We start from the raw sequence: 57367 nt of genomic DNA, 5'->3' as shown, positions 1-57367 counted from the left end.
CCGCCTCGGCGAATGCTCTATCTCTCAGGCCAACTGACGCAACGTGGCTTCCACCGCCGCATCATCCTGCTCAAAGACCGTGCGCAGGTCGAGCAGCACGCGGTCATCCTCCACGCGCGTGACCACCGGCAGCGCCTGCGAGCGCAGACTGTGCGCCAGCGCGGAGGCACTCACGCCCTTCACCCGCACGGAGAGCGCGAAGCTGGGCAAGGTCTTGCCCGGAGCCGCGCCGCCGCCAATCACCGAGCGCGCCTTCACCACTTCCAGCTTGAGCCGCGGCACGTCCGCCAGCTTCTTCGTCATTTGCTCGCAGCGCGCCTGCACCGCTTCGGGCTTCAGGCCGAGCATGTGCAGCAGAGGCAGCGCATCGTGGTCCTCGCGCAGGTAGGCCTCCAGCGTGGCCTCCAGCGCGGCATAGCTCATCTTGTCCACCCGCAAAGCGCGGAACAGCGGATGCGAGCGCAGCTTTGTCACCAGCTTTGCATCGCCCGTGGCCAGACCAGCCTGCGGCCCGCCCAGCAGCTTGTCTCCGCTGTAGGTGACCAGCGCAACACCGGCGCGCAGCGAGTCATACACATTCGGCTCATCGGCAATGCCATAGGCGCCCAGCTCCACCAGCGCGCCCGAGCCGAGGTCCTCCATCACCGGAATGCCCTTCTTCTTTCCCAGTGCGACCAGCGCCGCCAGGTCCGGCTGCTCGGTAAAGCCGACAATCTCGAAGTTCGAGCGGTGCACGCGCAGTAATAGCCGCGTGCGTTCGTTGATCGCCTTCTCGTAGTCCGCCACGCGCGTGCGGTTGGTGGTGCCCACCTCGCGCAGCACGGCGCCCGAGCGCGACATAATGTCCGGAATGCGGAACGAGCCGCCGATCTCCACCAGCTCGCCGCGCGAGACAATGACCTCGCCGCCCTCGGCCAGCGCGCTCAGCGCCAGCAGCACGGCCGCGGCGTTGTTGTTCACCACCACGGTCGAGCTTTCCGCCGAACCGTGGCGCGCAAACAACTGCGCAAACAACCGCTGCGCGTGCACGTCGCGGCGTCCGCGCTCGCCTTTCTCCAGATCGAACTCAAGGTTGCAGTATCCGGTGGCCACTTCCGCAATACGTTCGAGAGCCGCCGGCACCACGGGCGCGCGGCCCAGGTTGGTGTGTATTACGACGCCGGTGGCGTTGATCACCCGCCGCAGGGAATACGCCGTGGCCGTCTCCGCCGCCTGCTGCACATGCGCGGCAGAAGTCTTTAAGGCAGCCACCAGCGCCGCTTCGTCCAGCGCACCCGAGGCAATCTGCGCGCGCAACTGGTCGAGCACCGCGCGCACAGCTTCCACCAGCGTCGTGTGCCCGTAGCGCGCTTCAAGGGACGCCACGCGCTCATCGCGCAGCAGCTCGTCCACACTCGGCAGCAGTCGAAACATCTCTGATTTTTGACTTATTTTCACAACACACCATTCCGATTTAGGAACCCATGCCGCCAAGATATGACGGAATCTGACGGAGACGATCTAATTCTTCTCGATCACTGTCGTTGAGATGTCGAGCGACATATGGGAACATGACACATAGGAGTTCCTTTAGGTTCTCAAACGCTTCCGGCTCGTACCTATCACCTCTACGGAGGCCATTCAGAGTTGCCATTACTTTCTGGAGATAAACGGTAGGAATGCTCATATCAGGAAGGTCGTCCCACAAATCGAGGACAAACCCTAGGCTCTGGTATTGTTTACGCACTGCTGCAATCAAAATTCGGTCGCACTCTCCCTTGCATGAGAAATACAGGTCGAGAATCTTTCGCTTTGTGTCTTCCTCAGAACTTTCCTTCACTGTGCAGATTACCCAAATACCACTTAGTGGATTCAAAAGGTCTTTTCCACAGTACTCACATTTAAGAGTGGGAGGGGTATCAAATATCTCAGCAGGCGTGGCCTCCAACTGCTTAGATGAAATGGGGAACCACCGCGTAAGGAGTGATCGGCCACTTACGTGCGTCACGATGATCTTTTCGATCTCGGCGTGATCGTATATTTCCCACAATACATTCGACTGGCCTTGGAGTCGGCTCCGCAGACCTTCGGACGGCACAGTTGAGTAGAACCCCATGAATCCATCGCAGCCTGCGGAGCTAACTCGGTCCAGAATATCGGACTCGTCGCTCGGCTTCACCGACGAACCGGAAAACGCAAAATGTTTGCAACTTACGAGCCACTTGACGTGAGTGACTCCAGTAAGCCCTTCCCGTGTTTCCTCGACTATTAGGTCTTTTCCGCCGTCCGCGCCCCGTGCAGGGCCTTGAAGCACCTTGAAACCAACCAACTCGAGAACTTCACGTGCAAATAGCTCAAAACTATCCTGTAGTCCCGTCGCCTTCGACGGCTCTGGTATTTCCTTGAAGTTCAGAACCGGCATGAAATTCTCCTGTGGTTCCTTCAGAGATGAAATACAAGTTTGCTCGCGCGGCCGCGCCCTGCGCAAGCCGCATACGCCTCTGCTAGCCCACTTCCACCAGCCCGTAGCGCCGGTTCCAGTGCTCCTTCAGGTGCAGCAGCGTGCGCGTGCGCTCCTCCTCGCTGACGCCGCCTTCGGCCTTCAGCACCGTCTGCGCCTCGGTGCGCGCCGTCTCCAGCAGCTTGCGGTCGCGGATCAGGTTCGCCACCCGCAGGGTCGGCATGCCGGCCTGCTTGGTGCCAAAGAACTCGCCCGGCCCACGCAGTTCCAGGTCTTTCTCCGCGATCTCAAAGCCGTCGCTGGTGCGCACCATGGTGTCCAGCCGCTGCTGGCCCTCTTCGCTGATCTTCTTGCCGGTCATCAGAATGCAGTACGACTTGGCGGAGCCGCGCCCGATGCGTCCGCGAAGCTGGTGCAGTTGCGAGAGGCCGAAGCGCTCGGCGTGCTCGATCACCATCAAGCTCGCGTTGGGCACGTCCACGCCCACTTCAATCACCGTGGTGGAAACCAGCACGTCGATTTCGCGCGCCTGGAAGCGGCGCATCGTCGCGTCCTTCTCATCGGTGGACATGCGCCCGTGCAGCAGGCCGATGCGCAGCTCCGGCAACAGCTTCTTGCGGAGTTCGTCATACATGCGCGTGGCGGCCTTCAGCTCGCTGTCGGCCTCGCTGTCCTCAATCACCGGGTAGACAACGTAAGCCTGCTGCCCGCCGGAGACAACCTTGCGCACAAACTCCCACACCTCGTCGGAGCGTTCGTCGGGCACCGCGCGGGTCACAATCGGCGTGCGGCCCGGCGGAAGTTCGTCAATCACGCTCACGTCCAGATCGCCGTACAAGGTCAAGGCCAGCGTGCGCGGAATCGGCGTGGCGGTCATCACCAGCACGTCCGGCTTGATCTCCGCGTTCTTCTTCATCAGCTTCATGCGCTGCATCACGCCAAAACGGTGCTGCTCATCCACAATCACCAGCCCGAGCTTGTGGTAATCCACCTTCTCCTGCAGCAGCGCGTGTGTGCCAATCACCAGTTGCGCGTTGCCGTGGCGGATGTGGCGGTGCACGTCGCGCTTGCGGTCCTGCTCCAGCGAGCCTGTCAGCAGCACCACGCGGTAGCCATGCGGCTCCAGCAGGCGGCGCGCAGAAAGATAATGCTGCGTCGCAAGGATCTCCGTCGGCGCCATCAGCGCCACCTGGTAGCCGTTCTCGATGGCGATGATGGCGGCCTCAAAGGCCACAATCGTCTTGCCGGAGCCGACGTCGCCCTGCAGCAGACGCCGCATCGGCGCCGGAGTGGCCATGTCGTCGCCAATCTCTTTCAGCACGCGCTTTTGCGCTGCCGTGGGGTGAAAGGGCAATATGCGCTTGAGCGCCTCGCGCACGCGGTCATCAATCTGGAAGCCGATGCCGCTCTGCTGGCGGAACTTCCGCCGCTTCAGCTCCATGCCCAGTTCGAGGAAGAACAACTCCTCGAAGATGAGGCGCATGTGAGCCGGGGTGCGCGCCGTCTGCAGCTCGGCAAAGCTGGCGCCCGCCGGAGGCCAGTGCGCCTCGTGGAAGGCCCGCCCGCGCTCGATCAGCGCCATGCGCTCGCGCACCGCCTCGGGGATGAAGTCCTCAACCTTGCCACCCAGTTCGGCCAGCGCCCCGTGGATGGTGTGGCGGAACCACTTGGCCGTCAGCTTGCCAATAGCTTCGTAGATGGGCACGATGCAGCCGGTTTCGAGCGTGGAGACAGCCGTCGAGGGCGTTTTGCGCGCGCGGGCCGGCGCACCTTTTTCAAACAGATCCGGGCCAAGGTCCACGTCGGGGGCGGCAGCTTCGTCCAGAATTTCAAACTGCGGCTGAATCATCTGCAGCCCACCGCGTCCAAAGCTGGAGCGCTCCACCTTGCCGTAAAGCGCCACCACCTGCCCGGGCTTGAAGCGGTCCTGCAGGTAGCTGCCGTGGAACCAGAGGCATTTGAGCGTGGCGCGGCCCTGCCCGGCGGTCATCTCGAAGATGGGCATGCGCTTGGTTCGCATCAGCATGCTGGTGCGAACCTCGGCGATCACCGAGGCCATCTCACCGGGCTGCAACTCGGCCACGCTGCGCGGGTTCAGCCGGTCTTCATAGCGGAAGGGCAGGTAGTAGAGCAGGTCTTCGAGGGTGACAATGCCCTTGGCCGCCAGGGCTTCCGCCACCCGCGGGCCGATGCCCTTGACGTATTGCACGCTGGTGGAAAGCTCGAGCATCGACAGAATGGTACAGGATGCGCCGGTGGATTGTTCCGCGCCCGCACATTTTTCGCGAACCTGAGGCGCCGCTGCGGTGTCCAAACAAGTGTGCCGAAGAATTTTTTCAAATCGCTGGCTGCCGTGGTGCTGGGCAACATCGTCTACCTGATTCTGGAGCCGCACCTGCCCGCCGCCGCGCGCCATAACCCCACGCGATTTGACCTCGGCCTGCTGGTCGATTTCTGGATTTGCGTCGTCATGTATGGGGTCCTGGGGCTGTTCTGGAAGAAGAGGAGCGGCAATCAGGATTCTGATGTACACTGATGAATTCTTAACGGCCCTGTGGTAAAAGGGCCACGGTGCTTGCATGCAACGTGTCGCGATTCTTTACGACGCAAGTCAGGCCGTACTGTCGACTTTCGACCTCGACGAGATCCTTAACCAGATCCTCGAGATCGTTCGCGACTACTTCCACCTTCGTGTGGGAGCCATTCTGCTGCTCGACGATAAAAGCCAGGAACTCTACGTGCAGGCCAGCTTCGGCATGCCGGACGTGAACTGGCGCACCCCGATCGATTCCGGCATCACCGGCGCTGCCGTGCGTATGCGCCGCCCGGTCTACGTTCCGGACGTCACGAAAGACCCGCGCTACATCATGGACGTGCCCAACACCCGCTCGGAGCTGGCAATTCCGCTGGTGGTTCGTGACGAGGTGGTGGGCGTGCTCGACTGCCAGAGCAGCGAAGATCACCCGTTCGACAACGAGACCGTCGACCTGCTGACGCTGTTCGCCACGCAGGCCTCCATCGCGCTGCAGAACGCCAAGCTCTACAACCTGCTGCAACGGCGCGCGGCCCAGCTTGAGATGATCAACTCGCTGGCCAAGCAGACCACCGTGGAACTGGACCTGAAAGAGCTGCTCGACCGGCTATGCACGCAGTTGACCCTCAGCTTCGGCATCGACTACGTGGCGGTCTTCCTCCGCGACGAGGACCAGAACCTGGTGCTGCGCGCGCAGACCGGTGTACTGGCCGGCAAGCTGCGTCTTGGTGATCTATTCCATGGCATGCCGGACTGTCCCCTGCTCAGCCCCGGCACCGAGAGCCACTTCTGCAATCAGGATCAATGCCCTGACCGCTGTGTCGATGGCGGCAGTACCAAGCTTTGCCTGCCGCTGGCCTCCTTTGGAGACAACGTGGGCATGCTGCTGTGCGTCTCCCAGCAGCCCAACGCGATTCAGCCCAACGAGGTGCAGGCGCTGGAGTCCGTGGCCGACATTCTTGCGACCTCGGTGCAGAACGCGCATTACGTGGAGCGCGTGAAGCAACTGGCTTACCGCGACGGCCTGACCGGCGTCTTTAACCGGCGCTACTTTGAGCAGCGCCTGATTGAAGAAATGACGCGCGCCATGCGCTATGGCAAAAGCGTCTCGGTGCTCATGGTCGATCTCGACCTGTTCAAGAGCATCAACGACGAATTCGGCCACATCCTCGGCGACGAGGTGCTGCGCCAGGTTTCCGCCGTCTTCTGGAAGCACCTGCGCAAGGTCGATATCGTCTGCCGCTACGGCGGCGAGGAGTTTGCCATCATCCTGCCGGAAACTTCGGCGGCCTCCGCGCGCAACGTGGCCGACAAGCTGCGCCGTGCCGTCGCCCGCAATGAGGTTCCGGGCGTGCCGCGTCCGGTCACGGTCTCCATCGGCGTCAGCGAATATCCCTCGAACGGGCTGACGCGCGACGAGCTGGTGGCTGCCGCCGATGCCGCGCTCTATGTGGCCAAGCTCTCCGGACGCAACACCGTGCGCTCGGCCGCCGACGCCGCCAGCACCCAATAACGCGAACCGCAAAAAGCCTTCCGTACATAGCAAAAGGCGCGATCCCAAGATCGCGCCTTTCCTGTTTTCAGTTCCGATTGCGAGCTAGATATGGTTTTCACGCGGGCACGGCAGCTCAAAATCCGGAAGTTCCGGCATCGGCTGCTCGCGCAGAGTCTTCATGGCCTTCTCCAGCTCATCGCGATGCATGGCGAAGGCCTGTTCGGCCTCGCGCTGCGCTTCGCGCACCTGCGGGCCAATCTCCTCCATCAGGCGGCTGATTTCAGCCTTGTCCGGCAGCTCGGCCTCGCTGACCTTGGCCTTGTGTTCCGGCAGCTTCACGTTGAGCGTCATTTCCTTCTTGTCGCGCAGCACCGTGATGGCAACCTGCCCGGTGCGATGATGCATGGCCTTGCGCCAGTCGCCAATGTCGTTGATCGCATCCTTGTCGATGCGGAGCACCACGTCACCGGCATGGAATCCGCCAGCCTCGGCCGGGCTGCCCTTGTCCACCGAACGGACCAGCACACCCGCACCGTTCTTGGCGCCGAAGTACTCGGCCAGTTGCGGGGTCAGGCTCTCAATCACCATGCCCAGGCGCGCTGTCGCAGGAGTCATGAACATACCCGGCGCATCCATCGGCATTGCGGGCGCATGCGCCATGAAACCCTGCATCGGCGGCATGGAAGGCATCTTGGGAGCGTTGTTGTGGGCCTGCTGCGCGCGGCGCGCAAACTTCTGCGCCACTTCGCGGCGGTCGGCCAGCGTCACCTTCACGGTCAGCGGCTGTCCGAGACGAACCAGCCCGAGGGCGACCTCACGGCCGGAGGGAGTCTCGCGCACGAAGCGCCGGAGCGCCTCCTGGCTTTCCACCTTGCTGCCGTTGAAGCTGACGATCACGTCATGCTCCTGAATGCCGGCCGCGCCTGCCGGAGCGTCGCGGTCCACCATGGTGACTTCCACGCCGCTCTCTTCCCTCAGCTTCAGCTCGCTCATGCGTTCTTTATTGATGTCGCGGGTGTCAACGCCAAGGTAGGTGCCGTGCGGCATCATCATCCAGGCATCCGGGGCGTTCTGTGCGCTCGCCGGCAGCACCCAGGCTCCGACGGCCGTCAGGGCCACGATCAAGGCGAGGATCGTTGTCTTCTTCATACAGATATCTCCTATCTCGCTTTTCGAAAGTCGATCTGCCCGATGCTGGTGCGAACCTTCAAGAGTGGTCCGCCGCCGTTCACACTACCTTCCGCGTAGGTCATCTTCGGACCCACTCCGGAACCTTCACTAACCACGTTCAAGGGAAATTCCGAACGAATTCCTATCTGACGGTGCGCCATCTCGCTGGTCGCCTGCACGGTGGCCGGAGTGGTCTTGGTCAGGTAGACAACAATATCGCCGGCATTGGTGTGCAGATACGATTCGGAGAACGAGTCGCGCGAACCCACAAACTCGGCCGTGATGCTTCCCGCCACGCTCTGCGCCTGCGCTCCGCCGGCTACTTTCCACATTTCAATGTTGCCGTTGGCCGTGGAGGCGATCACCCTGCCGTGAACGCTGCCCAGCCGTATATTGCCGCCGCCGCTCTCGATGTGGGCCGAACCGCCCACTTCGCCCAGCGTGATGCCGCCGCCGCCCGTGTTCTCAATGAACACGTCGCCCAGCGACTGATGAATCTCGATATTGGCTCCGCCGGTGTGCAGCTTGGCCGCCCCCACCGTGTGCATCAGGATGTTGCCGCCCATGGAGACAACCTCCACGTGGCCGCGCGCCGAACCCAGGCGGATATCGCCGCCGCCGCTGCGGATAAACACGTCATTGCCCGCGTGGTTGATGCTGACGTTGCCGCCGAGCGTGCGGACCTTCACGAGGTTGAACGCCTCGTTCACCTCAATGTTGCCGCCGCGCGTACCCAGGTCCAGCTTGGCGGCCGAACTGGTGACGGTCACGTTGCCGCTCAGGGTATCCACCAGCACAAGGTCTAGTTCCTTGGGAACGTGGATGACAAAGTCGGCGCTGAAGCCAGCGGCAGCCGCAGCCACCCGAGGCCAGTCGCCCTGCAATACGCTGGTGGTGGCGCGGCGTGAGGCTGAAACCTTCAGCAGTGAAAACTGCTTGCGCGCATCCTGCTCACGCAACTGCTGCGAGCGCTTGCGGACTGTGTACGTGAACGGCGTGCCGTTGCTGTCAATGGTGACGTTGCCCACCCCGGTCAGCACGCGCACATTGCGGGCCACCGGCAGGCGTCCGTGCTCTTCCAGAACCCAGCCGCGGCCGTCGCGTTGCAGCTTTTCTTCCGCCGCGGCGGTCAGGCAGAGCGCCGTTGCCGCAACCGCAATCGCGGCCACGCGCACCAGGCGCCCTCCGGGTTGGAACAGGCTCAGCATTGTCTCAAGTCGTTAATCGATATGCGCGCAGGAGGCCAGCATGCGCTCTGACTGCGCACGGATGTATTCGTTCGGGTCTTCCTTCGCAAGTTCCTGCAATGCCTGACGCACGCTCGTGTCGGCCTTCACCGTCTCCAATGCCTTGATGGCTCCGGTGCGGACCCCGGCATTGTTGTCATTCAGCAGCGCTTCCAGCACGGCGTTGCGCACGCGAACATCCTGCTTGACGTAACCGCCAAGGGCCTCCAGGGCCTTCAGGCGGACGCCCGGGTTGCTGTCATAGCGCAGCGAGAAGATCAGGCTTTCGCGGATGCGGCCATCGTCGGGCTTCTGCTTCAGCAGGTCGACGGAATCCATGCGCACGCCGCTGTTGATGTTGCTGCGCGCGGCCAGCATCAGAAGGTTCTGAATGCTCGGGTCGTCAATGGAGCCTTCTACCTGGTCAGGCAGCGTCTCTTCCAACTCAATGTGAACCTGATTGCTGCCGGGCTTGGTCACGATGCTGCGCACGCCCGCAATGGAGGCATCGGCGTGGCGCTCGATCTGCGTGCCGTCCGGAATGCGGTTCATCATGGCGCGGTAGGTGGCGCCGATACCGCCGCCGAAGCCGGCCATGAAGACCAGCGCCGCCAACGCCGGAGAAAAACGCGCCTGCCGCAGAAACGCCATCGGATCAAACACGAAGCGCCGCCAGCCGCGCACCTGCTCGGCTGTTTCCAGCGCTTCCTGCAGGTCCATGCGAGCCTGTGCCAGCAGGTTCGGCGTCACTTCCAGCTCCGGACGCAGGTCCATTTCCTCGTGGAAGCGCCGCATCTCGGCCAGCTCAGCGGCGCATACGCCGCAACGTGCGGCATGCTGTTCCAGCTCGTGCCGCGCGTCGTCCGCCAGTTCGTTATAGAGATACAGCGCGATGTTCTCTCGTACCCAATCGCAGTTCATGTGAAGCCTTCTTTATCGACTACCAATCTTTTGCGCCCACAGGCGCCCGTTCCAGCCCGTTTACCGCATGTCCGCCAGCGCCGCACGCAGTTTCTGCGTGGCGCGGAACAACGTGTTCTTGGCCGTCTCTTCGGTCGTGCTCAGCGATTCGCCGATGGTGCGAAGCTTCAGGCCCTGGTAATGCTTCATCTCGAAAACCATGCGCTCGCGCGGCGTCAGCTTGGTAAGGGCCTTGGCGATGCGGGCACCCAGCTCGCGGCGCATCAGGTCCTTCTCCGGCGAAGCGCCCGAGCGTTTGTCAGCCACCTGATCAAGCAGGCTGTATTCCTCACCATGCTCGTCGTAAGCCACCGGCGCATCCTCCTTGCGGACGGTCCGGCGCCGCAGGTGATCCAGGCACAGATTGGTCACGATGCGGTAGATCCAGGTGTAAAAAGAGCACTCGAAACGGAAGCTGTTGAGGTTGCGGTAGGCCTTCAGGAATGCGTCCTGATAAATATCGCGTGCATCCTGCTCGTTGCCGGTCAGGTGCAGGGCCAGCCGCAGCACTGCCTGGTCGTATTGACGCACCAATTGCTCGAATGCCGCGCTGTCACCCTGCTGGGCGGCGCGGATCAATTCGGCGTCATTAATGCGACTGGGACTTTGCTGCCCTGCCATATCTCCCCTGCGGGAAGGATTTTCCCCGGCGGACATGGGTCCGGCCGCGGTCCTGCGTACCGGCGTCGTGGAAACTCCGGGAGCGCCAGGCATGGTCACTATCTGGGTCGACATGACGCACCCACCTTGGGCGCCATGGCCTCGGCTCTCTTCAAGAGTGTATCGCGTCCCCCCTCGTTGCAGCCTCTCGCCATCGCAAAGCCCTTCTCGCGGATTTGCCGCCTCCCGCACGGAATGACAGCAATATTTGGACGGGAAAGACTGGCCGAGGTTAGCGAAAAGCGCCACCGTTTGAAGCCTTTGCAGGTCTGGCGGCGGCGCTCCAGATACTGCTCCGCACATAACCAACAGGGCTGCCCGCCATGCGCGAGCAGCCCTGTTGCAAATAAAAGATTTAACAAAACTTACGGCTTCATCAGCACATCTTCAAACTGTTTCTGAATGCGGTGATACAGGTGCACCCGGGCGGCTTTGCCACTGATGCTGTGCGTCTTGCGCGGGTAGATTTGCAGGTCGAAGGGCTTGCCGGCCTCAACCAGCGCGTTGATGAACTGCACCGAGTTCTGCATGTGCACGTTATCGTCGCTGGTGCCGTGCACCAGCAGCAGGCGTCCGCTCAGGTTCTTGGCCGCCGCAACAATGCTGCTGCGGGCGTAGCCCTCCTTGTTTTCCGCGGGCAGGCCCATGTAGCGCTCGGTGTAGGCCGAGTCATACAGATGCCAGTCCGTGACCGGCGCCACCGAGACTCCGGCCTTGAAGCGCGTGGAGTGCGTCAGCGACCACAGGGTCATGGAGCCGCCGTAGCTCCAGCCCCACCAGCCGAGGCGGTTGCCGTCAAGCTGCGGAAAACGCTCCAGCGCTTGGTCGAGCGCCGCAAGCTGGTCTCGCAGCTCCACGTCATAGAGGTTGTGATAGGTGGCGGTGGCAAACGCGCGTCCGCGGCTGCCCATGCCGCGGTTATCCACCTTCAATACCGCAAAGCCCTTCTGTGCAAGGATTTCGTCGAAGGCGTTGATGGCGCCCCAGTGGTCGGCGGCGGTCATCGAGTGCGGACCGCCATAGGGATTCATGATGAGCGGCACCTTGCCGTTGACCTCGGCGGCCGCGCCCTTGGCGGGCAGCACCAGCAGGCCGTGCAGCACCGTGCCATCCTCGGCCTTGAAGTCCACAAACTGGGGCGCCAGCACGTTCTCGTACTGCTCCCAGCCCGGAGCCGAATAGACCGGCCAGCACGCGCCGCCGTTCTGGCAAAGCTCGGTGCGCGGAGGCTGGGTCAGGGAGCTGAAACTATCCATGTAGGCCGCCGCATCCGGAGACATTTCGACGCGATGCGAGCCAGCCTGCTTCGTCACGCGCGTCAGGCCCGTGCCATCCAGCTTGATGCGGTAAAGCTGACGCTGGCGATCATCGTCCTTGTTGGCCATAAAGTAGACCAGCCCCGCCTTTTCGTTGACCGCCGCCAGATCCGTCACCTCCCATGCCCCCTTGGTCACCTGCGACACCAGCTTGGCCGGGGCGGCCAGCGGCGAAGCAGCGTCATAGGAGTAGAGATAAAGGTGCGTGTACCCATCGCGCCAGCTCGGCCACAGGAAGCGTCCGCCGGAGGCAAAGAAGTGCAGGCCGTCGGTCAGCTCAATGAACTTTTCATCCTGCTCGCTGAGCACGAGCTTGGAGGCACCGGTGGCGGCGTCGATGAAGTAGAGGTCTTCCTTGTTCTGATGTCGATTGAGCACCAGTGCCCAGACCACGCCGGGCTTGAGCCAGCCAAAACGCGGAATATAAATGTCCTGCTCATCGGTCGGGGTCAGGAAGCGCGTGTGGCCCTCAAGGTCGGTGACCGCCAGCTTGACCGAGGGGTTCTTGTCGCCAGGCTTGGGATACTTCTCCGGGTCGGTGGTCGCGTCGTTCGGCACCCAGTCGACGATGGGATACGTAGGCACCAGCGACTCGTTCGATTGCAGGAAAACCAGTTGCTTCGAATCCGGCGACCAGAAGTAATTGCTCCGCACGTCGAGTTCCTCGGCGTAGAGCCAGTCGACTTCACCGTTGAACAGGTTCGAGGTGCCATCCTTGGTCAACGCAACCTCTTCGTCACCAGCCACGGGCTTGAGCAGCAGATTGTGCGCGCGTACGTAGCTGACCCAGCGGCCATCGGGCGAGAACTTGGGATCGGTGGAGGCTTCTTCGTTGTTGGTGACCTGCGTGCCCTTCTGCGCCGCCAGGTCGTAGTACCAGAGCTGCCCTACCTGATCGAAGAGGAGCGCGTTCGAGCCGGGAGCCCAGTGGTAGGCGGCCACGCCGTAGCGCGCACGATTGTCCTTCTGCCGGTCGTCCTTGCTGCCGGACTTGGGCGGCGTCAGGGCCGCGAGCTTCGCAGCCGGAACCAGCACCTCGCTCTTGCCCGTTGCCGGGTTGTAGACGTGAACCGAATCGCCTTCACCCTCGGCACCAGCCTGCAGATAGCTGACGTGCTTGCCGTCGGGGCTCCATTGCAGGAAGCGTGGCGCGCGCCGGGCTGCCGGGTCGGGCGTGTACATGCCTTCGATGGTGAACTGCTTCTTCTGCGTGGCGGGCGCGGACTGCGCCTGCGCCAACGGCGCACAGAGCGCGGCAATAAGGAATACGATTCCGGCAACGACGGCACGGCCTCTGGTCACGTAATTCTCCTTGGAACGGGAATGCGGGAGCGGCAAACGCTGGTGGGACATATATACAGCGCGCGGCCGACGATTGCCAAGCCGCAGAAGCCCGGGACGGCATGAAACAGACGGATTTGCGCGAGCGGCCGGCTGCGGGCGCTGGGGGGGGTAACGCAGCATAGCTGCTTCCGCTCTCGGGCGCCCGGCGGGTAACGCGCTGGCGCGCTGCCGGCTCGGGTCGGCGGAGCGTGCTAGAATCGCGGACAATATAAACTGCCATGATTCGTGATCTGGAATGCCTGTTGGAACTGCAGAAAGTGGATGCGGAAGTCGCGCGTCTGAGTGCCGAGATTGCCGCGCTGCCCAAGCATGTGGCAGCCATTGAGTCGCAGCTCGCCGAAGCCACCAACGCCGTTGACCGCGCCAAGACCGCCATCAAGGCCGATGAAACCGCCAAGCGCAAGTACGAGCAGAACATACAGGACCACCAGCAGAAGATCGTGAAGCAGCGCGAGACCTCCGCCTCGGTCAAGACCAACGAGCAATACAAGGCGCTGATGGCCGAGATCGCCTTCACCGAGAAGGCCATCCGCGGCGAAGAGGACAAGATTCTGGAGCTGATGATGGCCGCCGAAGGCCGGCAGGCCACGCTCAAGCAGGCTGAGGGCGTGCTGGCGGCTCAGACCGTCGAGGTCAACAAGGAAAAGAAGATTGCCGAGGCCCAGACCGAAACCAGCCGTCAGGCTCTGGCCAAGGTGGAGGCCCGCCGTCAGGAACTGCGTGCGGGCGTCAGCGATGAGGGCATCCTGCGTCACTATGACCGCGTGCTGAAGACGCGCGGCTCGGCCGTGGCCGAGGCAACTGCCGACCAGCGCTGCGGCGTCTGCCAGGTGGCGCTGCGTCCGCAGGTTTACGCCGAGATCAAGAAGGGCGAAGCGGTCCACTACTGCGACGTCTGCGGGCGCCTGCTCTATTACGTGGAGCCAGCCGAGGCGGCCAAGAGCGTCAACGCCGAGACCATTGAGCGCGAGTGGATGTTTGTGCCCAAGCTCGGCGCCAGGGGCGCTTTCGTCATCTTCCAGAACGCGAAGGGCAGCGCCAGCCTGAAGGCCTATGACGCCCTGACCGGCGCGCTGCTGGAAAAGCGCAGCGAGAAGGACACAACCTTCCAGGTGGTGTACGCGCACTTCCTTGAAGGCGCGCGCAATATCTTTGTCGATGAGGCCAACCTCGAGGAGCACCACAAGGAACAGCTCCCGCCCGAGGTGCTGGAAGACATGCAGCATCAGCTGCCGAACGAGTGGCGCAACAACGCCGCTGCCACGGAGTAACCGTGAAACCGAAATCTCCTTATGGAAGCACGAAGCGCCCGGCGCCTCGCAAGGAGGAGTCTGCCTCCAGCGCGCGCGAGGGCCGTGGCACGGATAAACGCCATGGCAACAGCGAACGCAGCGGCGCAGACAAACGTCGCGGTTCCGGCGAGCGCAGCACCCCACGCAGTGGCCGTGACACGCGCGCGCCGAAAGGCCGTTCCCAAGGTTACGCCGCACGCGACACGCGTCCGGCGCGCGAGCCACGCGGCCGCCGCGAAGAGGAACGAAGCTCCACGCCTCGCGAGGTTCGCGAATCCGGCGGTGCACGCGCGGTCATCAATGCCCGCGCCGCAACCCGCGTTCACGGAGGCCATCCGTGGGTCTACCGCTCAGATATTGACCGGCTGCCGACGGCTGCGCCCGGAGCGGTGGTCGCCGTCGAGGACTCCCGCGGCAAGCTGCTCGGCTACGCGCTCTACAGCAGCAGCTCGCAAATCACGCTGCGCCTGCTGGGCACCGATCCGCGCGCGCAGCAGTTGCCGCAGCTTGTGCGCGAGCGCGTCAAGGCCGCCATCGAGTATCGCCGCCGCATCGTCAAGGACTCCAACGCCACCCGCATCGTCTTCAGCGAGGCCGATTTTCTGCCGGGCCTCGTCGTGGACCGCTACAACGACCTTGTCTCCTTCCAGGTGCTGACGCAGGCGATGGATGCCGCCGAGGTGCGCGAGGCGCTGGTGGAAACGCTCGTGGAAGAACTTGCTCCGGAGACGATTCTCGAAAAGGTGGAACCGCGCATCCGCGATCTGGAAGAGCTGGAGCCGCGCGAGGAGCAACTAGTCTACGACCGCACGGGCGCGGGCCGCACCTCCACCACCTTTGAGATGAACGGCATCGGCTTCCACTTTGACGGGCTTGGCGGACAGAAGACCGGCGCCTTCCTCGACCAGCGGCAGAACTACGCCGCCGCCGAGCGCTACGCCCACGGACGCGCCCTCGACATCTGCACCTACCAGGGCGGCTTTGCGCTGCACCTGAACCGCGCCTGCGAGCACGTGACGGCCGTCGACGTTTCGCGCGCCGCACTTGAAGTGGCCGAACAGAACGAGCAGCTCAACGCCGCGCAGTATGCGGGCCGCGAGATTGAATGGATGGAGGCCAACGCCTTCGACCTGCTGCGCGACTACTCCGACGCGGGCGAAAAGTTCGAGACCATCGTGCTCGACCCGCCGGCCTTTGCCAAGACCAAGAAGAACGTGGAGACCGCCGTCCGCGGCTACAAGGAGATGAACCTGCGCGCGCTCAAAATGCTGCGCTACGGCGGCACGCTCGTCACCTGCTCGTGCTCATTCCACGTACAGGAGCCAGAGTTCCTGGAGATGCTCTCCTCGGCCGCACTCGACGCGCATCGCCGCGTGCGCATCCTAGAGAAGCGCACCCAGTCGCAGGACCACCCCATCCTGCTGAACGTGCCGGAAACCTACTACCTCAAGTGCATCATCTGCGCGGTGTATTAGCGGCGCCGCGCGCGCTTAGTGGGCAGGTGCCAGAGTTGGAATCGCGCCAACTCTGGACTACTGACGCGATGGGCCATCAGACGGTGGCTTTTGTGATTGCAGTCAAACCAACAACGTGCTGATTGATATCATCCGGGGGACTTCACTGTCCGCCCTTCTTCGCTTTTCCTGCGGCAATCTTGGAATGTGAAAGGTTTCCAAGAGGACTCAACAGGCGAAGTTTCGCATTCTGTTGGTGGAAACTCCTCCACGACTGCATCTGAGCAGGATCGGTCATCAAACGAGTGAATGCCATATCAATACTGCCCGTAATCTCAACGGTATCCTCCGTCAGTTCTTCGTGCTCAAACCACTGGGCTGCGAGCGTTTGGAATGTCCTTGGGGGTTCGTGGTCAACGTGGCAATTTGCAGGCGTAAGCAGTTCATTCGTGAACGGACAATACTGCGGGCCAGCGGCGAACAAAGTAGTCTTGAATTGCTCAATCTGTGGCTGAATTGCAGTACGAAGGGCCGAACACACTAAGTTTCGCCGACTCTCCCCATTGATGCATCGGTAGAAGCTAAAGTCTGTTGACTGTCCATCAATGCGATCGATATAAAAACACTTGTATTTGTGAAACTCCTTATTCAGCCCAATTGTGAGGTGGTGGATTCCACAACCGATCTTGCCTTTCGCGTCTGGGTGCAGCGCAATTAGATCTCTGATGAACGAGTCTTCGGCCCCCGTGAGGACATATCCCTCGGAATGATCTCTCAAGATGGCCCGAACTGCTTCTAGCGCTTCTGTCTTCGTGTTGAACTCGCGATCACCAACTACGACTTTGCATTTCTTCCCCATATGATGTTCCTTGTCCGGCGAATTGCCTAACCTTCAATACTGCGAAATTCGAAAAGATTGCTTACATCTGGTGACGGAGCGGCGAGTTCACATTTGGGCGCTCTTTGTGATGCAGTGAGCCTGGTTCGTTTCCTGAACAGACTAACCTCCGTGCGTGCGCAGCGCGAATGAATTCTGGCTGAGTCCGCAGGTGACACGGTGCGAAGACGCTCGGACTCTTCGTCGCTTGCTCGAAGATTGCAGCTAAGGACGAACGTCAAAAGCTCAGGCGGTCGGCGTGTGTGGGCCGGACAAGGCAAAGCCCCGCCGTGGGGCGGGGCTTCGAAGTGTGCCCTCAGATGGGTTTCGCCTCGGGGCGAAACGGGGCACCGGTTGGACCTTGTTTTACTCGACGTCTTACTCGACGTGCCACGCAACGTGTCACGCAAGCTGTAATGATGTGTGTTAGGCGGCAGGGCCGTTCGGGCCCATTCCCATGCCGCGGTGCATGCCGCGCGGGCCGCGCTTCTCGTGCGCGCGCATCTGCTGCATCTTCTGCATCTGCTCCGGCGTCAGGATGCTCTTCATCTGCTCCTGGTGCGCCTTGCGCATCTCGGCCAGCTTGGCCACCTTCTGGTCCTGGGTCAGCGTGGTGTCTGCCAGGAGCTTCTGGCGCTCCAGTTGGCCGTTCTCACGCAGAGCCTTCAACTGCTTTTCCTGCTCGTCGCTGAGGCCGAGCTGCTGCTTCATGCGGTCGTGACGCATGCCGCGCATGTCGGCCATCTTGGCCTTCTGCTCCGGGGTCAGCACGGCGTCGGACTTGGCGCGGGTCTGCTCGCGCAGCGCCTTGAGCTGCGTCTGCTTCTCCTCGGGCGTCAGCTTGGCATCATTGCGGATGACGGCGGCGCGGTCACGCGCCTCCTTGTGAATGGCCTGCATCTGCTGGCGCTGTTCGGGCGTCAGGCGGGCCGCTCCCCGGCGCGGTCCGGCTTGCGGTGTGGCGGGCACGGTGGCCTGCGGCGCGGGAGCCGGGGCCGGAGCCTGCGCGTCCTGCGCCAGGGCCGCACCGGTCACCAGCAGCATGCCCATGGTGGCGGCCGCCAGCTTCGTCATAAGGTTCTTCATCGTTCAATCCTCCGTCTCATCTACCTGTTTCGTTTGTGCAATTCGTTCGAGCGAATCGTCGAGGGTGAAAACCTGCGGGCCTGGGGAAAGTTTCGTCAAGGAACGTAAATTCGCGTAATTCGTTGAAATCAAATGTTATTCCGATGCGGGAAGCCGACGCGAATTTATACTTGACAACATTACACTCAACTTTTATGCTTCTTTTGCGCTGAGATGAGCGTCAAAGGAATTGCAGGCGTGAAACCACCGCCCAGGCAATTCAAAGAAATCAGGAATTGGAGGTATTCGAAAATGACTGTTTTGACTCGTTGGGAACCGTTCAGTGAGATGGCCAATCTGCAGGAGCGCATGAACCGTTTGTTCAATCAGCAGCTGGTGCCCTTCACCAGCAGCGAGGAGTCTCTGACCCAGGGTTCGTTCGTGCCTCCGGTTGACGTTTACGAGGACGAGTCCGGCATCCAAATGAAGATGGAAGTGCCGGGCATTGAAGAGAAGGACATCGACATCCGTCTTGAAAACAACGTGATGACCGTCCGCGGCGAGCGTGAGTTCAACAAGGAAACCAAGGAAGAGAACTATCACCGGATTGAGCGCCGCTACGGCAGCTTCTCGCGCAGCTTTACGCTGCCCAACACGGTGAACCCCGAGGACGTGAAGGCCGACTACGACAAGGGCGTGCTCACCATCAAGCTGGGCAAGCGTGCCGAGGCCAAACCGAAGCAGATCAAGGTCAACGTGGGCAAGGCGCTGGAGAACAAATAAGGCGCCTGGGGAACGGCTCGGTGGCCCGGGGACCTAGAGACCCCGGGCCTCACGAGATTGACCAGTAAGCGTGTGAGTGACTGAGGGGAGACCGTTCCGGGTCTCCCCCGTTTTTCAGCAACCGATTTTTGAGGCAATGAGCAGGACAAGCAGTAGACTCCGCGCACAGCCGGAGCCAACGACGAGGAGAGCACTTTATGGCGATACGCTGGGACAAACTGACGGTGAAGGCACAGGAGGCGATGCAGCGCGCCAATGACCTGGCCAGCGAGCACGGCAATCCGGAGATTATGCCGGTGCACGTGCTGGCCGCGCTGGTGGAAGACCGCGAAGGCATTGTGCCGCCGCTGCTCTCGCGCCTTGGCGTGCAGGCCGCGGCCGTGCAGCAGCAGGCCTCGCGCGCCATGGAGGCCCTGCCCAAGCTCGCCAGCCGGGCGGCGCAGGCCTCGCTGAGCGAGACCGCGACCGACATGCTGGAGCAGGCCTTCAAGCAGGCGGACAATTTCAAGGACGAATACGTTTCGACCGAGCACCTGCTACTGGCCATTGCCGGCCTCAAGCGCGACGCCGCTCAGGCCCTTCTGGCCTCGCTGGGCGCCACGCAGGACGCCATCTTGAAAGCATTGATGGCCGTGCGCGGCAGCCAGACCGTCACCGACCAGAACCCGGAAGCGAAGTACCAGGCGCTGGAGCGTTATGCCAAGGACCTGACCGAGCTGGCGCGCAAGGGCAAGCTCGACCCGGTAATCGGCCGTGACGACGAGATCCGCCGCACCATTCAGGTGCTCTCGCGCCGCACCAAGAACAACCCGGTGCTGATTGGCGAGCCAGGCGTGGGCAAGACTGCAATCGTCGAAGGACTGGCGCAGCGCATCATCAACGGCGACGTGCCTGAGCAGTTGAAGAACAAGCGGCTGGTCTCGCTCGACCTCGGCTCCATGCTGGCCGGAGCAAAGTACCGTGGCGAGTTCGAAGACCGCTTGAAGGCCGTGCTCAAGGAGATTGAGGAGAGCGAAGGCCGCATCATCCTGTTCATCGACGAGCTGCACACGCTGGTGGGTGCCGGTGCCGCCGAGGGCGCCATTGACGCCAGCAACATGCTGAAGCCGGCGCTGGCCCGCGGCGAGTTGCGCGCCATCGGCGCCACCACGCTCAATGAGTACCGCAAATACATTGAGAAGGATGCGGCACTGGAACGGCGCTTCCAGATTGTCTACGTGGGCGAGCCGAACGTGGAGGACACGATCGCCATTCTGCGCGGACTGAAGGAGCGCTACGAGCAGCATCATCACGTTCGCATCAAGGATTCGGCGATTGTGGCGGCCGCAACGCTCTCCAATCGCTACATCAGCGACCGCTTCCTGCCTGACAAGGCCATTGACCTGATCGATGAGGCGGCGGCTTCGCTGCGCATCCAGATCGATTCCATGCCGACCGAGATCGACCAGCTTGAGCGCAAGGCGACCAACCTTGAGATTGAGCGGCAGGCACTGAAGAAGGAAGACGATCCGAATTCGCGTGAACGGCTGGCGGTCATTGAGAAGGAACTGGCCGAATTGCGCGAGCAGTCCAACGCCTTGAAGGCGCGCTGGAAGCAGGAGAAGGACTCGATTGGCGGCATTGCCAAACTGAAGGACCGCATTGAGCAGTTGAAGCTGGAGGAGCAGCAGGCCGAGCGCAAGGGAGACTTGGCGCGCGTGGCCGCCATACGCTACGGAGAACTTCGGCAGGCGGAGCAGGAGCTGGCGCGGCAGACGGCGCAGGCTGAAAGCGGCACCGGCACCGAGCGCATGCTAAAGGAGCAGGTGGACGAGGAGGACGTGGCAAAGATCATCAGCAAGTGGACCGGCATTCCGGTAAGCAAGATGCTGGAGGGCGAGGTCCGCAAGCTGGTGGAGATGGAAGCGCGTTTGCGCCAGAGGGTGATCGGGCAGGAGCTTGCGCTCGAGAAGGTCTCGAACGCCATACGGCGCTCGCGTGCAGGCTTGAGCGACCCGCGCAGGCCGATTGGCAGCTTCATCTTCCTGGGCCCGACGGGCGTGGGCAAAACCGAGATGGCGCGCGCGCTGGCCGAGTTCCTCTTCGACGATGAGAAGGCCATGGTGCGTATCGACATGAGTGAATACATGGAGAAGCACTCGGTCTCGCGGCTGATCGGCGCGCCTCCGGGATACATCGGCTACGACGAGGGCGGCCAGCTTACGGAGGCCGTGCGCCGTCGCCCGTACTCGGTGGTGCTGTTCGATGAGATTGAGAAAGCCCACCCGGACGTCTTCAACGTCTTTCTGCAGATCATGGACGATGGGCGGCTGACCGACAGCAAGGGCCGCGTAGTGGACTTCAAGAACACCATCATCATCATGACCAGCAACATTGGCGCGCTCTCGCTGACCGGAGACCTTTCGACTGGCGACCGCTTTGCGCGCGCCAGCGAGCAGGTGATGACCGCGCTACGCAGCCACTTCAAGCCGGAGTTCCTGAACCGCGTGGATGACATCGTCATCTTCAACCCGCTGGGCAAGGAGCAGTTGGCGAAGATTGTGGAGCTGCGGCTGGCCGACCTGCGCAAGCTGCTGGAAGCCCGCAAGGTCACGCTGGAGTTGACCGACGCGGCGCAGCAGGTGCTGTTTAGCGCGGGCTACGATCCGCAGTACGGCGCACGTCCGCTGAAGAGGGCCATCCAGAGGCTGATCCAGGATCCGCTGGCGATGAAGATTCTCGACGGCGAGGTGATGTACGGCGACCATGTGGTGGTGGACGCCGCAGGCGAGGCATTGAGCTTCACGGTAAAACGTGTGGCCGAGCCGCAACCGGCAGCGGTAAAGTAAACGGACCCATGTGAGGCTCCCTGTGAGCCACAGGCCGCGGGCATCGTGCTCGCGGCCTTTTTCATTTCAGGCTTCGCTGCTTACCGAAGGACCGACGTGGAGAAAGTGACTGTCGTATACGCAAGCGAAGCCAACATCAGGACGGCGCCGAAGCTCTCCAGCGTGATCCAGCAGGTATAGACCTTGCGGTTTTCCACGAACCGCGCCTTGCGCCAGACGGCCAGCAAGTAGCGCGGCACAGCTATGAATGTACCTGCTGTGAGAAGCAGCCAGAAAGTCAGGGTCACAAGTCTGACATTATGCTGCTGCCGAGTCTGAATGCTCAGGTTCGGCAACACGAGGCTCGCGGCAAACAGCAGAAGCGCCCAGGCCAGCAGAGTGTATCTGAGTTGTGGCGGCCATCTCATAGGCGGCAAGGATACTACGGCTCCAGCTCGCCAGCTACTCGAGCGCTTCCCGGACGGGTGGCTGGAAGAGGTACCAGAGTGCGATGGTTCGGAGAAGGACGTTTGCGGCGGCGAGCGCGAGTTGCGTGGGGACGAAGGTGGTCAGCGCCGAGGCCAGTGAGGGCGCAGCTTCGAGAAGGCCATAGCCGAGGAACACGATGGCCGACCAGCGCGCGAAGCGGTTGAGGCGATGGAGACCGATGGCGGTGAGGGCGTAGAGCGCGGCGGCGATGCCGATTGCGGCGGGGCCCATGCGGGCCGCTCCCTGCCCCATGAGCCACGCGGCGTGCATAAAGCTGATGCTGCCCCTGGCAACGGCCACCGCGTAAACGGCAAGCAGCAGCGCAGCAATGGCAAACAGGAACGCAAGCGCCATCACTCCGGCTGGGCGCTCGCGTGTGTTGCTTCGGCGGTGGTCAAGTTCGAGGACGTTGCACCTCGGGGGCGGAAGCCCCGTCTTCTACGACGCCACGGAGGATACACCGAGCTTCATCCTCCTACTGAATCCGAAACACCCACTTCTGCCAACCACAGGCAGAAGTGGGGCACGGCAACGATGCGTCACTTCGTACTTTCGTGACTTCGTACTTCCTGCTTACGCCAGGTCGAAGAGCAGTATCTCCGCGTCTTCGCTGGCGGTGAGTGTCAGGTTGGGCTCGTTGCTGGCGGCAAGACCGTCGCCCTGCCCGAGCACCATGCCGTTCACGGTGACCGAACCGCGCGCGACCTGCACCCAGGCGTGGCGGCCTTCACTCAAGGTGAAGTCGAGCGACTCGCCCGCCTTCGGCTTGGTGACGTAGAGGCGAACATCGGTGTGGATGGTCACCGAGCCATCGGCACCGTCGGGCGAGGCCAGCAGTTGCCAGCGCTCGCGCTTGGCGTCCTCGGTGAACTCCTTCTGCTCGTAGCCGGGCGTGATGCCCTTCTTCGTCGGCAGCATCCAGATCTGCAGCAGGTGCACCCGCTCGGTGTCCGAGGGGTTGAACTCGCTGTGCAGGATGCCGGTACCGGCGCTCATGCGCTGACCGTCGCCGGGGCGGATGATGGAGCCGTTGCCGAGCGAGTCCTTGTGCTCGAGCGCGCCGTCGAGAACGTAGGTAACGATCTCCATGTCGCGGTGAGGGTGAGTGCCAAAGCCCTGCCCCGGCTCCACAAAGTCCTCGTTGATCACGCGCAGAGCGCGGAAGTGCACGTGTTCCGGATCGAAGTAGTCGGCGAAGGAAAAGCTGTGGTAGGTGTTCAGCCAACCGTGGTTGAAGTGTCCGCGTTCCTGCGAAGGCCTGAGTGTCAGCATGGGGTACTTCCTTTCAGAATCTCAGGTCAATAGATGTTGTAACGATTAATTTGGATTCAGACGCAGAATGCGGTTTGAGGCAGGAAATATGCGGGTGTTTGTGATTCGACAACAGCCGTAGACGCGCGATGTTGTCTGCCGGCAACACGGCCAATCGCCGGAACGACAGCGGCCCGCGCATGGCGGGCCGGTATCTCCTTCAGGTTCCTGAATAAACCGTGCGGCTTAGGCGCCGGCGGCTTTCGAGGCAGGCTTGCTCTCGCTCGACGCGGCGGGCTTTGCCTCGGACTTGGTCTCGGCAGCCGGAGTAATTTCCGGCTTGGACTCGACGGCGCTCTCCATCTGGCTGGTGGCCGGGGCCGAAGAGCCGGTGCTGCTGTTCTTCTTGGCGTAGTCGGTCACATACCAGCCGGAGCCTTTGAACTGCACAGCCGGAGCGGTAATGACCTGCTCGACGGCTTCCTTGCCGCAGCCCGGACAAATGGTTTCCAGGGGATCAGAAAATTTTTGAATGCGTTCGTACCGATGATCGCATGCTTTGCAGTGATACTCGTACAGGGGCACGTGTTTCTCCCAACACCCATCCGTAACGGTGTTTGCTACCGTTTTAGATTCGGAAAGTCTATGTTTTGATTCTAGGCGCATGGGACCGAAGGGTCAATTTCACTGGTGTTTCTGCTTAAGAAGCAACAGTTTGCACCGGCAAGGGTAAGATGTGAAAAGCCATGACCACGCCCACGGAACGCGGAACGCTCTACCTGGTCGGCACGCCGATCGGCAACCTGGAAGACATGACGCTGCGCGCGCTGCGGCTGCTGAAGGAGTGCGACCTGATCGCCTGCGAGGACACGCGGCAGACGCAGAAGCTGCTCAATCACTACTCGATTGAGACGCGCACCACCAGCTACCACGAGCACAACGAGCGCGAGAAGGCCGCCGAACTGGTGGAGTTGCTGGAGGCGGGCAAGAGCATCGCCGTGGTGACCGACGCGGGCATGCCGGGCATCAGTGACCCGGGCTACCGGCTAGCGGTGGAGTCCATTGGGCGCGGCATTGCCGTGGTGCCGGTGCCGGGCGCGTGCGCCTTCCTCGCCGCGCTGGTGGCCAGCGGGCTGCCCACGGACAGCTTCCAATTCCAGGGCTTTCTGCCCTCCAAGGCCGGGCAGCGACGCAAGGCGCTCGAAGACCTGAAGGATTCGAGCATCACGCAGATCTTCTACGAGGCTCCGCACCGCGTTGTGGAGACCCTTGCCGACATTGTGGACGTGATGGGCGCGGGCCGCCGCGTGGTGATCGCGCGCGAGCTGACCAAGCTACACGAGGAGTTTCTGCGCGCAACGGCCGCCGAGGCTCTGGCCGAGCTGAAGCAGCGCGGCGAGGTGCGCGGCGAGATCGTGCTGATGATCGCCAAGGCCGACGAGCAAGCACCCAGCGAAGCGGCACCGAAATCCGTGCGGCAGCGCGTACGCGAGCTGATGGCCGAGGGCTGCGACGAACGCGAGGCCATGAAGCGCGTGGCGAAGGAAATGGGCGTGGGCAAAAGCGAGGTCTACCGCGAGATGCAGAGGGGAAAGTGAAAGGCCAAGGTTTCGAGATGTTTCGGTAGGTTTCAGAAGGTTTCGAAATGCAAAAGCAAAGGGCGCTCGCTGGTCGAGCGCCCTTTTGCATTCCGAGTGAACGTTGAAACCTTACGCCACTTTTCGAAACCTATCGAAACCTTTCAGCGCTACTGTCCCACGCGGGTAAGGCGGATGGTGAGCGTGCCCCAGAAGAGGCGCGAACGCATCTGCACGGGGATGTGCGCGGCGTCGTCGGTGTACCAGACCCAGACCTTGCCGCGCGACTTCAGCATGCCGGACTCCGACGAAGGCTGCACGCGTACGGTGTGGAAGGTACCGGCTTCGGTCTTGATGTCTTCGCGCGCCTCCACGTTGGCCACCACATCCACGGTCTTGCCGCCGTCGTTGAGCGGGAAGCGGTAAGTGGAGCCGAGCGTGAGCGGCAGGGTGCGCAGGTAGTAGATGCCGCTCATCACATCGGTGACACAGCCGGGCATTTCGTTCTCTTCGTGCTTCGTCTGGCCGTTGCGAAGGTTGCGCTCGTCGAGCACGGCCTTGCGGCGCCCGGCCTCAAAGCGCACGGTGGTGTCGCGCTTGTGCAGACCCTCCTCGGAGTGCTTCAGGATGCGCGAGGAGCAGAAGCTGCGGCGGTCGAAGAACGAATCGTAGCGGTCGTAGACGTGAAAGAGCGCGGCCACCACGCCGACCGAATCGGCGGTGCCGGTGATGTGCATTTCGCTGCCGCTCTGTTCGAGCTTGAGCGTGGCTTCTCCGGCGCGCCACAGACGCCATTCGGCGGTATAGTGCAGCGTCTCATTCACCGGATAGCGGTAATTATCGGGCACGGGCCGCACCTGAGAGGCGGGGCCGATGGAGTCCATTGTCTGCGCAAACGCGGACGCACCGAGGAGAACCGAGAACAGGACCGAAAGCAGTACGCGCCGCATTAGAACCCTCTCCAATAAAGCATCTTCGCCGCCAGCACCGCCATCAGCGCCAACGCACCGAGCAGCGCCTGATATTCGCGATGCTGCCAGTAAAGCTCGGCGGAAAAACTCATGCGGCCCTCAGACCCGGCAAACAGGCGCGGCAGCAGACGCGGAACGCGCGACTTGTACTCGGCATAGCCCGCAAAGTGCTCACCAAGGTACTGCTCTTCCCCGCGGATCACCGGAATGTAGATGACAAGGTAAAGCCCGACGAGCAGCGCACCCACCCAGGGGTTGCGCCCGGCGACAGCAAAACCGAGGGCGATGACCGTAGAACCGAGGTAGAGAGGATTGCGCGTGTAGGCATAGGGACCGGTGGTGGCCAGTTCCTTATCCTTGCGAACGTGTCCGCTGGCCAGTGCGCGGATGCCAAGGCCGAGCGCCGCCAGCACGCCGCCGGCAGCCAGCGAGCACCACGTGGGGCGCGCCAGATAGAAATAAACCACCGTCAATGCAAAACTGAGCGGCACGCGGATACGCCGCGCCACTCGCCGCCAGTTCAAGGTATTTGCGTTTTCCGTCAATCAACTCTCCAGCAAATTTTGTGCGGCAGCCAGCACCTCCGCGGGGGTGATCGCCACCAGCCCTGGGTCCGGGGTGCTTCCGTGCCTGTAGCTCGTTACGCTGCCTGGGTTGCGCAGCACGCGCGAACGCGGCGAGCACGGTCCGTTGCGGGCGGGATCAGTGGGACCGAACAGGGCCACCACGCGGGTGCCGAGCGCCGCCGCCAAGTGCGTGGGGCCGGTGTCTCCGCCAACGAACAGTTGTGCGCGCCGGGTGAGCGCAACCAATTGGGAAAGCGTGCAGGCGATACTGCTTGCCGTGCCGCCGCTGGCCTCCATCACTTGCCCGGCCAGCAATTCTTCCCCTGGACCAAAGTTTATCAGCGGCGTAAGGCCTTGCGCAGCCAACTCACGCGCCAATTGGCCGAAGTGCTTTGCTGGCCACTGTTTGGACGCCCATCCGGCTCCGGGCGTGAGCAGCGCAAAGCGCTCGATTCCGCGCGCGGCGAGCTGCTGGGTCACCCAGGCTTCGGCTTCAGGGCTGACCGGCAGCGTCGATTGCGGCTCGCCCGCAGCGACTCCGGTAACGGCTGTGGCCAACTCAAGGTTCATGCCAATGACATGTGCGGCGTGCGTAGGCACGCGCTGGGGATAGAGCCACTCGGTGCCACGTTCGCGCGGCGCGGCAAAGCCGACCACGCGGCCGCCACGGGCAAGGCGGGCAAAGATCGCCGACTTCCACGCGCCCTGAATGTCGAGAACAAGATCGTAGTGGGCGGAGCGAAGCTCGCGCAGGACGGCGAAGAAGGCCTCGCGGGTTTCGCGCGCGGTCAGGCTCTTGCGCCAGGCGCGGGTGTTCACGGTGTGCACGCGCTCCACCAGCGGACGCGCACTGTTCACCGCTCCGTTGCGTGCTTCGCCCGGCGCGCAAAGCATCTCCGCCCAGCGCTCCTCCACCAGCCATCCAAGCTCACAGCCCGGCAGCGTGCGGCGCAGATGGTGCGCCACGGGCAGGCCATGGAGCACGTCACCCATGGCGCCGAGGCGCACGATGAGCACGCGTTGGGGACGGGGGGGCATGTTGTTGATGGTAGTTGCTGCGGCCGGAATCTCCACTCGAAATCTAGCGTCCCAGTTTACTGAGCATATCCGTCGTGGAGTGGTCCTTGGGGTCGCCGACGATGGCGACGCGGCCGCCGATGGCGGCCATGGCATCGCGCTCCGGCACGCTCTCGGCAGTGTAGTCGGTGCCCTTGGCCTGCACCGAGGGGCGCAGCTCGGCAATGAGCGGACGCACGTTCGGCTCATCAAAGACCACCACGGCATCGACGCAGCCAAGCGCGGCAATCAACTCGGCGCGCTCCTGCTCGGGCATTGCCGGACGGCCTTCGCCCTTCAACCGGCGCACGCTGGCGTCGGAATTGACGGCCACCACCAGCTTGCCACCCAAGGCTTTTGCAGCCTCCAAGTAGCGGACGTGGCCGACATGCAACAGGTCGAAGCAGCCATTGGTGAGCGTGATCGGCTCGCCCGCCGCGCGCCACGCCTCGGCCTGCGCGCGCATGGCTTCGCGCGAGAGCACCTTCGAGTTCGAGGGAGCAAAACTCATCAGTAGCTCTCGATCGCCTCCAGCAATTCCTTCTGCGAGACGGTGGCGGTGCCGCGCTTCATCACGACGATGCCCCCGGCAAAGTTTGCCAGCAGCGCGGCGGATTCCGTATCGGCCCCGGCGGCGAGCGCAGCGGTGAAGGTGGCGATGACGGTATCGCCCGCACCGGTCACATCGGCGACTTCATCGGTGCCGAAGATCGGAATTTCCAGCGGTTTCTTCTTGCCCTCGAAGGCGACCATGCCTTCGCTGCCACGGGTGATCACCAGCGAATCCAGCCGCATCTCCTTGATGAGCTGCTGCCCGGCCTGCACAAGTTCCACGTTGCTGGTGATGCGTGTGCCAGTGGCGGTCTCCACTTCGCCAATGTTCGGCGTGGCGGCCGTGACGCCCTGGTATTCGGTCATGCGGTAGCGGCTGTCGAGCGTGACCGGCGTGCTATTGAGCGCACCCTTGGCGCGGATGGCGTTGAGCAGGCGCGGCGATGCGGAGCCGTAGCCGTAGTCGGAGACCAGCATGGCATCGGCCGCCGGAGCGTACTCGCGCGCCGAGCGCACCAGTTCAAGCAGCGCGGGGCTGTTCTGCGGCAGCGGTTCTGGCTCGCGGTCCACACGCACCACCTGCTGGCGTGCCGCGTGCGGCTGATAGGCCAGAATGCGCGTCTTGGTCGTGGTCTGGTAGTTCTTCAGCTTGGCCACGCCGCTGGTGGGGATCTTGCGCTCCTTGAAGAGCTGCAGCAGCTTCTTGCCCGCCGGGTCGTCGCCGACTATGCCCACCGGCATTACGTTGACCTTCAGCTCGGCCAGGTTCATAACGGCGTTGCCGCCGCCGCCGGGCACAATCTTCGACTCGCGATGCTTGAGGATCAGCACCGGGGCTTCGCGCGAAACGCGCGAAATTTCACCGGAGACAAACTGATCGGCAACCAGGTCTCCCAGCACCAGCACCGAGACGTTCGGAAACGCCTCCACAATCTTGCGAAGTCTCTTCTTCTCTTCCTGACGATTCATTCGTAGAGCCTCTATCTCAGTCCGGCCGGGGCCGGGCACGCAACAGGAAATTGTCTCACGACTTGCGAAGGTTGCCGAAGACCGCAGCGCGTTCCACGCTCAGCGGTTCCATCCCGGCAGGCGTTCCCGAAGCACGCCGCGCATTTCACTAAATATCTTGTCGGCCTGGAGCACCTCGGTCACCAGCCGCGCCACCTGGATTCTCGGCCCGCCCTCGCGAACCAGCGGCAACAGCTTTACCCAATCTTTTTCGGTCGTCAGCAGGCCATCGGCGTCGTGCTCCAAGGCCATGCGCTGGAGCCTTGCCAGGTCCGCAGCGGTGTAGGCGTGGTGATCGCGGAAGCGCACTTCGCGCGCGGGGCGCACCCCGAGTTCGCGCAACTGGGTAAAGAACCGCTCGGGCCGCGCGATGCCGCAAAAGACCAGCGGATGTTGCGGCATTCGGTCCGGCAGACGAAGCATGCGGCGCGTGCGCCACACCTTTGTCTCGAAGCCGGCGGGTGCATTGGTCTGCTCATCGAGGACGATGGCTGAGGCGCGCGCCAGTGATGAGAGCGGCTCGCGCAGGCGGCCCGTGGGCAGCAAACCGGCGTCAAGGTCTTCGCCCGAGAGCAGCACAACATCGAACTGGCGGGCGAGCGCACGATGCTGGAAGCCATCATCGAGCAGGTGCAGACGCGGACCATAGGCGGCTTCGGCGGCCTGTCCGGCTTCAGCGCGGCGCTCGCCCACCCACACAGGAACGTTCAACCGGCGTGCCAGCATCAGCGGCTCATCGCCAAAGTCACGCGCGTCGCCCTCGGGGTCCACGCGCAGCACGCCCTGAGTGCGGCGTCCGTAGCCGCGCGAAAGAATGTCGTAGTCGATGGCGTGGTTGTGCAGCCATTCGCCAAGCGCAATCACAAACGGTGTTTTGCCGCTGCCGCCCACGGAGATGTTGCCGACGCTGACCACCGGTCCGGCCAGTTGCTCCACGTGGCGGCGGCCACTGTCATAAGCCCGGTTCCGGGCGGCAACCACCAGTCCGAAGATGGCGGAGAGCGGGTTCATCGTGCTTCCGGCTTGTGCAGGCGCGCAAACAGCGCGTTGCGGGTGCGGATGGTGGCGCCGCGTTGCTGCTCCAGCACACGGCGGGCGCGCGCGCCAAGCTCGCCACGCAGCATCGCGCTGGCAAACAGCTCGCGCAGGGTTGCGGTTAGTTGCTCGGGCGTGGCCTCACGCAGGGCACCGGCGCGGCGGAAGAGAGCCATGATGTCGCGAAAATTCTCCGTGTGCGGGCCGACCACGATGGGAACCGCGAAATACGCTGGCTCCAGCACGTTGTGTCCGCCGCGCGGCACAAGCGAGCCGCCCACCAGCGCCACGTCGGCCACCGAGTAGGTGCTGGCCAGTTCGCCAATGGTGTTCAGCAGTAGCACGCGCCAGGCGCCGTGGCGCAGGCTGGCCTCCGAGCGCAGGGCAAACGGCATGCCGCTCTCGGTCACCAGCGACGCCACCGGTTCAAAGCGCTCGCGATGGCGCGGCGCAAGTATCAGACGGGCGTTCGGGTGCTCGGCCAGCAGCTCGCGGAAGGCCGCCAGCACCATCGTCTCTTCGCCTTCCACGGTGCTGCCCGCCACCAGCACCGGCCCGGCCTGCTCCTCGCGCAGCGCGGCCTTCAACTCATCCACGAACGCAATCGCCTTGGGCGGCGCCACATCAAACTTCAAATTTCCGCTGACTTCCACGCGCTCCGGCGCGGCGCCAATTTCCTTCAACCGCCGCGCGTCTTCCTCGCTCTGCGCCAGGAACAGATCGACATTGGAGAGCACGCGGCTCAGCAGCGCACGGAAGTAGTGGTAGCGCGGCAGCGAACGGTCGGAGATGCGCGCGTTCACCACCACCACGCGCGCGCCGCTGGCATGCGACATCTGCAGGAAGTTCGGCCAGAATTCGGTCTCCGCCAGCACCACCAGCCGCGGACGCAGGGTGCGCAGGTAGGGCCGTATGGCAGCCCGCATATCGAGCGGGAAGTAGAAGACGTTTTCCTCGCCGAAACGCTCACGCGCCAGACGCTGGCCCGTCAGAGTAGTAGTGGAGAGCACGACGCGCATGGTGCCGTCGCGCCGCAGCTCGTTCAGCAGTGCGCTGACCGCCAGCACCTCGCCCACGCTGACCGCGTGCACCCAGATGACGGCACGCGAATCCGATGCCAGCAGCCGCTCGGGCACGTTGCCCAGCCGCTCACGCAGGCCGGCGCGATACTTGCCCTGGCGGGCCATCTGCAACAGCCACCACGGCAGGCTGGCCAGCAGCAACAGGATCAGCAGCGCGTTGTAAAGTGCGTACACTGCCGAACATTGTACAGGCCGCCATGCGACAGAGTATTGCGGCATTTGAACCCGGGAAGGATAATCTCGCCATGCGTAAGCCCCTGGCCGTAACGCTCGTTGCGCTCGCCCTTTGCGCCATGTTGTTTGCCGTCACGTTCTCCATGCCGAAGGCGCAGCCCGCCGCCACGTATCCGGCGCATGACAGCCATCCGCAGGAGAAGCTGACGGCCGCGGCCGACCCGTACGACACCAAGGACAAGGCTTCCATCTTCAGCATCAGGTGGGCCGAGCACGGCGTGGTGCCCGTCTTCGTGGTGATCACCAATGACGCCGACCAGCCGGCCTCGCTCGTCGACGGCACCTTCCAGCTCGTGCTGCCCGGACGCCGCAAATTCAACGCCATGAGCGATGGCGACCTGTACCGCGCAGTCACAAAGATCAAGAACCCGGCAGGCCCGCACATCGGCGAAGGGCTGCCGATTCCGAAGCCGCGCCGCGCCAAGGGTGGCATCAGCGAGAAGATGCAGGACGAGATTGACCAGTCGCTGTTCCGCGTGCGCGCCGTGGAGCCGCACGCCACCCGCGCCGGCTTCGTCTACTTCCAGCTCGGCGACGACATGGTGGACCTGCGCCAGGGACACCTCTACATCAACGGCTTCCGCGACGCGACCGGCCATGAGACCATGTTCTTCGACATTCCGTTCAGCAAGCCGACCAACGGCGCCGCGATGGACTAAGCGCACAATTTGAAGGTGTCAGGGCACGACTTCAGTCGTGCCATAAAGGCCGTCGAAACAGGACTTCAGCCCCTGCGAATGATAGGAGCCTGTCGATAGACGTACCTGCGTAATCACTTCGGACTAAGAAACGAACGGGGCGCTGCGAGCTTTCGCCGGAGGTTGTGGGAGAACAGCAGATCCTTCGACTCGGAGGCGCAGGTCTGGCGCCTCCTCGCTCAGGATGACGCTTCGTGGAGAAGAAGCGTTAATAAGCACTCGAAGCGCAGCGCCATGGTGAGGCACCGCCACATCGGCTCCGGCAAGAGTGCTGCCGCCAAGTTTCACGGCACACTGCCCTGTCACATCCCGCGTGCGGCGACCTCGCTATAATCTGTGCATGACGACCAGCGCCACGCCTGCGGCCCTTTCAAAGTACGAGCCCGTCATCGGGCTTGAAGTTCACGTGCAACTGCTGACGCGCAGCAAGCTGTTCTGCGGCTGCTCGGCGGCCTTTGGCGGCGAGCCCAACACGCACGTCTGCCCGGTATGCCTGGGCATGCCCGGCGCGCTGCCGGTGCTCAACCGCCAGGTGGTGGAGTATGCCGTGCTTGCGGCGCAGGCGCTGAACTGCCGCATCAACCACACCTCGATCTTCGCGCGCAAAAACTACTTCTACCCCGACCTGCCCAAGGGCTACCAGATTTCGCAGTTCGACAAGCCGGTGGCCGAGTTCGGCTGGATTGAGGTGCCCACCGCCGATGGCGGCCGCCGGAAGATCGGCATCACCCGCCTGCACATTGAAGAAGACGCGGGCAAGAGCATGCACGAAGGCTCGGCCGATAAGACTTCCGTGGATTTGAACCGCACCGGTGTGCCGCTCACCGAGATTGTGAGCGAGCCCGACCTGCGCACGCCCGACGAAGCTTACGAGTATCTGACGCGGCTGAAGGAGATCATCCTTTACACCGGCGTGAGCGACTGCAACATGGAGGAAGGCTCTCTGCGCTGCGACGCCAACGTGAGCGTGCGTCCGCGGGGACAGAAGGAGCTCGGCACCAAGGTCGAGATCAAGAACGTCAACTCCTTCCGCTTTGTGAAGCAGGCGCTGGAATACGAGATTGAGCGGCAGATTGAGGCGCTCGAAGCCGGCGAGAAGATTGTGCAGGAGACCCGCCTGTTCAACCCCGGCGAAGGCCGCACCTACACCATGCGCACCAAGGAGAAGGCGCACGACTACCGCTACTTCCCCGAGCCGGACCTGCTGCCGCTGGTTGTGGATGAGAAGTGGCAAGCGGAGATCCGCTCGCGGCTGCCGGAGCTGCCCGAGGCGCGCCGCGCCCGCATGATTGAGGAGTACGGCCTGAGCGAGCTGGACGCCTACACGCTCACCGTGGACAAGGCCCGCGCCGACGCCTTTGAGACCGAGGCCCGCCAGGCGAAGAGCGCGAAGCGGCTGGCCAACCTTGTCACCAGCGAACTGCTGGGCCGCCTGAAGGCTCGCAACCTGGAATTGGACGCCTCGCCCATCAGCATGGCCGGAGCGCGCATGTCGGCCGACCTGGCCGAGGACGGCACCATCAGCAGCAAGATTCTGAAAGAACTTTGGGACCGCTGCTTCGAGACCGGCGAGGACTTCCCGGCGGTCTACGAGCGCGAGAAGCCGCAGCAGATTTCCGATACGGGAGAGCTGGAGGCGATCATCGACAAGTTGATTGCGGCCAACCCCAAGCAGGTGGAAGGCTACCGGGCCGGCAAGACAAACCTGATGGGCTTCTTCGTCGGGCAGGTGATGAAAGCCACGCAGGGCAAGGCGAATCCGGTTATCGTCAACCAGCTCCTAACGAAGAAACTGAGCTAGGCACCAGCCCGGCCATCGATAGGAATCACGCGCCGCGCGGCGTACCCGAAGGGGTGCCCGCGCGGTTGTCGCGTATTCGCACCGTGCGCTAAACCGGGAATCGTTTCACGGGCGACGGCAATTCTCTTCGCGGTTTCCCGGGCATGATGGGTTACAGCGCGGTTACAATGCTGCGTCAGGCCGAACTTTACCACCAGACATTGCTGCAATCCGAGCCCCCGATGAAGACGCGTCCAACGGCGCCAACCCGTTCTGCCGCTGTTTATCTCGCCAGCCTGCTGACGGCTCTGGTGGTGGCCGGAGTCTTCGTCGGAATTCTTCTTAACGCGTACTATCGCGCCCGGGTGGAGCAGGCGCATGACATTCTGAACCGCGTGGCGGAAGAAAAGAGCCACCTGATCAACCTGTGGATTGAAGAACGGGAGCGCGGCGCACGCTTGCTGGCTGCCTTCCCCGTGGTGCATGAGACGTTGCAGGAGGGCCACGGCAGCCCGCACGCCACGCGGATTCTGGACACCTTCCGCGACCAGTTCGAGTATTCCGCCGTCTATCTGCTGGACGCCAACGGAGCCGTGGTGCTGGCCACATCTTCGGCGAACTCGCTGCCGGCAGAAGCTCACAGCCGCACAGATTTCTCGGCGCAGATTGTCACCCTGTTCGGTTCCAACAGCGGCTCCGGCTTTCCAGAAATCGCCGTGCTGGTGCCCGTGCTGGACCCGCACGATCCCAGTTCCAGGCAGATACACGGCACGCTCGTCTGCGTGACCAAGTCCGAGTCCATCCGCTCGCTGGTGGAGACCGACGCGCGCATACGCACCTCCCGCACCGTGTTTCTGGCGCGCACGCCGCAGGGAGCAGTGCGGTACTTTTCGCAGTTGCGCGTCTCCCCCATTCCGAAGGAGTGGAAGGATTCGATGGCCGAGCCATCCCTGCGCCGTCAGCCCAAATTTGGAACGCGCCGCGCCACGGATGGCACCGAACAGTTCGCCATCAGCGGCTGGGTACCGCAACTGGGCTGGGGCATGATCACCCGCATCGACAAGGCCGAGATCATGCAGCCGTTCCACACCATGCTCATTGTGAGCATCGTGGTCTACCTCATCTCCTCGGCGCTGCTCGCGGTGCTGGCGCTGGCCGCCTACCGGCAGCAGCAGGTCTCCTACCTGCGCGGCGAGGTGGAGGAACGGCGGCGCATGGAAGAGACGCTGCGCCAGTCGCAGGAGCTGTTCAACAAGGCGTTCCGCTCCAGCCCGGAAGGCATGACCATCGCCGAGATGGACTCCGGCCGAATCATCGAAGTGAACGATGCCGCCACGGGAATCTTCGGTTACAGCCGCGAGGAGATGCTGGACAAGACCACGGCCGAGCTGGGCACCTGGGCGGACAACCATGATCGTCAGCACCTGATTGACCGCGTACGGCAGATGGACCGGGTGATTGGCATGCGCGCGCGCGGGCGCCATCGCAGCGGCCGCGTGCTGGAGGTGGAACTCTCCGCCGAGCGCGTCCACATTCACGGCCGCGAGTGCGTGCTGCTGCTGATCCGTGACATCACCGACCACCTTCAGCTTGAGGAGCAATACCGGCAGTCGCAGAAGATGGAGGCCATCGGGCGGCTGGCCGGCGGCATTGCGCACGACTTCAACAACATGCTGGCCGTCATGTCGCTCTCCATTGAATTGCTGCTGGATGATGCCGCCGAAGGCTCTTCGCTGCGGAAGCGCCTTGAGGTCATCAAGCAGGCGACCGAGCGCGCCGCCGGCCTGACCCGCCACCTGCTGGCCTTCAGCCGTCAGCAGGTGCTCAAGCCCCAGGTGGTGGAGCTGAACGCCGTGGTGCATGACACCAAGAACATGCTGGAACGCGTCATCGGCGAGGACATCGAGATCCGGCTGGAGCTGGGCAAGAACCTCGGCTGCATTCTTGCCGACGCCGGCCAACTGGTGCAGATCCTGATGAACCTGGTGGTGAACGCGCGCGATGCCATGCCCGACGGTGGCCGCCTCACCCTGCGCACCGCCGCGGCAGCACCGCCGCAGGGGCTGGTCACCGACGGCCGCCAGCAGCGCGACTGGGTGATGCTCAGCGTGATCGACACTGGCTGCGGCATTGAGCCGGAGCTGCGAACCCGCGTCTTTGAGCCGTTCTTCACCACCAAGCGCGATGGCAAGGGAACCGGGCTGGGCTTGGCCACGGTCTACGGCATTGTGCAGCAGAGCAACGGTGTCATCCAGGTGGAGAGCGAGGTCGGGCGCGGCACGGCCTTCCACATCTACTTCCCCAAGATTGAGGCCGCCGCCGGTGGCGAGAAGAGATCTCACGCAGCGGCTCCGCAAACCGGACACGAGCGCATTCTGCTGGTGGAAGATGAGGCGCAGATTCGCGAGCTGGCCAAAGCGGCACTGGCCTCTGCGGGGTATCAGGTTGAAACCGCCGCTGACGGCGAGGAAGCGCTGGAAGTGATGGAGCGCAACCACGCCTTCGACCTGCTGATTACCGACCTGACGATGCCGCGCATGAACGGACGCGTACTGGTCAGCCAGCTCCGGCAGCGTGGCAATCGCATCCGCGTGCTGTTCGTCTCCGCCTTCTCCGAGGTGGAGGCCGCTTCTCAGGGGCTGGGCGTGACGCACACGCTGCTCAAGCCGTTCCAGCGGCCGGAACTGCTCGCCAAGGTGCGTGAGGTGCTCTCCAGCGAGGAGTAGCGGCGGCGAATGGATGCAATAAAGGAAGAAGGCCACGCCTCGGCGCGGCCTTCCGTATTTCAAGTTGAACGCTTAATGCTCGGTCGGCATCACCGAGTGCAGCATGCCGTCAAACAGCGCCACCGTCTCGTAGGGAGTCACGCGGCGCACCATCCAGCCGACACCGTGCGCGCCACGCTTCTGGAAGAGCAATTCGCCACGGCCGTCACCATCGACATCGACGGCATCGACGAAGCGCAGTTCCGGCGCATTGTCGAGATCGTTTGGATCGCTGACCTCGCTGTACAGCTTGACGGCCTTGCCCTCGGAGCTGAAACGCGCAACAACCGTTACACGGTAGGTGGCTCCGGCCGGGGCCTTATCGAGTGTGGGCTGGCTGCCCGCCACAGGCAGCGGCGCGCGATAGGCGGCGGTGAAGACCACGGTCGGGCTGCTGCGCATCTCAAGGTCATAGACGCGGCCATCGACTTCGGTGAACTCAATCTGCTTTGGAACCATGCGCGCCAGCGACGAAGGCAGCGCCTTACGCAGCTCGGCGGCCGCCAGCGCCTGAGTGGTATCCACCATGTGGTGCTGCTCGCCCTCCGTCCACATCAGCGCGAAACCGTGCGAGGAGGTCACCTGCTGGTCGCTGATGGCGGCAAAGACGGCGGTCGGCTCCACGTTGGCCTTGGAAACCACGCTGCCGCCCTTCAGGTCGGCACCACTGGTCTCCTTGCCCTGGTTGTGGCGCAGGCGCGGACGCCCATCATCCTCGTCGGCGACCGACGCTTCCTCTGTCGGCTTTGCTTTGTCCTTCACATCCGCGGACGCGGTGGCGGGCTTGTCGTCGGTGCGCTTCAGGCGCGGACGATCGGGGTCATCGTCATCGGGCGGAGGCGTCTTCTCGGCGGTCTTGTCCTCGGTGCTGTCGCTCTTGCGGTGGAGCACGGGGCGGTCAGAGTCGTCGGAGCTGGACGGCTTGTTATCGCCGCTCTTGCTGGTGTCGTCGCCGGACTTCTTGTCGTTCTTGTCCCGCTTGCTGCGCTTGTCGCTGGAGGAGTCGCGGCCGCCGTCGATGCCGCGCGCGCGGAAGACGCCGGATTTATCGGCGGCGGAAAGCTCCTGCTTCTGGCGGCGCTGATCGTCGGCGCGCTTCTGCGCGGCGTTGTAATCCTTCCACTTACCCAGGCCGTACCAGAAGCTGCCCTGACGGTAGGCGGTCTGCACATTGAACTGCCCCACCGGCTCGCCCGAGCGCTGCACTTCGTAGAGCGTCTCCGTCTGGAGCGCCAGGGGCACGGTGCGGAGCTGATAGAAAGCCGCATCCTGATATTTGTTCTCGAAGAAGATGCAGACGGGAACCAGGCGCATTTTGCCGTCAGCAAAGCGCTCCACCACGGCGATGCCGCGCGGCTGCGTGCGCGGCGCGGGCTTGCGATACTGCGCCCGGAGCGGCGCCGCCAGCAGCACGCTCAGGGTGACAACCCCTGCGAAGATGCGGTATAGCTTATTGGCCATGGACATACACGAGAAAGCACCTGATTTTACCCTGCCCGACCAGAACGGCGATAACGTCACGCTTTCGCAGTTCCGCGGACAGTACGTGGTCCTCTACTTCTACCCGCGCGCCAACACGCCCGGCTGCACCATTGAGGCCTGCAGCTTCCGCGACAGCCACGCCAAGCTGAAGAAGGCGGGGCTGGTGGTGCTCGGCATTTCGCCCGACACCCCGGCGGCGCAGAAGAAGTTTGAAACCAAGTTCACGCTGCCCTTCACCCTGCTGGCCGACGCCGAAAAAAAGGTCGCCATTGCCTACGACGTTCTGAAGGACAAGAACATGTACGGCAAAAAGGTGAAAGGTGTTGTGCGCACCACGTTCCTCATTGCGCCTGACGGCACCATTGCCCACGTCTGGCCGAAGGTGAAACCCGAAGGCCACGCCGACGAAGTACTGGCGCAGTTCAAGGCGCTGAAGAAGTAACTCCCGGGCTGCGCGGGCGCACGTCTGCGCAGCCCGCCCATTCCTTTTCGACGCATGGCCCGCCACATCGTCAACCCGGGGAGCAGTGTTGCTCGCAGTGCCGGGCAGGCCGCGCTGCGTCATCGCGTGGAGCAGAGATTCTTTGACCGCGACCCGCGCGAGGTGGCTCCGCAACTGCTGGGCAAGCTGCTGGTGCGGCGTGAAGGCCGCACTCTGCTGGCGGGCCGCATTGTGGAGGCGGAAGCCTACCTCGGCGCCGACGATCCGGCGGCGCATGCCTACAGCGGACGTACCGCGCGCAACGCCGTGCTCTTTGGCCCCGCCGGGCATGCCTACGTCTACTTCATCTACGGCATGCACTTCTGCGTGAATATCAGTTGCATGGGAGAAGACCAGCCGGGCTGCCTGTTGCTGCGCGCGCTGGAGCCAGTGGCGGGAATTGCGGAGATGGCCGCCGCCCGCAACCTGACGCTGAGCGCACCGCCCACAACGGCGCAGCTTCGCCAGCTTGCCTCCGGCCCGGGACGGCTCTGCCAGGCGCTGGGCATCACCCGCGAGCGCGACAACGGCAAGCCACTGTTTGCCAGCGCGGGCGACCTGTGGATGGCCGACGACGGCGCGGCCCACGCGCGCGTGCTGACCACGCCGCGCATCGGCATTCGCAAAGCCGCGGAGACTCCGCTGCGGTATGTTCTCGCAGGCAACGCCTTCGTCTCCGGAAGGAGTTAATTCCCTCTTCCACCACCTGTCATGGTGAGCGGCGCGTCCTCCTGTACAGCAGGAGGATGCGAAGTCGAACCACCTTGTGTTGCCGCAGCTTACTCCAGCACGCAATTGTCGATCAGGCGAGTTGCTCCGATCCATGCGGCAACGGCCACCAGCGCGCCCGGGCGGGCCTCCGCCAGCGGCTCAAGCGTGTCCCAGTCAACGAGCGTGTAGTAATCGAGCTTGGCCAGCGGTTCGGCGGCGATGACCTCGCGCGCGGCTGCCAGCAGATGCCCGGAGCTTCGCTCGCCCCTGGCGTACTGCCCGCGCAGCGCGGTCAGCGAGCGGCTCAGGCACAGGGCGGCCTTGCGCTCCTCCGGAGAGAGATACATGTTGCGCGAGGAGAGCGCCAGCCCGTCGGCTTCGCGCACAATGGGGCAGACGACGAGTTCAAGGTCGATGTTGAGGTCGCGCACCATGCGCCGCAGCACCGCCACCTGCGCCGCATCCTTCTGGCCGAAGAACGCGCGCTCGGGCCGCACGATCTGGAAGAGCTTATTCACCACCGTGGTGACGCCGCGGAAGTGTCCGGGGCGCGATGCGCCGTCGAGCCGTTCGCTCAGGCCTTCAACATTTACATATGTCGATGCATTCGCCGGATACATCTCTTCCGGCGCCGGGGCAAAGACCAGCTCCACTCCCTCGGCCACCAGCTTCTCGCAGTCTGCGGCCAGCGTGCGCGGATACTGGTCGAGATCCTCGGCAGGCCCAAACTGCAAGGGGTTGACGAAGATTGAAACCGCGACGGCATCGCACGCGGCGCGCGCCGCGCGCACCAGCGAAACGTGCCCGGCGTGCAGGGCGCCCATAGTCGGCACCAGTCCAACAGTTTTGCCCGCGCGACGCAGCTCGCGGCACGCCGCCTGCATCGCCTTCACTTCATGAATGATCTGCATTGCTCTCTCGAAATTGAATTTGTTATTTGGCTGCCGGCTTGGCGCTGCCCGGAGCAGTCTTCGGCGTGGCCGGTGCGGCCGCCTTGGTGGTGCTGCGCCAACTGCGCAGAATGCGGTCAAAGACCGGCGTCAGGCGCTCTTCCTCGGCCTGCGAGCAGCGCAGCGAAATCATGTAAATCACGTCATCATCGCCATCGATGAAGCCGAGCAACTCGACCGCCGCTTCCGTGGTCTGCGCGTCCTGCTCCACCAGGCGCACGGTCTGCGCGTCGTGTCCGCTGATTTCGCGGCGCGAGCGTTCGCTGGCCACAATAGTGAACTGCCTGCCCACGTTCATCAGCTCGGCGGTCACAAACTCGTCAAGCGTTGGCGGCTCCTTGCCTTCGGGAACATCGGGCAATTCGACCGCACCGGTGGTGAGCAGCGGCCACTGTTCCTGCGGCAGCCCGGCCTTCGGCTCGGCCACCACAAAGCCCGCGCCTTCGTCGTCGCCGAGCCGCTGCCATGCGGTGGGCACGTTCACGCAGAACTGTGCCTCCGCCGAGCACTCGGCGCGCGTGGCTGCCGCAGGCTTTGCAGCCGTGGAGGATTTTGCCGTGGTCTTAGGAGCCGACTTGGGCGCGGTGCTCTGCGCCACGGCCAGCGGAGCGATCGAAAGCGTCAGCGCGGCGCACAGTGCGTACGAACAGAGCTTCATGATTTGGCGAGCGGACGCGGACGGGCCGCAAGGGTCTCAAGCGCCGCGCGCGTCTCCTTCGGTAGATGATAACTCTCGGCGTCACCCGGAAATTCGCCGCTGCGCACGTCGGCCGCGTAAGCCTGCAGGGCCTCGCGGATGGCTAGGCCGATGTCGGCATAACGGCGCACAAACTTTGCCGGAGGATTGAAGGTCAGCGTCAGCAGGTCATGCCAGACGAGCACCTGCCCGTCGCACTCCGGCCCGGCGCCAATGCCGATCGTCGGCGTCTCGACCTCGGCGGTGATGCGCGCGGCAACCTCGCGCGGGATGCCCTCCAGGAACAGGCAGCAGACACCGGCACGGTCCAGCGCCACGGCGTCGCGCACAAGCTGGTCAATGGCCGCGACGGTCTTGCCCTGCACCTTGTAGCCGCCCATGCGGTGCACGCTCTGCGGCGTCAGGCCGATATGGCCCGCTACAGGAATTTCGGCGTCGATAAGCCGTTGCACCAGCGCGACACGCTTCTCGCCGCCTTCCAGCTTGACGGCCTCCGCGCCGCCTTCTTTGAGGAAGCGCGCGGCGTTGGCCACGGCCGAAGTGTCGTCCACGTGGTAGCTGCCATAGGGCATGTCGGCGATGAGGAACGCCTGCCGCAGCCCGCGATGCACGGCCTTGACGTGGTGCAGCATCTCGTCAACCGTGACGGGCAGCGTGTTCTCGTAACCGAGCACGACCTGCGCAAGCGAGTCGCCGACCAGCACCATGTCGACCGAAGCTTCATCGGCCAGGCGCGCGGCGGAGTAATCGTAGGCGGTAATGCAGACAAGCCGCTCGCGGCGCTGCTTCTTCTCAGCGAGCGTTCGCAGGGTGGTTTTGCGGCTGAAGTCGCCGCTGGTAATGCTCATACAACCTCCAGTGAGGCTCCCCCTTGGGGGATGCCGCCTGTGGCCCGTCTCACGGCCATCCGGCGAATGAGATGCGGCCCCGCAGATTGTAGTCGCAGGGAATTGCTCGGAGCAAATTTCAGGAACGGCTAGACGCCGGGCGTGCCCGGCTGGCTGCCGAGCGGCAGGAAGTACTGGGTGCCGTTGATGGGCTCGCTGACGCGGCGCAGCAGCATCTGCAGGTCGGCGCTGCGCTCCACAAAATCAATCTCCGTGGTGTTGACCACGAGCAGGTCGCTGGCCGAGTAGTGGAAGAAGAAGTGCTCGTAGGCACGCACAATCTCCTCCATATAGTCCTCGTTGATGGCGCGTTCGACGGCCACGTTCTTTTTCTTCATGCGGCGGCGCAGCACGTCCACGGAAGCCTGGAGATAGATGACCAGGTCGGGCACCGGCAGCTCCTCGCGGAAGCGGTTGTAGTAGCGGTCGTAGACGGCCAGCTCCGGGTCGCTCAGGTTCAGGTTGGCGAACAGCTTGTCCTTCTCGAAGATGTAGTCGGTGACGATGATCTTGCGCGAGTCGGACGGAGCGTCGAGCGCCTTCAACTGCTCATAGCGCTGAATGAGGAAGGTGAACTGCGTCTGGAAGGCCGAGCCCGGCTCGCCGTCATAAAAGGCGGAGAGGAACGGGTTGTCTTCCGGCTCCTGCACAAGCTGCCCGTGGAGCTGCTCGGCCAGATAGCGCGCAAGCGTGCTCTTGCCGACCCGTATGGGGCCTTCGATCGCAATATAACGGGGTGGTTCGAACAGGTTCGCCATGTGCAGGGACCAACCTTCGCAGCATAACGCGCTTCGCCGTTTGCAGCAATTGGAGGAAGAGTAAATATCTCGATGATCTTATAGGTGGTCGTGAAATTGATGCCTAAGATGCTACAAAATGCCTTTGCTGTTCACTTGAACGATGGCATCATGTTGTCTTCCCCCAAAGAGAGTCATTTCGTGCCTAGGCGTTCAAACAGTTCATCTTCAAATAGCGCATTAGGTTGTTTAGTGATTGTGGTGGTTGCAGTGTTCTGTGCGCTCCTCATTGAACACCCCGCTGCAACAATTGGCGTTCTAACCGCTACCATCGTGGCAGGATTTTTCTGGTATCGCGATCATGTACGCAAGGAACAAGCAACCGACAGAGCTGCCCTTGAGGCCGCACTGCGTGTAGTTGACTCGCACATCATTTCGCTGGCGCGAAGGAAAATGCAATTGGTTCAGCCCGATGCTTATGGCAAACCAAGGCTGGAGAAGTGGCTTCAGGAACGAGAGTATTTCTGGCAGGAACATCTGGAACCCGCTGTGCCATCTCAATTCAGAGAAAGAATTGTTACTTTACGTTCTTCCATTGAGCGTGCCATCGAAGATCGTGTCGCCAGGGAAATCGACTCCCGACCTCCGCTCCGAACACCTCTTGAGGAGATGACTCCCGCCGAATTTGAACTATTTTGCGCAGAAGAACTCCGGTTCGGAGGATGGGATGCCCACGTCACAACCCTGAGCAGAGATCAAGGAGTAGATGTCATCGCGGAAAAGGAAGGCGTCCGTTGCGTTTTTCAGTGCAAGCTCTACACGCGCCCGGTTGGAAACAAAGCAGTCCAAGAAGCTTCTGCAGCGCGCGCGCATGAAAAAGCAAATTTCGGTGCCGTCGTCACCAACAACCGCTATACAAGAGACGCAGAACAACTGGCAGCAACTAATGAAATTCTCTTACTGCATTACAGAGACTTGCGGAATTTCGATACGGTCCTAAGAATCGCTCAGTTCGAGAATCCAAATCCTGACTAATTGTGTCCTGACCAAACTTCTGGCTTCATTCCAAACTCCACTCAGGAGATTCGACTGCAGCTATCTTTGAAGCGTGGCCTACCCGCTCATTTACAATCACCACATGCTCGGTTTGATTGGCGGAATTGCAGGAGTGGGGGCCGCGGCGGCGGCCGTCTTTGCCGGGGCGCATACCATGGTGCCCTGGTCGCAGCTTTACGGAGCCAACTTTAACGGATTGAAGGACGGCACGCGCGTGCTGGCCCTGACCTTTGACGACGGGCCCAACGATCCGTGGACGCCGCGCCTGCTGGACGTGCTGGCCAAGCACGACGTGCACGCCACCTTCTTCATGGTGGGCCGCTACGTGGAGCAGCTTCCGGAGATTGCGCGGCAGGTGGCGCGCGCCGGACACACCATCGGCAGCCACGCCTACTCGCACCGCAACCTGATCTTCGCCAACGAGCGCGAGCTGCGTGAGGAGATCACCCGCACGCAGAAGGCGATTGAGGATGCCACGGGCGAAGCGCCCTTCCTCTTCCGTCCGCCGTTCGGTGGACGCCGCCCCGCCACCTTCCGCATTGCGCGCGAATACAAGCTGGAGCCGGTGATGTGGCGCGTGACCTGCTACGACTGGAGCGCGGGCTCGGCCGACGAGATTGTGAAGCACGCCGAGCGGCAGATTGCCGGCGGCGAAATTGTGCTGCTGCATGACGGCAGCGACCAGGGCATCGGCACCGACCGCAGCCGCTCCGTGGAGGCCACCGACCGCCTCATCACCATGTACAAGGAGCGCGGCTTCCAGTTCGCCACCGTGACCGAGATGCTGCAGGCACGGCCCGGCGTGAACCTGCCGTTCGTGTAGAGAGCGGAACGGCGTCGGCCATCCGCTTCAATACCGGATTTGCGCGGGCCGTGAATCGCGATGCAGCGAGTGATTTGCGGGGACGCAGGCGCTCTCAGCCGCAGTTTGCGGTTTTATATAATGACGTAATGTCCCAGCGCCGGTGCGTCCTCCTGAGTATTCTGCTTCTGACGGCCTACGCCGCCGCAATGATTGCCACCAACGGCTACTACTGCATTCTGGACGACGAAGTCTCGATCGTCACCGTGGCCTATCATCCGGCGCTGCGCACGTTTCTGTTGTTTCTCCAGGGAGGAGCCCAGCATGAACACCCGCCAGTAACCGACATCCTGCTGCATGGCTGGCTGGTTCTGACGCATTACTCTCTGCCGCTGTTGCGCATTTTTGCCAACCTGTTCTACATCGCAGGAACCTGGGTGCTGGCCAAGTGCGGAGAGAAACTGGGCGGGATGGCCGGTTACTGGAGCGTGCTGCTGACGGCCCTGTTCTGGCCATTTGCTTTCCACTATTCCCGCATCGCCGGCTGGTATACGGTCTGCTACTTCCTGATCGCGGTGCTCACCTGGTTCTATCTGCGGTTGCTGGATGAGCGCGCTGCGGGGTGGGGAGTCTGGCTTGGCGGAGCGGTCCTGATCTTTCTTCTCGTGTGGTCCAATTACTTCTCAAGCGTGCTGCTGGCATTGCTTGTTGTAGACCTGCTGTTGTTCCATCTCGACGTTGCCCGGCGTTACCTGAAGCAGCTGATCATGCTCTCGGCCGTGTATCTGGTCAGCATTCTGCCGCTGCTTCATGCACTCATCACGGACTTGTCCAGGACGGTTCCTCGGGCGTCCAAGGCCTCCAGCAATCTTGTCGGCATTGCCTACACACTCTTCTCCATCTTCGGGTCCGTTGCGGTGGCGCCTTGGTATTGGCCGCTGAGCATGCTGGTTGTGCTGGGCACAGGACTGCTGCTGTGGAGCACCTGGCGCAGTCCGGCTCGCCGCTGGCTGGTGTATTTTCTGGCGACTGTCCTGATTCTTCAGCTCAGCGCCCACCTGAACGTCAAGCGCGTCGTGTTTCTCTTCGGCTGGCTGTTCCTGTCGCTGGGCATCGCAGCCAGCAGTTCCCGCCGGACGGTCTTTCTGCCCGCTCGCGCCGGACTTCTGCTGATTCTGATTGCCGGCTGGGTCGGCATCGCTTCCGGCTCACATTACACGGTGACAAACCCCATCGAGCCCTGGCAGCAGGCAGCCCGCATGGCCGCGCCCGACGTGCGCAACGGAGCGGCGGTGCTCAGCGTCAACAATTCCTTCTTCTTCTACTTGACCCACGAACTCGGACTGGCCACCGAGCCTAACCTTGATGATCGAGTCGCGGTCTTTGCGCGGCACGGGTATCGAATCATTCCGATGGCCCCGGATGCGATCCGGCAGAACCCTCTTTCCGGCAAAGTAGTGCTGGCGCTCGGTTCGGGAAACGTGCCGGATGTGCTCAAGGCCGAGGAAGTTCGCAAGCTGTTGCAGGCACGCTGCCGCTGGACGGGACAATTCCGCGGCGCGCACGATACCTCCTATCAGATCCGCAGCCGCTACGCGCATGACACGCCGCTGCTGGAGTACCGCACCGAAATCGACTGGTACGACTGCGGACCAGCCCCCGCCCAATCGACCGGGACAGTTTCCATTCGCTAAAAACACAAAAGCCCCGCCGGCAGGCGGGGCTTTTGCTTCCCTTGGAATGACGCGCTATCCAATGGCAGCCAGCGCTTTGCGTGCGGCGGCGATGGTGGCGTCGATATCGGCCTCGGTGTGCGCCGTCGAAAGGAACGCGGCCTCAAACTGCGAGGGCGGCAGCCAGATGCCGGATTCGAGCATGGCGTGGTGATACTTGCCGAACTTGGCCGTGTCGCTCGAGGCGGCCGTGTCCCAGTCCACAACCTTTTTGTCCGTAAAGAACCAGGTGAACATGGCGCCAACCTGATTGGCGGTCATGGCCACGCCCGCGTCCTTGGCGGCGGCCAGAATGCCATCGACCAGCTTCTTCGAGAGCTCGGCCAGGCGTGGATAGATGGTCGCGCGATTTTCGCTGAGCGTCTTGAGCATGGCCAGTCCGGCAGCCATCGCCAGCGGGTTGCCGCTCAACGTGCCCGCCTGGTACATGGGACCGACCGGTGAAACCATGTTCATGATCTCCGCCGGACCGCCGTAGGCGCCCACCGGCAGGCCTCCGCCGATGACCTTGCCGAGGGTGGTGAGGTCGGGCTTGACGTTGTAAAGCTCCTGCGCTCCGCCGTAGCTGACGCGGAAGCCGGTCATCACTTCATCCACGATGAGCAGCGCGCCTTCGCGGCGCGTGATCTCCCGCAGGAAGTCGAGGTAGCCGGGCGCGGGCGGCACGCAACCCATGTTGCCCACCACGGGCTCCACAATGATGCATGCGATCTGCCCCTTGAGCTGGTCGAACGCCTCTTCCACGGCCTTGGGATTGTTGTACGGCAGCGCCAGCGTGAACTGCACGAACTCCTCGGGCACGCCGGCCGAGCCGGGGATGCCGAAGGTGGCGACGCCGGAGCCGGCCTTCACCAGCAGCGCGTCGGAGTGTCCGTGGTAGCAGCCTTCAAACTTCACGATGTACTTGCGGTTGGTGTAGGCGCGCGCCAGTCGGATGGCCGACATGGTGGCCTCGGTGCCGCTGGAGACAAAGCGCACCTTCTCCATCGACGGGAACGCCTTGAGCACGGCTTCGGCCAGTTCGGCCTCCGTGGGCGTGCTGGCGCCAAAGCTGGTGCCGTTGTGGGTGGCCGCGATGACGGCCTCCACCACTTCCGGCGCGCAATGGCCCAGCATCAGCGGGCCCCAGCTCAGCACGTAATCGATGTAGGAGTTGCCATCGACGTCGAACATGCGCGAGCCTTCGCCGCGCACGATCATCGGCGGCTCGCCGCCAACGGCGCGGAATGCGCGCACAGGGCTGTTCACACCGCCGGGCATCAACTGCTCGGCACGTTTTTGCAGTTCAAGAGAGCGTGAATGGTTTTGCGACATCGTTCGTATCCAGGTATGTGCGGCACATGAGGCGCCGCGTGAATTGGCTGACATTCCATGATAGCAGCGCAGGGAAGTCCGCTCCGCGCTGCCACCAAAGTGCAGCAGAATTTTCCTTCTTGTCACGCCGCAGCCCGCTGGCTCTGGCAAGATGAAAGGTGACCTCAACGAAAGAACGTATTCCAATGCTGGCAATGTTTTCACTCAAGCGAATTTTCCGCTGCGCGCTCTCCTGCGTCTTCGCCGCAACGTTGTTTGGCGGTGCGACTCGCGCGGCCGCACAGCAGGCCACGCCGCAGAACAATCCTCCCTCCGAGGAAGCGACCTCTGTCACCCTCTTTCCCCACAGCGACAGCGCGCGCTGGTGGGTGAGCGGCCAGGCGAACTTCATCTTTCAGGCGCACACGGACTTTCCCGCCCGCTACAGCGGCGCCAATAGCCAGACGAACAAAGACGCCGAAGCCACCTCGCGCGTGTTGACGCTCTACCTCGGCTACCAGGCGACCAGGCATCAGGAGCTGCTGTTCAACGTGGAGGAGGCGGGCGGACACAGCGTGGGCAACGCGCTCGGCGTCGCCGGTTCCACCAATGTTGACGTGGTGCGGGCCAACTCCGCCAAGGCTTCGCCCTACATAGCGCGCGTGGTCTACCACTACACGCTGCCGCTTGGCGCGGAAGAACAGAAGGCAGACCGAGGCCCGCTCTCGCTGGCCACCACGCAGCCGGTGCGGCGGCTGGAGTTCCGCTTTGGCAAGTTCAGCACCGCCGACTATTTCGACGCGAACTCCGTGGGCAGCGACAGCCACCTGCAGTTTGCCAACCTCGCGCTGGTCAACAATCCGGCTTTCGACTACGCGGGCGACACGCGCGGCTATACCTACGGCGCCATCGTCGAGTTTGAAGACCGGCTGTGGGGCGTGCGCTTTGGCGAGATGCTGATGCCGAAGACGGCCAACGGCCCGCACCTGGACGCCGATGTCGCCCGCGCTCGCGCCGAGAACATCGAATTCGAATTCCGGCCCACCCTGCTGCGCGACCGCAAGACCGTGCTGCGCGCGCTGACCTACGTGAACCACGCCAACATGGGCAGCTACCGCGACGCGGTGAGCCGCTATCTTGCGCACCTGGACACGCGTCCGACGATCGAGAACACGCGCCGCCAGGGCGCCATCAAATACGGCTTCGGGCTGAATGGTGAGCAGGAGCTTACGCGCGATCTGCGGGCCTTCTTCCGCCTCGGCTGGAACGAGGGGCAGCACGAATCGTTCGTCTACACCGAGACGGATTCAACCGCCTCATTCGGCGCCGACTACGCTGGACGCCTGTGGCGACGTCCGCAGGACAAGCTGGGCGTGGCGTTCGTCACCAGCGGCATCTCCGCCGACCACCAGGCCTACCTGCGCAACGGCGGCATCGGCTTCATTCTCGGCGATGGCGCGCTCAACTACGGTCGCGAGCAGATTGTGGAGGCCTACTACACGATGCACCTGTGGCGCGGCTTCTTTCTCTCCGCCGACGTGCAGCACATCGCCAACCCCGGTTACAACCGCGACCGTGGGCCGATCACCATGCCCGGCGTGCGCCTGCATCTCGACCTTTAGCCGCCTGAATCTTTAACAAACATGCACACGCGGCGCGGGCGAAGTGTGCTCCAATGGAACAGCCTGCGGAATGTCTCCGCGGGCTGTTTGCGTTTGGCTGCCGCGCCAAGCGCCGGAGGACTTCATGCGTACGCTCTCTTCCCTGTTGCTCGTTCTCCTGCTTGCCTCCTGCTTTGCCATGGCGCAGCCCGCCGCGGCTGCCGCCAACACCATCAAGCTGCCCGCGCCGGATACCACCGGCGGCATCACGTTGAACGCCGCGCTGGCCAAGCGCCGCTCCGTGCGCAGCTACGCAGAAACCAAGCTGACGATGGCGGAGATCTCGCAGCTTGTGTGGGCCGCGCAGGGCGTCACGGACGCCAAGGGCCATCGCACCGCACCCTCCGCGCACGGACAATATTTCCTGCACCTGTACCTGGCCACCGCCGATGGCTTCTTCGAATATTTGCCCAAGACGCACGAACTGGCGCAGCTCTCCAAGAGCGACCTGCGCACCAAGCTCTCTGGACAAGGGACGGTGCATCACGCGCCCGCAGTGTTTCTCATCGCCGGAGAGTATGGACGCGCCGCCAGCATGGGCGGCCTGGAGACCGGCACTCGTTTTGTGAACCTGGAGGCCGGACACGCGGCGCAGAACCTGCTGCTGGAGGCCACGGCCTTGAAGTTGGCCGGCGTGCCCGTGGGCGGTGTTGAGCCAAAGCAGGCCGCGGAAGCCGCCAACCTGCCCGCCTCCCTCACGCCGATTTACCTGGTGCCGGTGGGCCACGGAAAGTAGCAATACGGCGGGCACGCCACACAACGCCGCCCACCTTGCTAGAATTGAAGCGATGGTTTTGCCTTTCGTCCACGAGCTGCTCGCGGACGCGGAGAACAGTTCCTGGTTCTTGCGTGCTGCTACCCACCTGAAGAGTGGCGCGGGGCGGATACGTGTCTCCGGACTGACCCAGACGGCCAAGGCCCTGCACTATGCGCTGCTGCACCGCGCGGCGCGGCGGCCGGTCCTCATCCTCACCAGTGACAATCAATCGGCCGAGCAGATGCTGCCCGTGCTGCAGGGCTTCTGCGAGCTGACCGGAGCGGCCGCGCCCGAGAGCGTCGTCTACCTGCCCTCGCGCGACGTGCTGCCATTTGAAAGCCTTTCTCCGCACCCGGAAATTCAGGAGGCCCGCGCCAAGGCGCTGTGGCGCATTGCCACCGGCGAGGCCTCTCTGGTGCTGGTACCCTTTGCCTCGGCCTCCATACGCCTGCACGAAGGCGAGTTCTACCGCGAGCTGGCGCGCACCATCCGCCGCAATGACACGGTGGACCTTGTGCCGCTGGTGCAGCACCTGAACGTGGTGGGCTACACGCAGACCGACGTGGTGGAAATGCAGGGCGAGTACGCCGTGCGCGGCGGCATCCTCGACATTTACCCGCCCGAGCAGGAACGCCCGCTGCGCATTGAGTTGTTTGGCGATGAGGTCGAATCGATCCGCCGCTTCGACCCCTCCACGCAGCGCTCGGCCATGGCCGTGGACGAGGTGGTGTTGCTACCGCTGACGGAAACTCCGGTGACCGAGGAGACGCTGGCGGTCATCAACGCGCGCCTCAGCGGACGCCGCGTGGAAGGCGCCGAGGAGGCGCTCGAAAACGCCGCGCGCTCCGGCGGCGTCTCGGTCTTCCCCGGCTGGGAGTTCTTTGCGCCCGTGGCCGGCGCCACGGAGACCATCTTCGACCTGATGAGCGGCTCGCCGGTCTTTGCCGAGGAGCCCGACCTGCTGGCGCGCGACCTGGACGCATGGTGGGACCGCGTGCTGGACGCGCATGAGCGCTCCGGCATCGGCAACCTGATCCGCCCCGAAGAGCTTTACTGCACGCCCGAAGAGTGGCGCGCGCGGCTGCAACGCTGTGCCGGTATCGACATGGAGCAGCTTGGCGTGGACCTTGGCGACGGTCGCGACATCGTCACCGCCGAGTCGCAGACCACGCCGCGTTTCCACGGCAACGTGCCCGCCATGCTGGAAGAAGTGAAGCGGCTGACCGGGGAAGGCCAGCGCGTGCTGCTGGTGGCCGGAACCGGCGGCGAGCTCGAGCGTCTGGCGGAAATCTTCAACCAGTACGCCGTGCCCTACCGCATGGGTTCGCGCGTGCAGCGTGCCGGCGGCCCCACGTATGCCGACGAGGGCAGCTACTCCGGCGATGCCGTGGTGACCACGCTGGTGCGTGCCGACGTACCCGAGGGCGTGGCGCTGCCGCAGTCGCAGCTTGTGCTGTTCGGCTCGCATGACCTGTTCGACGAGGCCGAAGTTGCGGCCTCGCGCGCGCCGCGCCGCAAGTCAAAGACCGCCGCCTTCCTCTCCGACTTCCGCGACCTCGCCATTGGCGACTACGTGGTACACATTGAGCACGGCATTGGCCAGTACCAGGGCCTCCGCGAAATTTCGCAGGCCGATGGCTCGACCGAAGAATTCATGATCCTGGAGTACGCGGAGGGCGCGCGGCTTTACGTGCCCCTCACGCGGCTCGACCTGGTGCAGAAGTACCGCTCGGCCGAGGGCGGTGCCAAGCCCGTGCTCAGCCGGCTGGGCACGCAGCAGTGGGCCAAAACGAAGGCCAAGGTCAAGAAGGCCATGCAGGACATGGCCGACGAGCTGCTCAAGCTCTACGCGCAGCGCAAGACCGCCGTGGGCTACCAGTACTCGCCCGACAACGCCTTCATGCGCGAGTTCGAGGATTCGTTCGAATACACCGAGACCGACGACCAACTCGCGGCCATTGCCGACATCAAGCGCGACATGGAGAGCACGCAGCCGATGGACCGGCTGCTCTGCGGCGACGTGGGCTATGGCAAGACCGAGGTCTCCATGCGCGCGGCCTTCAAGGCCGTCAATGACGGCAAGCAGGTGGCCGTGCTGGCGCCGACCACGGTGCTGGCCTTCCAGCACTATGAGACCTTCAAGCGCCGCTTTGCCGCCTTCCCCATCAGCATTGAGATGATCTCGCGCTTCCGCACCACGCGGCAGCAGGCCGATATCGTCGACAAGGTGAACCAGGGCAAGATCGATATCCTCATTGGCACGCACCGCGTGCTGAGCAAAGACGTGAAGTTCCCCGACCTCGGGCTGGTCATCATCGACGAGGAGCAGCGCTTTGGGGTGCGCCACAAGGAGCGGCTGAAGCAGTTGCGCAAGGAGGTCGACGTGCTCACCATGTCGGCCACGCCGATTCCGCGCACCCTGCACATGTCGCTCATTGGCCTGCGCGACATGAGCGTGATTGAGACACCGCCGAAAGACCGCATGGCCATCCAGACCGTGGTGGCGCAGTGGAATGAGAAGGTGCTGCGCTCGGCCATTCTGCAGGAACTCGAACGCGGCGGGCAGGTCTATTTTGTGCACAACCGCGTGGACTCCATCTACGAGATGGCCGCGCACCTGCAAGAATTGGTACCGCGCGCACGCATCCTTGTCGGTCACGGGCAGATGGGCGAAGGCGAGCTGGAAAAGATCATGCTGGCCTTCATGCGGCATGAGGCCGACATCCTGGTGGCCACCACCATCATCGAGAACGGACTCGACATTCCGCTCTGCAACACCATCATCATCAACCGCGCCGACCGCCACGGCCTGAGCGAGCTGTACCAGCTCCGCGGACGCGTGGGCCGCAGCAACCGCCGTGCCTACGCCTACCTGCTGGTGCCGGCCGAGCGTGACCTCTCCGATCTGGCGCGCCGCAGGCTGGCGGCGTTGCGCGAGTTCAGCGACCTAGGCGCGGGCTTCAAAATTGCGGCGCTTGACCTGGAACTGCGCGGCGCGGGCAACCTGCTCGGCGGCCAGCAGAGCGGGCACATCGACGCCGTGGGCTTTGAAATGTACACCACGATGCTGGAACAGACGGTGCGCGAGTTGAAGGGCGAAACCGTCGTCGAGGCCACGGACACGCAGCTCAACCTCGGCCTCAACATACGCATCCCGAACGACTACATCCGCGAGGAGAACCACCGCCTGCGCATGTACAAGCGCGTGGCCGGCGTGGAGAACGAGGCGCAGTTGACCGACGTGGCCGGCGAACTGCGCGACCGCTACGGCGAGCCTCCGGCGGCCGTGCACAACCTGCTGCAATACGCCGGGCTCAAGCTGCTGTGCCAGCGCGTGGGCGTGGCCGCCATCGACCGTCGACGCGACCTGGTGAGCATACGCTTCCACGAGAAGGCGCAGGTCGATCCGGCCCGCATCATGCAGTTTGTGGCGCAGAACAAGGGTTCGCAGTTCACGCCGCAGGGCGTGCTGAAGTTCACGCTCAGGGCCGCGAAAGCCGACGAGGTGCTGATGGGCCTGCGGCTGATGATCGCCGATCTGGCGGGTTAGCGCGAAGAATTTGGATCAATCACAATGACGAAATCATTTGCGGTACTTTTTGCGGTTCTCCTGTTTGCCATGCCCCTTTCCGCCCAGAACACGAACAGCACGAAGGCCACCGATCCGGTGAAGAGCGATGCCGATCCGGCCGAGCTGACACAGCTCGCCGACGGCTTCATGAAGGCCTTCTTCGAGTTCCAGCCCTCGGCGGGCACGCGCGTCGGCTTCCACGAGTATGACGCGCAGCTTGAGGACCTCTCCGAGGCGCACCTCACGCGGCAGATCGGCATCTACCGCGAGTGGGAGAAGAAGTTTCGCGCACTGAACGCCGATGGCAAAGCGAAAGGCTGGAGCCAGTGGGCACGCGCCGACCGCGAGATGATGCTGGCCTTCATTGGCTCGCGCATCTTCGAACTGGAGACGCAGAAGACCTGGCAGAAGGACCCGGACCACTACACGGCCATCGCCTCGGACTCCACGTTCCTGCTGCTTGGCCGCAACTTTGCTTCGCCCGAAGAGCGGCTGCGCGCGCTGACCGCCCGCGAAAAACAGATGCCCGCGCTGTTCGCCGCCGCCCGGCAGAACCTGAAGAATCCGCCGAAGCTCTACACGCAGATTGCCATTGAGCAACTGCCGGACGTGATGAACTTCTTCCTCACCGACGTGCCCGCCGCCTTCGACAACGTGCAGGACCCGCAGTTGAAGTCGGAGTTCCGCAAAGCCAACGGCGCGGCGCTCATCGCCATGCAGGACTACCTGAAGTTCCTGAAGGAAGACCTGCTGCCGCGCTCCAACGGCGACTACCGCTTCGGCGCCGCGAACCTGCACCGCAAGCTGCAACTGGAAGAGATGGTTGACGAGCCTCTGGACAAGCTGCTGGCGCGCGGCATGGCCAACCTGCGTCGCAACCAGCGCGAGTACGCGCGCGTGGCCAAGCTCATCGACCCCGCAAAGACTCCGCAGCAGATTCTGGCGGCCACGCAGAAGGAGCACCCGGCGCCGAACGAGTTGCTCTCGGCCTTCCAGGGCAAGCTCGACGGCATGCGCGCCTTCTGTGACAGCAAGCCGATTATCACCACGCCCTCGCGCCTGATGCCGAAAATTGAGGAGACCCCGGCCTTCATGCGCGCGCTCACCTCAGCCTCCATGGACGCGCCCGGCCCGTTCGAGACCAAGGCGACGGAGGCGTACTTCAACGTCACGCTGCCCGACCCGAACGGCACCCCCGCGCAGACCGAGGAGTACATGCAGGACTTCAACTGGGGCGTGGTCACCACCACGGCCATTCATGAGGTCATCCCCGGACACTACGAGCAATACCTGTGGAACGACCGCGTGCCCTCGCGCATCCGCCAGTTCCTCTCGCTCGACCTGAGCAACATTGGCTCGCACTTTGCCGGAACCAACGTGGAGGGCTGGGCGCACTACACCGAGCAGATGATGATCGACGAAGGCTACGGCCGCACGGCTGGCGTGCCCGAGGAGAAGGACATTCCCTACCTGAAGCTGCGGCTGGGCCAGTTGCAGGATGCGCTGCTGCGCAACGCCCGCTACGTTGTCGCCATACAGATGCACACGGGCAAGATGAGCTTTGACCAGGCGGTGGAGTTCTTTGTCCGCGATGGCTACCAGGGCCGTCCAACGGCGATGAAGGAAGCGCGCCGAGGCACCAGCGACCCGACCTACCTGATGTACACGCTCGGCAAGCTGCAGATTTTGGAGCTGCGCGCGGAGATGCAGAAGCGGCAGGGCGCAAAGTTCAGCCTGCGCGACTTCCACGACGAGTTCATGCGCCAGGGCACCGCGCCGCTGAAGGTCATCCGCGAGACCATGCTGTCACACGAGTCGCGCTAACACGACGCCCGCGGGCGCCCGTGTTTCACAAACATGAATTTGTTCTTTCCACCGGCCGGAAGGAGATGCGCTCCTCTCCGGCCGGCTTTATGATGGTGCGTTGGCTGCATGTTGGTTCTCACCGCCGCCCCCAGTAAGTGAGCAAGAGTTTCTATGACGATGACAGTGCGCAAAGCCGTCTTTCCCGTGGCCGGTATGGGCACGCGCTTCCTGCCCGCGACCAAGGTGATCCCCAAGGAGATGTTGAACCTGGTCGACAAGCCGATCATTCAATACGGCGTGGAAGAGGCCGTGCACGCCGGCTGCGACCAGATCATCTTCGTCAACAGCCGTGGCAAAACGATCATGGAAGACCACTTTGACGTGACCTACGAGCTGGAGAAGACGCTGGAGGCGCGCGGCAAGAAGGAATTGCACGGCGTGGCGCAGCAGGTCTCGCGCATGGTGCAGATCATCTCCGTCCGCCAGAAGCAGCCGCTCGGGCTTGGCCATGCGGTGCTGATGGCCAAGGAGATTGTGGGCAACGAACCGTTTGCCGTGCTGCTGCCCGACGATGTGGTCGACTCCGAGACGCCCTGCATCCAGCAGCTCATTGAGGTCTTCGAGGAGACGCAGTGCTCGGTCATCGCCACGCAGATCGTCGAGGGCCGGGCCATTTCCTCTTATGGCGTGCTCGACGTGACGCCGGTGGAGGGCTTTGGCGGCAAGCTGTTTGAGATTTGCAACATGGTGGAGAAGCCGAAACCGGAGGAGGCCCCCTCCAACCAGGCCATCATCGGCCGCTACGTTCTGACGCCGCGCATCTTCGAATGCATTGAGGAGATCACGCCCGGCGCCGGCGGCGAGTTGCAGCTGACCGACGCCATGCGCCTGCTGCTCTCCAAGGAAAAGATGTACGCCTATCAATTCTCCGGCAAGCGGCATGATGCGGGCGACAAGCTCGGCTTCCTCAAAGCTACCGTCGAGTTCGCCGTGAAGCACCCGGAGCTCGGCACGGCTTTCGCCGAATACCTCAAGAGCCTCAACATCGACCAGATCGCCAACGCCAAGTACTAGCGCAGGATGCCGTGCAAGGGCCGTGGCCGATTGGTCACGGCTTTTCGTTTGTCCACAGGTTCACCCGTTCAACTTCCTGCGTGCACGCCGCAACATCCCGGCGTAGACTGTGTTTCCAGCTCAGGAGGGTACTTCGTATGAAACTAAATTCATGGGTGAGAATGTTCGTATTCACCACGGCGCTGGCGGTCAGCGCCACCGCCCTGGCACAGGGCCATGCCTACGGCCATGATAAGCACGGCAAGGACAAGGGCCGGGACGACGATCATGGCAAGCAGGCCGAGCGCTATGACGACCATGGCCGCGACCATCGCGATGCCCGCCGCTACTACGCCGACGACAACCGTCAGTACGCCATGCGCTGGCGCGACGACCACCGCAACCGTCTGCCACCGGGACTGGCCAAGAAGGACCGCCTGCCTCCGGGGCTGCAGCGCCAGCTCGAAGAGCGTGGCACGCTGCCTCCGGGACTGGCCAAGAAGATCTACCCGGTTCCGGTTGAGTGGGAACGCCGACTGCCGCCTCCGCCGCCCGACTGCCGCCACGTCATCATTGGTGGCAACATCGTGCTGCTGAACCGCAGAAGCAATGTCGTCGTGGACATCATGGCGCTGTTCTAAAGACTTCCGGAAAAACAAAGAAGCCCTGGCTTAAGCCAGGGCTTTCTACTTTGTGCAGGTTTAAGCGCGCGCTCTAACGCGCGCCGCTGAAGACCCGCATCAGGCCGAGAATGCTATACGCAGCCTGCCCCACCACCAGCGCAAACATCAGCGCAATCGGCGCGTCCGGGCGCTTGGATTCGATCAGGTCGGCGAAGACTCCGGCGGCAAAGCACATGAAGAACGGCAGCGCGTAGAACAGGTTGTTCGCGCCGCCAGCCAGCGGCATCAGCACGGCCATCAGGCAGAGCAGCACCCCGATGAGCAGCGGCGCAAGATTGCCGAAGAACCGTGTGCGGCGCCACGCCACGAACGCGATCAGCGCCACCGCAGTGGCGAACGTGGTGGCCGTCGAAGCCGTCAGCAGCATGTTCGCAAACGGCGCGGCCAACATGCCAAGGTGCGCCGGATTGGTGAAGCCGAGCCATCGTGCATTGTGCAAGGCGCTGAACAACGCGCCAAGGTTCGCGCCGAACGTGGCGTCGAGCAGGATGAAGGCCACGCAGCAGGCAGCCAGCACGATG

At 63.2% G+C, this 57367-nt stretch carries 49 protein-coding genes (1 of these 49 running past the window's edge); 21 read left to right on the top strand and 28 right to left on the bottom strand.

The window, feature by feature from the left end:
• Positions 1–24 precede the first annotated feature (24 nt).
• The 3 genes from selA to recG form a co-directional block, all read right to left on the bottom strand.
• Complete coding sequence (gene selA / locus AC6IZO_RS14755; protein WP_497805963.1) at positions 25–1413, bottom strand: L-seryl-tRNA(Sec) selenium transferase; 1389 nt, start codon at positions 1411–1413, stop codon at positions 25–27.
• 40 nt (positions 1414–1453) lie between these two features.
• Complete coding sequence (locus AC6IZO_RS14750) at positions 1454–2401, bottom strand: hypothetical protein (RefSeq protein WP_497805961.1); 948 nt, start codon at positions 2399–2401, stop codon at positions 1454–1456.
• Between the two features lie 82 nt (positions 2402–2483).
• A complete protein-coding gene (gene recG / locus AC6IZO_RS14745) occupies positions 2484–4856 on the bottom strand; it encodes an ATP-dependent DNA helicase RecG (protein ID WP_497809970.1) in 2373 nt (790 codons plus the stop codon).
• Between recG and AC6IZO_RS14740 the strand changes: the two genes are divergently transcribed.
• Together AC6IZO_RS14740 and AC6IZO_RS14735 are read left to right on the top strand one after the other, a co-directional pair.
• The gene (locus tag AC6IZO_RS14740) at positions 4761–4976 is read left to right on the top strand and encodes a hypothetical protein (protein WP_497810002.1); all 216 of its coding nucleotides are present in this window, start codon (positions 4761–4763) and stop codon (positions 4974–4976) included. The genes recG and AC6IZO_RS14740 overlap by 96 nt on opposite strands.
• Before the next feature lie 43 nt (positions 4977–5019).
• Positions 5020–6486, top strand: a complete 1467-nt coding sequence (locus tag AC6IZO_RS14735; RefSeq protein ID WP_497805959.1) for a diguanylate cyclase — start codon at positions 5020–5022, stop codon at positions 6484–6486.
• Between the two features lie 84 nt (positions 6487–6570).
• On the opposite strand, the gene AC6IZO_RS14730 is transcribed toward AC6IZO_RS14735, so the two are convergent.
• From AC6IZO_RS14730 to AC6IZO_RS14710, 5 genes are all read right to left on the bottom strand, one after another.
• Entirely contained in the window at positions 6571–7617 is a 1047-nt protein-coding gene (locus tag AC6IZO_RS14730) for a PDZ domain-containing protein (RefSeq protein WP_497805957.1), read from the bottom strand.
• 11 nt (positions 7618–7628) lie between these two features.
• A complete protein-coding gene (locus tag AC6IZO_RS14725; RefSeq protein ID WP_497805955.1) occupies positions 7629–8846 on the bottom strand; it encodes a DUF4097 family beta strand repeat-containing protein in 1218 nt (405 codons plus the stop codon).
• 12 nt (positions 8847–8858) lie between these two features.
• Positions 8859–9785, bottom strand: a complete 927-nt coding sequence (locus tag AC6IZO_RS14720) for a HEAT repeat domain-containing protein (protein ID WP_497805953.1) — start codon at positions 9783–9785, stop codon at positions 8859–8861.
• A gap of 60 nt (positions 9786–9845) precedes the next feature.
• Positions 9846–10445, bottom strand: a complete 600-nt coding sequence (locus AC6IZO_RS14715) for an RNA polymerase sigma factor (RefSeq protein ID WP_497805951.1) — start codon at positions 10443–10445, stop codon at positions 9846–9848.
• 404 nt (positions 10446–10849) lie between these two features.
• Positions 10850–13102: a S9 family peptidase gene (locus AC6IZO_RS14710; protein ID WP_497805949.1), complete on the bottom strand. Its 2253-nt coding sequence runs from the start codon at positions 13100–13102 to the stop codon at positions 10850–10852.
• A 260-nt stretch (positions 13103–13362) separates the two neighbouring features.
• Between AC6IZO_RS14710 and AC6IZO_RS14705 the strand changes: the two genes are divergently transcribed.
• Together AC6IZO_RS14705 and AC6IZO_RS14700 are read left to right on the top strand one after the other, a co-directional pair.
• Complete coding sequence (locus tag AC6IZO_RS14705) at positions 13363–14415, top strand: zinc ribbon domain-containing protein (RefSeq protein ID WP_497805947.1); 1053 nt, start codon at positions 13363–13365, stop codon at positions 14413–14415.
• A 2-nt stretch (positions 14416–14417) separates the two neighbouring features.
• Complete coding sequence (locus AC6IZO_RS14700; RefSeq protein ID WP_497805945.1) at positions 14418–15911, top strand: class I SAM-dependent rRNA methyltransferase; 1494 nt, start codon at positions 14418–14420, stop codon at positions 15909–15911.
• A 142-nt stretch (positions 15912–16053) separates the two neighbouring features.
• On the opposite strand, the gene AC6IZO_RS14695 is transcribed toward AC6IZO_RS14700, so the two are convergent.
• Positions 16054–16749 (bottom strand): DCL family protein, encoded by a 696-nt coding sequence (locus tag AC6IZO_RS14695; protein WP_497805943.1) that lies wholly within the window; start codon positions 16747–16749, stop codon positions 16054–16056.
• Between the two features lie 444 nt (positions 16750–17193).
• Positions 17194–17853, bottom strand: a complete 660-nt coding sequence (locus tag AC6IZO_RS14690; RefSeq protein WP_497805941.1) for a hypothetical protein — start codon at positions 17851–17853, stop codon at positions 17194–17196.
• A 327-nt stretch (positions 17854–18180) separates the two neighbouring features.
• Here AC6IZO_RS14690 and AC6IZO_RS14685 point away from each other — a divergent pair, with 327 nt between their 5' ends.
• The gene (locus tag AC6IZO_RS14685) at positions 18181–18615 is read left to right on the top strand and encodes an Hsp20/alpha crystallin family protein (RefSeq protein ID WP_497805939.1); all 435 of its coding nucleotides are present in this window, start codon (positions 18181–18183) and stop codon (positions 18613–18615) included.
• A gap of 197 nt (positions 18616–18812) precedes the next feature.
• On the top strand, positions 18813–21443 hold the full coding sequence (gene clpB / locus AC6IZO_RS14680; protein WP_497805937.1) for an ATP-dependent chaperone ClpB: 2631 nt from the start codon (positions 18813–18815) through the stop codon (positions 21441–21443).
• A gap of 80 nt (positions 21444–21523) precedes the next feature.
• Here the strand turns inward: clpB and AC6IZO_RS14675 are convergent, their stop codons facing one another.
• The 4 genes from AC6IZO_RS14675 to AC6IZO_RS14660 all read right to left on the bottom strand — a co-directional run bounded on the left by AC6IZO_RS14675 (position 21524) and on the right by AC6IZO_RS14660 (position 23747).
• Positions 21524–21730 carry a hypothetical protein gene (locus AC6IZO_RS14675; RefSeq protein WP_497805935.1) on the bottom strand — a complete coding sequence of 69 codons (207 nt, stop codon included), beginning with the start codon at positions 21728–21730 and terminating at the stop codon, positions 21524–21526.
• 154 nt (positions 21731–21884) lie between these two features.
• The gene (locus tag AC6IZO_RS14670) at positions 21885–22265 is read right to left on the bottom strand and encodes a hypothetical protein (protein WP_497805933.1); all 381 of its coding nucleotides are present in this window, start codon (positions 22263–22265) and stop codon (positions 21885–21887) included.
• Between the two features lie 219 nt (positions 22266–22484).
• Positions 22485–23183 carry a pirin family protein gene (locus AC6IZO_RS14665; RefSeq protein WP_497805931.1) on the bottom strand — a complete coding sequence of 233 codons (699 nt, stop codon included), beginning with the start codon at positions 23181–23183 and terminating at the stop codon, positions 22485–22487.
• A 225-nt stretch (positions 23184–23408) separates the two neighbouring features.
• A complete protein-coding gene (locus AC6IZO_RS14660) occupies positions 23409–23747 on the bottom strand; it encodes an FmdB family zinc ribbon protein (RefSeq protein WP_497805929.1) in 339 nt (112 codons plus the stop codon).
• 161 nt (positions 23748–23908) lie between these two features.
• On the opposite strand from AC6IZO_RS14660, the gene rsmI reads away from it, so the two are divergent.
• Positions 23909–24760 (top strand): 16S rRNA (cytidine(1402)-2'-O)-methyltransferase, encoded by an 852-nt coding sequence (gene rsmI, locus AC6IZO_RS14655; protein ID WP_497805927.1) that lies wholly within the window; start codon positions 23909–23911, stop codon positions 24758–24760.
• Positions 24761–24909: 149 nt separating this feature from the next.
• Here the strand turns inward: rsmI and AC6IZO_RS14650 are convergent, their stop codons facing one another.
• From AC6IZO_RS14650 to AC6IZO_RS14620, 7 genes are all read right to left on the bottom strand, one after another.
• Positions 24910–25689 (bottom strand): DUF3108 domain-containing protein, encoded by a 780-nt coding sequence (locus tag AC6IZO_RS14650; RefSeq protein ID WP_497805925.1) that lies wholly within the window; start codon positions 25687–25689, stop codon positions 24910–24912.
• Positions 25689–26255: a methyltransferase family protein gene (locus AC6IZO_RS14645; protein ID WP_497805923.1), complete on the bottom strand. Its 567-nt coding sequence runs from the start codon at positions 26253–26255 to the stop codon at positions 25689–25691. The genes AC6IZO_RS14650 and AC6IZO_RS14645 overlap by 1 nt, the downstream gene beginning before the upstream one ends.
• On the bottom strand, positions 26256–27314 hold the full coding sequence (locus AC6IZO_RS14640; protein WP_497805921.1) for a glycosyltransferase family 9 protein: 1059 nt from the start codon (positions 27312–27314) through the stop codon (positions 26256–26258).
• Positions 27315–27357: 43 nt separating this feature from the next.
• Positions 27358–27843 carry an adenylyltransferase/cytidyltransferase family protein gene (locus AC6IZO_RS14635; RefSeq protein ID WP_497805919.1) on the bottom strand — a complete coding sequence of 162 codons (486 nt, stop codon included), beginning with the start codon at positions 27841–27843 and terminating at the stop codon, positions 27358–27360.
• A complete protein-coding gene (locus tag AC6IZO_RS14630; protein WP_497805917.1) occupies positions 27843–28853 on the bottom strand; it encodes a bifunctional heptose 7-phosphate kinase/heptose 1-phosphate adenyltransferase in 1011 nt (336 codons plus the stop codon). Before AC6IZO_RS14630 ends, AC6IZO_RS14635 begins: the two co-directional genes overlap by 1 nt.
• A 99-nt stretch (positions 28854–28952) precedes the next feature.
• Positions 28953–29903 carry a tetraacyldisaccharide 4'-kinase gene (lpxK, locus tag AC6IZO_RS14625; protein ID WP_497805915.1) on the bottom strand — a complete coding sequence of 317 codons (951 nt, stop codon included), beginning with the start codon at positions 29901–29903 and terminating at the stop codon, positions 28953–28955.
• Positions 29900–31183, bottom strand: a complete 1284-nt coding sequence (locus AC6IZO_RS14620; protein ID WP_497805913.1) for a 3-deoxy-D-manno-octulosonic acid transferase — start codon at positions 31181–31183, stop codon at positions 29900–29902. The genes lpxK and AC6IZO_RS14620 overlap by 4 nt, the downstream gene beginning before the upstream one ends.
• A 71-nt stretch (positions 31184–31254) precedes the next feature.
• Here AC6IZO_RS14620 and AC6IZO_RS14615 point away from each other — a divergent pair, with 71 nt between their 5' ends.
• The 3 genes from AC6IZO_RS14615 to AC6IZO_RS14605 all read left to right on the top strand — a co-directional run bounded on the left by AC6IZO_RS14615 (position 31255) and on the right by AC6IZO_RS14605 (position 36447).
• Positions 31255–31902: a hypothetical protein gene (locus AC6IZO_RS14615; RefSeq protein WP_497805911.1), complete on the top strand. Its 648-nt coding sequence runs from the start codon at positions 31255–31257 to the stop codon at positions 31900–31902.
• 379 nt (positions 31903–32281) lie between these two features.
• Complete coding sequence (gene gatB, locus AC6IZO_RS14610) at positions 32282–33742, top strand: Asp-tRNA(Asn)/Glu-tRNA(Gln) amidotransferase subunit GatB (protein WP_497805909.1); 1461 nt, start codon at positions 32282–32284, stop codon at positions 33740–33742.
• Between the two features lie 221 nt (positions 33743–33963).
• Positions 33964–36447, top strand: a complete 2484-nt coding sequence (locus AC6IZO_RS14605; protein ID WP_497805907.1) for an ATP-binding protein — start codon at positions 33964–33966, stop codon at positions 36445–36447.
• 72 nt (positions 36448–36519) lie between these two features.
• Here AC6IZO_RS14605 and AC6IZO_RS14600 read toward each other — a convergent pair whose 3' ends face one another.
• Positions 36520–37947 (bottom strand): hypothetical protein, encoded by a 1428-nt coding sequence (locus AC6IZO_RS14600; RefSeq protein WP_497805905.1) that lies wholly within the window; start codon positions 37945–37947, stop codon positions 36520–36522.
• Between AC6IZO_RS14600 and bcp the strand changes: the two genes are divergently transcribed.
• Together bcp and AC6IZO_RS14590 are read left to right on the top strand one after the other, a co-directional pair.
• On the top strand, positions 37946–38410 hold the full coding sequence (gene bcp, locus AC6IZO_RS14595) for a thioredoxin-dependent thiol peroxidase (protein ID WP_497805903.1): 465 nt from the start codon (positions 37946–37948) through the stop codon (positions 38408–38410). The two genes, AC6IZO_RS14600 and bcp, sit on opposite strands and share 2 nt — an antisense overlap.
• Positions 38411–38464: 54 nt before the next feature.
• Positions 38465–39139: a DNA-3-methyladenine glycosylase gene (locus tag AC6IZO_RS14590; protein ID WP_497805901.1), complete on the top strand. Its 675-nt coding sequence runs from the start codon at positions 38465–38467 to the stop codon at positions 39137–39139.
• Positions 39140–39228: 89 nt separating this feature from the next.
• Here AC6IZO_RS14590 and panC read toward each other — a convergent pair whose 3' ends face one another.
• The 4 genes from panC to AC6IZO_RS14570 all read right to left on the bottom strand — a co-directional run bounded on the left by panC (position 39229) and on the right by AC6IZO_RS14570 (position 42452).
• Positions 39229–40071 carry a pantoate--beta-alanine ligase gene (gene panC / locus AC6IZO_RS14585; protein WP_497805899.1) on the bottom strand — a complete coding sequence of 281 codons (843 nt, stop codon included), beginning with the start codon at positions 40069–40071 and terminating at the stop codon, positions 39229–39231.
• A gap of 22 nt (positions 40072–40093) precedes the next feature.
• A complete protein-coding gene (locus tag AC6IZO_RS14580; RefSeq protein ID WP_497805897.1) occupies positions 40094–40768 on the bottom strand; it encodes a hypothetical protein in 675 nt (224 codons plus the stop codon).
• Positions 40765–41655 (bottom strand): 3-methyl-2-oxobutanoate hydroxymethyltransferase, encoded by an 891-nt coding sequence (gene panB, locus AC6IZO_RS14575; protein ID WP_497805895.1) that lies wholly within the window; start codon positions 41653–41655, stop codon positions 40765–40767. The genes AC6IZO_RS14580 and panB overlap by 4 nt, the downstream gene beginning before the upstream one ends.
• Before the next feature lie 128 nt (positions 41656–41783).
• Positions 41784–42452 (bottom strand): deoxynucleoside kinase, encoded by a 669-nt coding sequence (locus AC6IZO_RS14570; RefSeq protein WP_497805893.1) that lies wholly within the window; start codon positions 42450–42452, stop codon positions 41784–41786.
• Between the two features lie 99 nt (positions 42453–42551).
• Here AC6IZO_RS14570 and AC6IZO_RS14565 point away from each other — a divergent pair, with 99 nt between their 5' ends.
• The 3 genes from AC6IZO_RS14565 (at position 42552) to AC6IZO_RS14555 (ending at position 45983) form a co-directional block, all read left to right on the top strand.
• On the top strand, positions 42552–43466 hold the full coding sequence (locus AC6IZO_RS14565) for a restriction endonuclease (RefSeq protein ID WP_497805891.1): 915 nt from the start codon (positions 42552–42554) through the stop codon (positions 43464–43466).
• Between the two features lie 103 nt (positions 43467–43569).
• Entirely contained in the window at positions 43570–44310 is a 741-nt protein-coding gene (locus tag AC6IZO_RS14560) for a polysaccharide deacetylase family protein (RefSeq protein ID WP_497805889.1), read from the top strand.
• Between the two features lie 128 nt (positions 44311–44438).
• Positions 44439–45983, top strand: a complete 1545-nt coding sequence (locus tag AC6IZO_RS14555; RefSeq protein WP_497805887.1) for a hypothetical protein — start codon at positions 44439–44441, stop codon at positions 45981–45983.
• 54 nt (positions 45984–46037) lie between these two features.
• Here AC6IZO_RS14555 and hemL read toward each other — a convergent pair whose 3' ends face one another.
• Positions 46038–47336, bottom strand: coding sequence for a glutamate-1-semialdehyde 2,1-aminomutase (gene hemL, locus AC6IZO_RS14550; protein WP_497805885.1), 1299 nt, complete (start codon positions 47334–47336; stop codon positions 46038–46040).
• A 194-nt stretch (positions 47337–47530) separates the two neighbouring features.
• Here hemL and AC6IZO_RS14545 point away from each other — a divergent pair, with 194 nt between their 5' ends.
• From AC6IZO_RS14545 to AC6IZO_RS14520, 6 genes are all read left to right on the top strand, one after another.
• Positions 47531–48937 (top strand): carbohydrate porin, encoded by a 1407-nt coding sequence (locus AC6IZO_RS14545; RefSeq protein WP_497805883.1) that lies wholly within the window; start codon positions 47531–47533, stop codon positions 48935–48937.
• A 124-nt stretch (positions 48938–49061) separates the two neighbouring features.
• A complete protein-coding gene (locus AC6IZO_RS14540; RefSeq protein ID WP_497805881.1) occupies positions 49062–49712 on the top strand; it encodes a nitroreductase family protein in 651 nt (216 codons plus the stop codon).
• A 52-nt stretch (positions 49713–49764) separates the two neighbouring features.
• Complete coding sequence (gene mfd / locus AC6IZO_RS14535) at positions 49765–53283, top strand: transcription-repair coupling factor (protein WP_497805879.1); 3519 nt, start codon at positions 49765–49767, stop codon at positions 53281–53283.
• Between the two features lie 24 nt (positions 53284–53307).
• Entirely contained in the window at positions 53308–55128 is a 1821-nt protein-coding gene (locus AC6IZO_RS14530; protein WP_497805877.1) for a DUF885 domain-containing protein, read from the top strand.
• Positions 55129–55281: 153 nt separating this feature from the next.
• Positions 55282–56184, top strand: a complete 903-nt coding sequence (gene galU / locus AC6IZO_RS14525; protein ID WP_497805875.1) for a UTP--glucose-1-phosphate uridylyltransferase GalU — start codon at positions 55282–55284, stop codon at positions 56182–56184.
• A gap of 137 nt (positions 56185–56321) precedes the next feature.
• Entirely contained in the window at positions 56322–56804 is a 483-nt protein-coding gene (locus AC6IZO_RS14520; RefSeq protein WP_497805873.1) for a hypothetical protein, read from the top strand.
• A 73-nt stretch (positions 56805–56877) separates the two neighbouring features.
• On the opposite strand, the gene AC6IZO_RS14515 is transcribed toward AC6IZO_RS14520, so the two are convergent.
• Positions 56878–57367: the end of a hypothetical protein gene (locus AC6IZO_RS14515; protein WP_497805871.1), read on the bottom strand. Its footprint extends 701 nt past the window's final position; the window shows 490 of its 1191 coding nt (coding positions 702–1191); its start codon lies off the right edge, out of view; it ends in the stop codon at positions 56878–56880.

It is taken from the genome of Oryzophilus luti (assembly GCF_059726245.1).
This window is presented reverse-complemented; position numbering and strand designations above follow the sequence as displayed.

Bases quoted from the DNA above. Each gene is read 5' to 3' on its own strand.
- AC6IZO_RS14520 (WP_497805873.1), top strand. From the start codon at position 56,322: ATGAAACTAAATTCATGGGTGAGAATGTTCGTATTCACCACGGCGCTG.
- AC6IZO_RS14695 (WP_497805943.1), bottom strand. From the start codon at position 16,749: ATGGGGAAGAAATGCAAAGTCGTAGTTGGTGATCGCGAGTTCAACACG.
- AC6IZO_RS14560 (WP_497805889.1), top strand. From the start codon at position 43,570: ATGCTCGGTTTGATTGGCGGAATTGCAGGAGTGGGGGCCGCGGCGGCG.
- AC6IZO_RS14580 (WP_497805897.1), bottom strand. From the start codon at position 40,768: ATGAAGCTCTGTTCGTACGCACTGTGCGCCGCGCTGACGCTTTCGATC.
- selA (WP_497805963.1), bottom strand. From the start codon at position 1,413: ATGTTTCGACTGCTGCCGAGTGTGGACGAGCTGCTGCGCGATGAGCGC.
- AC6IZO_RS14725 (WP_497805955.1), bottom strand. From the start codon at position 8,846: ATGCTGAGCCTGTTCCAACCCGGAGGGCGCCTGGTGCGCGTGGCCGCG.
- gatB (WP_497805909.1), top strand. From the start codon at position 32,282: ATGACGACCAGCGCCACGCCTGCGGCCCTTTCAAAGTACGAGCCCGTC.
- AC6IZO_RS14650 (WP_497805925.1), bottom strand. From the start codon at position 25,689: ATGCGGCGCGTACTGCTTTCGGTCCTGTTCTCGGTTCTCCTCGGTGCG.
- AC6IZO_RS14555 (WP_497805887.1), top strand. From the start codon at position 44,439: ATGTCCCAGCGCCGGTGCGTCCTCCTGAGTATTCTGCTTCTGACGGCC.
- AC6IZO_RS14615 (WP_497805911.1), top strand. From the start codon at position 31,255: ATGCGTAAGCCCCTGGCCGTAACGCTCGTTGCGCTCGCCCTTTGCGCC.
- AC6IZO_RS14685 (WP_497805939.1), top strand. From the start codon at position 18,181: ATGGCCAATCTGCAGGAGCGCATGAACCGTTTGTTCAATCAGCAGCTG.
- recG (WP_497809970.1), bottom strand. From the start codon at position 4,856: ATGGCGCGCGGCGGCGGGCAGGTGCGGCTCCAGAATCAGGTAGACGAT.
- AC6IZO_RS14630 (WP_497805917.1), bottom strand. From the start codon at position 28,853: ATGAATCGTCAGGAAGAGAAGAAGAGACTTCGCAAGATTGTGGAGGCG.
- AC6IZO_RS14690 (WP_497805941.1), bottom strand. From the start codon at position 17,853: ATGAAGAACCTTATGACGAAGCTGGCGGCCGCCACCATGGGCATGCTG.
- AC6IZO_RS14730 (WP_497805957.1), bottom strand. From the start codon at position 7,617: ATGAAGAAGACAACGATCCTCGCCTTGATCGTGGCCCTGACGGCCGTC.
- AC6IZO_RS14600 (WP_497805905.1), bottom strand. From the start codon at position 37,947: ATGGCCAATAAGCTATACCGCATCTTCGCAGGGGTTGTCACCCTGAGC.
- AC6IZO_RS14735 (WP_497805959.1), top strand. From the start codon at position 5,020: ATGCAACGTGTCGCGATTCTTTACGACGCAAGTCAGGCCGTACTGTCG.
- AC6IZO_RS14540 (WP_497805881.1), top strand. From the start codon at position 49,062: ATGCGTACGCTCTCTTCCCTGTTGCTCGTTCTCCTGCTTGCCTCCTGC.
- AC6IZO_RS14590 (WP_497805901.1), top strand. From the start codon at position 38,465: ATGGCCCGCCACATCGTCAACCCGGGGAGCAGTGTTGCTCGCAGTGCC.
- rsmI (WP_497805927.1), top strand. From the start codon at position 23,909: ATGACCACGCCCACGGAACGCGGAACGCTCTACCTGGTCGGCACGCCG.
- AC6IZO_RS14605 (WP_497805907.1), top strand. From the start codon at position 33,964: ATGAAGACGCGTCCAACGGCGCCAACCCGTTCTGCCGCTGTTTATCTC.
- AC6IZO_RS14565 (WP_497805891.1), top strand. From the start codon at position 42,552: ATGCCTAAGATGCTACAAAATGCCTTTGCTGTTCACTTGAACGATGGC.
- AC6IZO_RS14570 (WP_497805893.1), bottom strand. From the start codon at position 42,452: ATGGCGAACCTGTTCGAACCACCCCGTTATATTGCGATCGAAGGCCCC.
- clpB (WP_497805937.1), top strand. From the start codon at position 18,813: ATGGCGATACGCTGGGACAAACTGACGGTGAAGGCACAGGAGGCGATG.
- bcp (WP_497805903.1), top strand. From the start codon at position 37,946: ATGGACATACACGAGAAAGCACCTGATTTTACCCTGCCCGACCAGAAC.
- AC6IZO_RS14640 (WP_497805921.1), bottom strand. From the start codon at position 27,314: ATGCCCCCCCGTCCCCAACGCGTGCTCATCGTGCGCCTCGGCGCCATG.
- AC6IZO_RS14705 (WP_497805947.1), top strand. From the start codon at position 13,363: ATGATTCGTGATCTGGAATGCCTGTTGGAACTGCAGAAAGTGGATGCG.
- panC (WP_497805899.1), bottom strand. From the start codon at position 40,071: ATGCAGATCATTCATGAAGTGAAGGCGATGCAGGCGGCGTGCCGCGAG.
- AC6IZO_RS14545 (WP_497805883.1), top strand. From the start codon at position 47,531: ATGTTTTCACTCAAGCGAATTTTCCGCTGCGCGCTCTCCTGCGTCTTC.
- AC6IZO_RS14750 (WP_497805961.1), bottom strand. From the start codon at position 2,401: ATGCCGGTTCTGAACTTCAAGGAAATACCAGAGCCGTCGAAGGCGACG.
- AC6IZO_RS14670 (WP_497805933.1), bottom strand. From the start codon at position 22,265: ATGGCGCTTGCGTTCCTGTTTGCCATTGCTGCGCTGCTGCTTGCCGTT.
- galU (WP_497805875.1), top strand. From the start codon at position 55,282: ATGACGATGACAGTGCGCAAAGCCGTCTTTCCCGTGGCCGGTATGGGC.
- AC6IZO_RS14530 (WP_497805877.1), top strand. From the start codon at position 53,308: ATGACGAAATCATTTGCGGTACTTTTTGCGGTTCTCCTGTTTGCCATG.
- AC6IZO_RS14635 (WP_497805919.1), bottom strand. From the start codon at position 27,843: ATGAGTTTTGCTCCCTCGAACTCGAAGGTGCTCTCGCGCGAAGCCATG.
- hemL (WP_497805885.1), bottom strand. From the start codon at position 47,336: ATGTCGCAAAACCATTCACGCTCTCTTGAACTGCAAAAACGTGCCGAG.
- AC6IZO_RS14720 (WP_497805953.1), bottom strand. From the start codon at position 9,785: ATGAACTGCGATTGGGTACGAGAGAACATCGCGCTGTATCTCTATAAC.
- AC6IZO_RS14665 (WP_497805931.1), bottom strand. From the start codon at position 23,183: ATGCTGACACTCAGGCCTTCGCAGGAACGCGGACACTTCAACCACGGT.
- mfd (WP_497805879.1), top strand. From the start codon at position 49,765: ATGGTTTTGCCTTTCGTCCACGAGCTGCTCGCGGACGCGGAGAACAGT.
- lpxK (WP_497805915.1), bottom strand. From the start codon at position 29,903: ATGAACCCGCTCTCCGCCATCTTCGGACTGGTGGTTGCCGCCCGGAAC.
- panB (WP_497805895.1), bottom strand. From the start codon at position 41,655: ATGAGCATTACCAGCGGCGACTTCAGCCGCAAAACCACCCTGCGAACG.
- AC6IZO_RS14715 (WP_497805951.1), bottom strand. From the start codon at position 10,445: ATGGCAGGGCAGCAAAGTCCCAGTCGCATTAATGACGCCGAATTGATC.